Origin of the sequence: Planomonospora sp. ID67723 (assembly GCF_015711605.1) — a bacterium.
GTDB lineage: Bacteria > Actinomycetota > Actinomycetes > Streptosporangiales > Streptosporangiaceae > Planomonospora_A.
This window is the reverse complement of the sequence record NZ_JABTEZ010000001.1, coordinates 284,912-342,582: the sequence shown is the minus strand read 5'-3', so window position 1 is coordinate 342,582 and position 57,671 is coordinate 284,912. Positions and strand designations below refer to the sequence as shown.

46 protein-coding genes (2 of these 46 running past the window's edge) are annotated in these 57,671 nt (G+C 72.8%); 23 read left to right on the top strand and 23 right to left on the bottom strand.

Annotated features, from left to right (window positions below):
* The 3 genes from HS041_RS01520 to HS041_RS01510 form a co-directional block, all read left to right on the top strand.
* A protein-coding gene (locus tag HS041_RS01520) for an NCS2 family permease (protein WP_196438725.1) crosses the window boundary here: on the top strand, window positions 1-212 show its final stretch. The gene continues 1,270 nt to the left of window position 1, outside the view; only the last 212 of its 1,482 coding nucleotides appear in the window; its start codon lies beyond the left edge, outside the window; it ends in the stop codon at window positions 210-212.
* A gap of 323 nt (window positions 213-535) precedes the next feature.
* Complete coding sequence (locus HS041_RS01515) at window positions 536-2,551, top strand: hypothetical protein (RefSeq protein ID WP_196438724.1); 2,016 nt, start codon at window positions 536-538, stop codon at window positions 2,549-2,551.
* A gap of 103 nt (window positions 2,552-2,654) precedes the next feature.
* Window positions 2,655-3,029, top strand: coding sequence for a DUF4259 domain-containing protein (locus HS041_RS01510; protein WP_196438723.1), 375 nt, complete (start codon window positions 2,655-2,657; stop codon window positions 3,027-3,029).
* Between the two features lie 108 nt (window positions 3,030-3,137).
* On the opposite strand, the gene HS041_RS01505 is transcribed toward HS041_RS01510, so the two are convergent.
* Together HS041_RS01505 and HS041_RS01500 are read right to left on the bottom strand one after the other, a co-directional pair.
* A complete protein-coding gene (locus tag HS041_RS01505; RefSeq protein ID WP_196438722.1) occupies window positions 3,138-3,818 on the bottom strand; it encodes a hypothetical protein in 681 nt (226 codons plus the stop codon).
* Window positions 3,819-3,913: 95 nt separating this feature from the next.
* Window positions 3,914-4,591, bottom strand: coding sequence for a TetR/AcrR family transcriptional regulator (locus HS041_RS01500; RefSeq protein WP_196438721.1), 678 nt, complete (start codon window positions 4,589-4,591; stop codon window positions 3,914-3,916).
* A 72-nt stretch (window positions 4,592-4,663) separates the two neighbouring features.
* Here HS041_RS01500 and HS041_RS01495 point away from each other — a divergent pair, with 72 nt between their 5' ends.
* From HS041_RS01495 to thpR, 4 genes are all read left to right on the top strand, one after another.
* Window positions 4,664-6,220 carry a flavin monoamine oxidase family protein gene (locus HS041_RS01495; protein WP_196438720.1) on the top strand — a complete coding sequence of 519 codons (1,557 nt, stop codon included), beginning with the start codon at window positions 4,664-4,666 and terminating at the stop codon, window positions 6,218-6,220.
* Window positions 6,221-6,425: 205 nt separating this feature from the next.
* Complete coding sequence (locus HS041_RS01490; RefSeq protein ID WP_196438719.1) at window positions 6,426-6,884, top strand: MarR family winged helix-turn-helix transcriptional regulator; 459 nt, start codon at window positions 6,426-6,428, stop codon at window positions 6,882-6,884.
* A 155-nt stretch (window positions 6,885-7,039) separates the two neighbouring features.
* Window positions 7,040-8,329 (top strand): MFS transporter, encoded by a 1,290-nt coding sequence (locus tag HS041_RS01485; RefSeq protein WP_307845124.1) that lies wholly within the window; start codon window positions 7,040-7,042, stop codon window positions 8,327-8,329.
* On the top strand, window positions 8,283-8,894 hold the full coding sequence (thpR, locus tag HS041_RS01480; RefSeq protein WP_196438718.1) for an RNA 2',3'-cyclic phosphodiesterase: 612 nt from the start codon (window positions 8,283-8,285) through the stop codon (window positions 8,892-8,894). The genes HS041_RS01485 and thpR overlap by 47 nt, the downstream gene beginning before the upstream one ends.
* 101 nt (window positions 8,895-8,995) lie before the next feature.
* Here the strand turns inward: thpR and HS041_RS01475 are convergent, their stop codons facing one another.
* The 4 genes from HS041_RS01475 to HS041_RS01460 form a co-directional block, all read right to left on the bottom strand.
* The gene (locus HS041_RS01475) at window positions 8,996-9,964 is read right to left on the bottom strand and encodes an aldo/keto reductase (RefSeq protein ID WP_196438717.1); all 969 of its coding nucleotides are present in this window, start codon (window positions 9,962-9,964) and stop codon (window positions 8,996-8,998) included.
* 87 nt (window positions 9,965-10,051) lie between these two features.
* Window positions 10,052-11,218 (bottom strand): hypothetical protein, encoded by a 1,167-nt coding sequence (locus tag HS041_RS01470; RefSeq protein ID WP_196438716.1) that lies wholly within the window; start codon window positions 11,216-11,218, stop codon window positions 10,052-10,054.
* Entirely contained in the window at window positions 11,218-11,754 is a 537-nt protein-coding gene (locus HS041_RS01465) for an RNA polymerase sigma factor (protein ID WP_196438715.1), read from the bottom strand. The genes HS041_RS01470 and HS041_RS01465 overlap by 1 nt, the downstream gene beginning before the upstream one ends.
* Window positions 11,755-11,880: 126 nt before the next feature.
* Window positions 11,881-13,155: a serine hydrolase domain-containing protein gene (locus tag HS041_RS01460; protein WP_196438714.1), complete on the bottom strand. Its 1,275-nt coding sequence runs from the start codon at window positions 13,153-13,155 to the stop codon at window positions 11,881-11,883.
* A gap of 99 nt (window positions 13,156-13,254) precedes the next feature.
* Here HS041_RS01460 and HS041_RS01455 point away from each other — a divergent pair, with 99 nt between their 5' ends.
* The 11 genes from HS041_RS01455 to HS041_RS01405 all read left to right on the top strand — a co-directional run bounded on the left by HS041_RS01455 (window position 13,255) and on the right by HS041_RS01405 (window position 30,772).
* Window positions 13,255-13,791 carry a PadR family transcriptional regulator gene (locus HS041_RS01455; protein ID WP_196438713.1) on the top strand — a complete coding sequence of 179 codons (537 nt, stop codon included), beginning with the start codon at window positions 13,255-13,257 and terminating at the stop codon, window positions 13,789-13,791.
* The gene (locus tag HS041_RS01450) at window positions 13,792-14,892 is read left to right on the top strand and encodes a hypothetical protein (protein WP_196438712.1); all 1,101 of its coding nucleotides are present in this window, start codon (window positions 13,792-13,794) and stop codon (window positions 14,890-14,892) included.
* Between the two features lie 79 nt (window positions 14,893-14,971).
* A complete protein-coding gene (locus HS041_RS01445) occupies window positions 14,972-17,962 on the top strand; it encodes an SCO7613 C-terminal domain-containing membrane protein (RefSeq protein WP_196438711.1) in 2,991 nt (996 codons plus the stop codon).
* Between the two features lie 313 nt (window positions 17,963-18,275).
* On the top strand, window positions 18,276-19,301 hold the full coding sequence (locus HS041_RS01440) for an NAD-dependent epimerase/dehydratase family protein (protein ID WP_196438710.1): 1,026 nt from the start codon (window positions 18,276-18,278) through the stop codon (window positions 19,299-19,301).
* Between the two features lie 88 nt (window positions 19,302-19,389).
* Complete coding sequence (lhgD, locus tag HS041_RS01435; protein WP_196440718.1) at window positions 19,390-20,592, top strand: L-2-hydroxyglutarate dehydrogenase; 1,203 nt, start codon at window positions 19,390-19,392, stop codon at window positions 20,590-20,592.
* A 35-nt stretch (window positions 20,593-20,627) separates the two neighbouring features.
* Window positions 20,628-21,335 carry a response regulator transcription factor gene (locus tag HS041_RS01430; RefSeq protein WP_196438709.1) on the top strand — a complete coding sequence of 236 codons (708 nt, stop codon included), beginning with the start codon at window positions 20,628-20,630 and terminating at the stop codon, window positions 21,333-21,335.
* Window positions 21,335-22,726, top strand: coding sequence for a sensor histidine kinase (locus HS041_RS01425; RefSeq protein ID WP_196438708.1), 1,392 nt, complete (start codon window positions 21,335-21,337; stop codon window positions 22,724-22,726). The genes HS041_RS01430 and HS041_RS01425 overlap by 1 nt, the downstream gene beginning before the upstream one ends.
* Before the next feature lie 121 nt (window positions 22,727-22,847).
* A complete protein-coding gene (locus HS041_RS01420; RefSeq protein ID WP_196438707.1) occupies window positions 22,848-23,552 on the top strand; it encodes a response regulator transcription factor in 705 nt (234 codons plus the stop codon).
* Between the two features lie 280 nt (window positions 23,553-23,832).
* Complete coding sequence (locus HS041_RS01415) at window positions 23,833-25,647, top strand: GTPase family protein (RefSeq protein WP_196438706.1); 1,815 nt, start codon at window positions 23,833-23,835, stop codon at window positions 25,645-25,647.
* On the top strand, window positions 25,644-27,539 hold the full coding sequence (locus HS041_RS01410; RefSeq protein ID WP_196438705.1) for a GTPase: 1,896 nt from the start codon (window positions 25,644-25,646) through the stop codon (window positions 27,537-27,539). Before HS041_RS01415 ends, HS041_RS01410 begins: the two co-directional genes overlap by 4 nt.
* Before the next feature lie 119 nt (window positions 27,540-27,658).
* Window positions 27,659-30,772 carry an AfsR/SARP family transcriptional regulator gene (locus tag HS041_RS01405; protein WP_196438704.1) on the top strand — a complete coding sequence of 1,038 codons (3,114 nt, stop codon included), beginning with the start codon at window positions 27,659-27,661 and terminating at the stop codon, window positions 30,770-30,772.
* Between the two features lie 33 nt (window positions 30,773-30,805).
* Here HS041_RS01405 and HS041_RS01400 read toward each other — a convergent pair whose 3' ends face one another.
* The 5 genes from HS041_RS01400 to HS041_RS01380 form a co-directional block, all read right to left on the bottom strand.
* Window positions 30,806-31,666 carry an ABC transporter permease gene (locus tag HS041_RS01400; protein WP_196438703.1) on the bottom strand — a complete coding sequence of 287 codons (861 nt, stop codon included), beginning with the start codon at window positions 31,664-31,666 and terminating at the stop codon, window positions 30,806-30,808.
* Window positions 31,663-32,634, bottom strand: coding sequence for an ATP-binding cassette domain-containing protein (locus HS041_RS01395; protein WP_196438702.1), 972 nt, complete (start codon window positions 32,632-32,634; stop codon window positions 31,663-31,665). Before HS041_RS01395 ends, HS041_RS01400 begins: the two co-directional genes overlap by 4 nt.
* Window positions 32,635-32,886: 252 nt before the next feature.
* Complete coding sequence (locus tag HS041_RS01390; protein WP_196438701.1) at window positions 32,887-34,092, bottom strand: cytochrome P450; 1,206 nt, start codon at window positions 34,090-34,092, stop codon at window positions 32,887-32,889.
* A 191-nt stretch (window positions 34,093-34,283) separates the two neighbouring features.
* Window positions 34,284-35,255: a LysR family transcriptional regulator gene (locus HS041_RS01385; protein WP_196438700.1), complete on the bottom strand. Its 972-nt coding sequence runs from the start codon at window positions 35,253-35,255 to the stop codon at window positions 34,284-34,286.
* 106 nt (window positions 35,256-35,361) lie between these two features.
* Window positions 35,362-36,735 carry a serine hydrolase gene (locus HS041_RS01380; RefSeq protein WP_196438699.1) on the bottom strand — a complete coding sequence of 458 codons (1,374 nt, stop codon included), beginning with the start codon at window positions 36,733-36,735 and terminating at the stop codon, window positions 35,362-35,364.
* A 185-nt stretch (window positions 36,736-36,920) separates the two neighbouring features.
* On the opposite strand from HS041_RS01380, the gene HS041_RS39880 reads away from it, so the two are divergent.
* Window positions 36,921-38,687 (top strand): sensor histidine kinase, encoded by a 1,767-nt coding sequence (locus HS041_RS39880; RefSeq protein WP_196438698.1) that lies wholly within the window; start codon window positions 36,921-36,923, stop codon window positions 38,685-38,687.
* Window positions 38,680-39,378, top strand: a complete 699-nt coding sequence (locus tag HS041_RS01370) for a response regulator transcription factor (protein WP_230878382.1) — start codon at window positions 38,680-38,682, stop codon at window positions 39,376-39,378. The genes HS041_RS39880 and HS041_RS01370 overlap by 8 nt, the downstream gene beginning before the upstream one ends.
* Window position 39,379: 1 nt before the next feature.
* On the opposite strand, the gene HS041_RS01365 is transcribed toward HS041_RS01370, so the two are convergent.
* A complete protein-coding gene (locus HS041_RS01365) occupies window positions 39,380-40,024 on the bottom strand; it encodes a TetR/AcrR family transcriptional regulator (protein WP_196438697.1) in 645 nt (214 codons plus the stop codon).
* A gap of 99 nt (window positions 40,025-40,123) precedes the next feature.
* Here HS041_RS01365 and HS041_RS01360 point away from each other — a divergent pair, with 99 nt between their 5' ends.
* Complete coding sequence (locus tag HS041_RS01360; protein WP_196438696.1) at window positions 40,124-40,390, top strand: hypothetical protein; 267 nt, start codon at window positions 40,124-40,126, stop codon at window positions 40,388-40,390.
* Window positions 40,391-40,464: 74 nt separating this feature from the next.
* The gene (locus HS041_RS01355) at window positions 40,465-41,427 is read left to right on the top strand and encodes an RNA polymerase sigma factor (RefSeq protein WP_374058815.1); all 963 of its coding nucleotides are present in this window, start codon (window positions 40,465-40,467) and stop codon (window positions 41,425-41,427) included.
* A 69-nt stretch (window positions 41,428-41,496) separates the two neighbouring features.
* On the opposite strand, the gene HS041_RS01350 is transcribed toward HS041_RS01355, so the two are convergent.
* The 9 genes from HS041_RS01350 to HS041_RS01310 all read right to left on the bottom strand — a co-directional run bounded on the left by HS041_RS01350 (window position 41,497) and on the right by HS041_RS01310 (window position 52,101).
* The gene (locus HS041_RS01350) at window positions 41,497-42,678 is read right to left on the bottom strand and encodes a glycine C-acetyltransferase (protein ID WP_196440715.1); all 1,182 of its coding nucleotides are present in this window, start codon (window positions 42,676-42,678) and stop codon (window positions 41,497-41,499) included.
* Complete coding sequence (gene tdh / locus HS041_RS01345) at window positions 42,678-43,706, bottom strand: L-threonine 3-dehydrogenase (RefSeq protein ID WP_196438695.1); 1,029 nt, start codon at window positions 43,704-43,706, stop codon at window positions 42,678-42,680. The genes HS041_RS01350 and tdh overlap by 1 nt, the downstream gene beginning before the upstream one ends.
* 255 nt (window positions 43,707-43,961) lie before the next feature.
* Window positions 43,962-45,500, bottom strand: coding sequence for a cellulase family glycosylhydrolase (locus tag HS041_RS39700; protein WP_196438694.1), 1,539 nt, complete (start codon window positions 45,498-45,500; stop codon window positions 43,962-43,964).
* A 390-nt stretch (window positions 45,501-45,890) separates the two neighbouring features.
* Window positions 45,891-47,021, bottom strand: a complete 1,131-nt coding sequence (locus HS041_RS01335) for an SPFH domain-containing protein (RefSeq protein WP_196438693.1) — start codon at window positions 47,019-47,021, stop codon at window positions 45,891-45,893.
* Window positions 47,022-47,024: 3 nt separating this feature from the next.
* On the bottom strand, window positions 47,025-47,459 hold the full coding sequence (locus HS041_RS01330) for an NfeD family protein (protein WP_196438692.1): 435 nt from the start codon (window positions 47,457-47,459) through the stop codon (window positions 47,025-47,027).
* A gap of 235 nt (window positions 47,460-47,694) precedes the next feature.
* Entirely contained in the window at window positions 47,695-48,831 is a 1,137-nt protein-coding gene (locus HS041_RS01325) for a L,D-transpeptidase (RefSeq protein ID WP_230878381.1), read from the bottom strand.
* Window positions 48,832-48,977: 146 nt separating this feature from the next.
* A complete protein-coding gene (gene fahA / locus HS041_RS01320; protein WP_196438690.1) occupies window positions 48,978-50,126 on the bottom strand; it encodes a fumarylacetoacetase in 1,149 nt (382 codons plus the stop codon).
* Complete coding sequence (locus HS041_RS01315) at window positions 50,123-50,935, bottom strand: hypothetical protein (protein WP_196440714.1); 813 nt, start codon at window positions 50,933-50,935, stop codon at window positions 50,123-50,125. Before HS041_RS01315 ends, fahA begins: the two co-directional genes overlap by 4 nt.
* The gene (locus tag HS041_RS01310; protein WP_196438689.1) at window positions 50,932-52,101 is read right to left on the bottom strand and encodes a homogentisate 1,2-dioxygenase; all 1,170 of its coding nucleotides are present in this window, start codon (window positions 52,099-52,101) and stop codon (window positions 50,932-50,934) included. Before HS041_RS01310 ends, HS041_RS01315 begins: the two co-directional genes overlap by 4 nt.
* 267 nt (window positions 52,102-52,368) lie before the next feature.
* Here HS041_RS01310 and HS041_RS01305 point away from each other — a divergent pair, with 267 nt between their 5' ends.
* On the top strand, window positions 52,369-54,048 hold the full coding sequence (locus tag HS041_RS01305) for a histidine kinase N-terminal 7TM domain-containing diguanylate cyclase (RefSeq protein WP_196438688.1): 1,680 nt from the start codon (window positions 52,369-52,371) through the stop codon (window positions 54,046-54,048).
* 22 nt (window positions 54,049-54,070) lie between these two features.
* Here HS041_RS01305 and HS041_RS01300 read toward each other — a convergent pair whose 3' ends face one another.
* Together HS041_RS01300 and HS041_RS01295 are read right to left on the bottom strand one after the other, a co-directional pair.
* Entirely contained in the window at window positions 54,071-56,632 is a 2,562-nt protein-coding gene (locus HS041_RS01300) for an ATP-binding protein (RefSeq protein WP_196438687.1), read from the bottom strand.
* A gap of 188 nt (window positions 56,633-56,820) precedes the next feature.
* Window positions 56,821-57,671, bottom strand: partial view of an alpha/beta fold hydrolase gene (locus HS041_RS01295; protein ID WP_196438686.1) — the 3' portion only. 13 nt of this gene lie beyond the right edge of the window; the window shows 851 of its 864 coding nt (coding positions 14-864); the start codon falls outside the window, past its right edge; it ends in the stop codon at window positions 56,821-56,823.

Below are 57,671 nucleotides of genomic sequence, written 5' to 3'. Positions count from 1 at the left end.
AGATCGCCATCCCGGCCTTCCTCACGATCGTGCTGATGCCTTTCAGCTACTCGATCGCCAACGGAATCGGCGCGGGGTTCGTCACCTTCGTGCTGATCAAGCTGGTGAAGGGCAGGGCGCGTGAGGTGCACCCGCTGATGTGGGTGGTCGCGGCCCTGTTCGTCGTCTACTTCGCCCTCGGCCCCATCAAGGTCCTGCTCGGCCTCGCCTGAGCACCGTTCTGGAGGCCGTCGTGGTGACCGTTCGCGGTCGCCGCGACGGCCTTGTCCGTCTTGTGGCTCAGACGCCCGGCACTGGGGACGAGGGAGCGTCCCCGGCCCGGGAGAGCACGGAGCCGGTCGATGACACTGCTTCGCCCGCTGCGGGTCGTCCTGTTCCCCGGCTGACTGCTCCACAGGGCGACCGGCATGTCGAAGCCGGTGCTGTCAGCGGCCGCCGTACGACACCCCGACGCCGCCCCGCCGCCCGAGGAAGCCTGCGGGAAGCCGGCGGTGCCCCTATCACAGCCGGGCGCGGTGCGTCAGTATCAGTGGCCATGGGCCGAGATCGCCGCACACGTGCCAGGTACGGGCTCGTCAGCGCGGCGGCGCTCCTGACGGCGCTGGCCGCCGCCGCAGCGGGCGCCTGGCTGCTGCCGGAGGCCGAGGGAGTCGGAGACATCGATCCGCTCGGCGCGGTCATCGCCCTGCTGGCCCTCGGGGTGAGCCTGTGGACGCTGGGTCAGGCGCTGCGGCAGCCGCTCACCCCGGCCGATGCGCTCAAGGAACTGGCCATCGCCGTCGGGGAGGCCGAGCAGGAGGCCCGCTACCGGATGCTGGGCGACCACGTCGTACCGATCGACGTGACGTTCGCTCTGCTCCACGCCCCCGCCCACCGGGTGCTGGATTTCCCCCCTGGAGGCAGGCTCACGCAGATCGTCGACTACTACCGGCCGCCTCGGCCACGCCCTCCCCACCGGCTGGTGATCACCGGTGCGCCCGGCGCCGGCAAGACGGTCCTGGCCATCGAACTGATCCTGGGACTGCTCGCCGGACGCCGTACGGACGACCCGGTGCCGGTACGGATCTCGGCCGCCTCCTGGGACGTCCGCCGCAGCGTCGACGAACTCCTGCGAATCCACCTGGTGCGGGTGTTCCGCCTGCAGCCGGCCGTCGCCGAGCAGTTGGTGGCGGCCCGGCTGGTGCTGCCGGTCCTGGACGGCCTGGACGAGATGGACGCCGGCTCCGCCCCCGGCGGAGCCTCCCGCGCCGGCCAGGCCCTGGCTCAGGTGGATGCCTACCTGCATGGCAGCGACCGGGCCGATGTGGTGCTGACCTGCCGCACCGCCCAGTACCAGGCGCTGCGTGCCGCCCGCAGCGGCGGCGCCGACATCACCTGGGTGGAGATCCTCCCGGTCCTGTCCGTCACAGCCGCAGGGTTTCTGAGCCGCCGCACCCAGGGCTCGCCGCGATGGGAGGGGGTGCTGGAGACGCTGAGGACCGAACCGGTCGGACCGCTGGCCCGCGGCCTGGCCACCCCGTGGCGGCTCACCCTGGCTGTGACCGTCTATGAACGCCCCAGCCCCCACGGCCCCCGCACGAGCTCTCTACGCACTCCTGCCGAGCTGACCGCCCTGGACTCGGCCGAAGCCATCGGAGATCATCTCCTGGCACAACTGATCTCCACCGTCACTCCCGCCGACGCCCCCTACAGCCCGCGCCAGGTGTGGACGTGGCTGGCGGTGCTGGCCCGCTACCTGGACCGCAACGCCGCTGCCCCGCCCCCGGCGCTCGACGGACGACCCCTGCCGGGCACGGATCTGGTGCTGCACGAGCTGTGGCCGCTGGCCGGACCCCGCCTCCCGCGGATCGTGCACGTGCTGCCCGTCGTCATGCCGTGGTTGCTCGCCGGAGTGATGGGGATGCGAGCCTGGGGCTTCGACCTGACGACGGGCGTCGCGATCCTGGCGGGTCTCACCGTGGCGGCGAGGGCGTGGTCGGCGTGGCCGGAGCCGCGACGTCTGCGCGTACCCGTGCTGACCACGCGCGCCAGCCGGCGCCGTATCGCAGCCGGGACCGTCGTCGGTTTGGCGGCCGGGCTCGCCGGTAACCTCGCGGTCGGGCTGGCGGCCGGCCTGGTGATCGGCTTCATGGAGACATCCACCGGTTCCGGGACCGCGACAGCGCGGACTCCCCGCACCGTGGTGCTGTCCGATGCCGCCAGCGGGCTGGGAGTCGGAGTGGGGATCGGGCTCGCCGCCGGCCTGGGGATCACCCCTGCCGTCGGTCTCGCGTCCGGCCTCGTGGCCGGGGCGGCGGCCGGGCTGGCGTTCGGCCTCGCGTCCGGGACCGTGGCGCTGCGCTACGTCGCGTTCCTGGCGTGCACCCGGAGCTGGAGCCGCCAGGCGCTGCCGTGGCGGCTGGGCCGGTTCCTGCACTGGTGCACCGAGATCGGCCTCATCCGCGTCGCCGGCATCGCCTACCAGTTCCGCCACCGGGAACTCCAGGACTACCTGGCCCGCCACCCCGCTCCCGAATCCATCCGCAGGCGCGTCGACCCGGTCGATGCGTGAAGCGACCCGCGTGAACGGGGCTTCGTCCCCTGCGGGCGCTGGCTGTGACCCGCCGTCGATCCAGGCGGTAGCGTCACCGGGAACATCGCTTCAAGGAGATCGAATGGGTATCTGGGGCCCGGGAAACTTCGATGAGGACACGGCGGCCGATCACCTCTCGATCATCACCGATCGGCTGATCACCGAGGTCTCCGAGGCGATGGCGGGTGATCCGATCCACCTCGAGCCCGACGAGTACTGGGGTGTCGCGGTCCCGTGCAACCTCGAACTGCTGTACCTCATCGCCCAGCAGCACTACGTCGGCGCCGAGCTGCCTGGAGCGGACACGATCGGGGAGTGGAAGAAGACGTACATGGCCGTCTGGGACGGGGCGATAGACAACCTGAAGCCGCGTCCTGAATACCGGGCGCAGCGGCGCGCGGTGCTCATCCGGACGTTCGACCGGCTGGCCGAACTTGCCGCCCGGCGTGAGGCGTAGCGTTGCGGGGATCGGCCGGAGGCCCGCGCCACGGGGTGGTAAGAGCTCACCGCCGACTCGGAAAGGACGACGCGGACGTTCCCGTGTACTACCGGCGGCCGGCCGGGTTCATCGGGGACTCGACGGTGGAGCGAGGGCCACCCGGTCGCCGGCGCCGGCCGGGACCCCGTCGGAGCTCGCGACGTTGAGCAGCCCGATTCCCAGTCCCAGGCCCAGTACGGTGATCACGCCTTCGGGCCAGTAGATGTGGCTGCCCAGCCACATGACGGAGGCGGCGATCAGGATCGCGCCGCCGACCGCCACGCGCCGTCCGCCGTGACGTGCGGCCAGGGCCGCGGTCGTCGCGATCGAGGCCAGCAGGAAGCCCGCCGACCCGACCAGTCCGAGCGCTCCTCCGACCACGTCGATGGCCGTACCGGCACGGGTCAGGGCGGAGAGGTCGTCGGTGTTGGCCACCAAGGTCCCGTAGGCGACCCCGGCGATCGCGTCGAGGCTCGTGTAGAAGATCGCGTAGACGTAGGAGCCCACCCGCGCGGCCCTCACCCAGGGACCCTCCAGCCCGCGCAGGAGCAGCAGCAGGGAGCCCGCCAGCAGGGGAAACACCGGGAGGAGGAACAGGTGCAGGGCGACCCACCGTACGGCGGTGTCCTGCGTCAGGTGATGCGGGTGCAGCAGTCCGGCTGCGGCGAGCACGGCGGGGACGAGCGTCAGGAGGGCGGTGCGGAGAGCGACCTGACGGACGGGAGCAGGCTGCCCGCGGGTGGGGTCGGCGCGCGGGTGAGTGGTCACTGGTCACTCCTGGCGGGGACGGATGTCGGCACGTGCAGGATTCTCGCGGCGCCGGACCGCGAGCGCTTCGGCCGAACAGGCGACCGGCGGGGGGTTCACCCCGCGGCCGGCCGCCCGGTCAGGCCGTCGAGGATCACCTCGATCCCGGCCGCGAAACCCGCCTCCAGGTCGAGGCCGCGGATCTCGCCGGCCAGCCGGTGGGTGACGGGGAACTCGGCGGGGGGCAGCGCCGACAGCTGGCCGGACTCGGCCTCGTCCGGCGGGCCGATGGCGGCGTTGACCTCGGCGAGCGTGAAGCCGGTGGTGTAGGAGAAGAGCAGGGTGCTCGCGTGCACGATCCGCACGGGGGGCAGGCCGGCCTCCTCCAGCGCGCGGTACAGCTCCTCGTAGATCCGGTACTCCTGCATGGTGCTCTCCGGGTAGGAGGCCAGGTAGGGGAAGAGCCGGGGATGGGCGTGCGCGACCTGCCGCAGGGCGTGGCACAGCGCCCGGACCCGGTCCCGCCAGCCGCCGGTGCGGGCCCGCGTGAGGTCCATCTCCTCCAGGACGGTCTCCACGACGCCGCGCAGCACCGCGTTCCTGGTCGGCAGGTAGTAGTACAGCGCCGTCGGGAACACACCGAGGTCGGTGGCGAGGCGCCGGACGCTCAGCGCCTCCACCCCGGCCTCGTCGATCATCTCCAGGGCCCGCCGCAGGATCAGCTCCCGGGACAGGGGTTGCCGCTCCGGCTCGGCCGCCTCACGGGACCGGTCTCCGGTGATCTTCTTGACCATGTTGTCCACCGTACAATAGATTCGCTGTTGTTCACCGTACAACGCGGTTCACCAGGAGCGATGGGGAGCGGCATGCGCCTGACGAGAAAAGAGCTGCTGGCAGGGATGGCCGGGCTGTCGGTCACGGCCGCCGGAGCCGCCTTCGGCTACCGGGCCGGTGCGTCGTCGGTTCGGTGCCCAGCCGGGGGCAGGTGGGCGGTCGATCACGACGGCGCCGTGCAGGGCGGCGTCGTGGGCGACGTCACCCGCGTCATCGTGATCGGGGCCGGCCTCGCCGGTCTCGCCGCGGCCAACGCCCTGGCGTCGGCCGGGGTGGAGGTGCTGGTCCTGGAGGCGAGGGACCGACTGGGCGGCCGGATCCGCACGGTCGAGACCGGCGGAGCCGACGTCGACCTGGGCGCGGCGTGGATCCACAACCCCCAGGGGAACCCGCTGACGGAACTGTGCGACCGGGCGGGCATCCGGCGGCGGCCGTACGACCTCGACGGCCTCACCACCGGGGTCGCGCTGGTGGGAGAGGGAGGCGTGCGCGTGCGCGGGATCGGCCGCCTGCGCCTTCTCCGCAGCGCCGCCGGGTTCGAGGACGCCGCCGAAAGGCTCGCCGCCCGGTTCGAGCGCGCCGCCGAGGAGCTCGCCGCCCGGTTCGGGCCGTCCGGAGGCCCCGCCGGGCGGCCCGGAGAGCCCGGCGACGGAGGGCGGGAGACGACCCTCGCCGGTCTCATCGACGCCTACTGCGCCGAGGAGGCCGACGCCGACCGCCGCGAGTGGGTCCGGTTCATCCTCCGGACGGTCGTCGAGACGGAACTGGCCGCCCCGGCCGCCGACCTGTCCGCCGCGGTGCTGAAGGTCCCGGAACCCTACGGCGGGGGCGACGACGTCCCGGAGGGCGGATACCGCCGTCTGGTCGCGGCGCTCACCCCCGACGCGGCCGTTCGGACGGGCTCGGCCGTCCGCGTGGTCCGGGCCACCGGTGACGGCGTCACCGTGGAGACGGCCGACGGCCGCACCGAGCGCGGCTCGCACGTGCTGGTCACCGTTCCCCTCGGGGTGCTCAAATCGGGAGCGATCGCCTTCCTCCCGGCTCTGCCCGAGCCGAAGGCGCGGGCCGTCGCGGGGCTCGGCTTCGGCGACTTCGAGAAGGTGGTGCTGCGGTACGGCTCCCGCCACTGGGACGGCGACGCCACCGGCTTCCTCGTCCGGCACGGCGACACCCCGTTCCGCGCCTGGATCGACGCCACCGGCCCGGCCGGCGCGCCCACCCTGATCGCGCTGGCCGGCGGTCCCGCCGGGAGGGCCCTGGCCGCGCGGGCCGAGGACGAGGTGCTGGGGCGGGCCCAGGAGGCGCTCGCCTCCGTGCTCCGCGCGAAACTTCCGCCGCCGGTGGCCTCGGCCGTCACCCGCTGGCGGAACGACCCGTTCGCCCGCGGCGCCTACACCCACCTCACCCCCGGCGCCGGCGTCGCCGCGATCGAGGCCCTGGCCGCCCCGGTCGCCGGTCGCGTGCTGTTCGCGGGCGAGGCGACCTCCACGGTGCGTTTCGGTCACGCCGACGGCGCCTTCACCTCCGGCGTCCGCGAGGCCGGGCGTCTGCTGGGAGTCCCGTCGGTGGAGCTGAGACTGCAGACGTGATCTCCCGGGTGCCCGCGCCCCGGCCGGGGGACGCCGTGGTCTCCGCCGGGACCGGCGTTGAGATCGACCTCACTCGCGCAATCACCGCCCACCGGTTGGGGATCGGGGTCGCGTCTGGCACGCTGTACGGCTCGCGGAATAAAACCCGAGCCGGAGGGAATGAGATGCGATCCAGCTTCGTTAGCAAAGGTAATGACTTACGCTAATGAACACCCCACCCAGGAAGGACCCCGTCGCGAACCTGCGCAGCGACGCCGGTCTGGCGTCCGCGCTGCGCGTGTCACTGGCACGACTGACCAGGCGGCTGCGCAGGCAGGGGACGGGCCACTCGCTGACCCCCACCCAGGTCGCGACGCTCGTCGCCGTGGAACTGCATTCCGGGATAACCCCCGGCGAATTGGCCGAGCGCGAGAAGGTGCAGCCGCCCTCGATGACGCGCGTGATCGCCGCGCTGGAAGAGCGGGGGCTCCTCTCGCGTACACCGCACCCGACCGACCGGCGGCAGGTGACGGTGAGCGTGACCGCGGAGGGCTCGGCGTTGCTGAAAGAGGAACGGCGCCTCAGAGAGGCGTGGCTGACGCAGCGGTTGAAGGAGCTGACACCCGAGGAGAGGGCGGTGCTCCGGCAGGCGGCTCCGATTCTGGAGAAGCTCAGCCGGATCTAGCCGAGCCCGAGGAACCCGGCGCCTCGGCCGTCCCCGCAGGGGCCGAGGCGCCGGGTTCCGAGCCGCCCGCCGTACCCGGCAAGAAGCTGGGATGGCGGGCGCGGCTGCGCCGGCGGAGGATCGCGCGGGAGGCGTCCGCACGCGAGACCCAGGCCGTGGAGACCGCAACCGCCCAGGTGGTGCCGGAGGCGCGGGGCGGGATGTTCCGCTCGTTGCGCAACCACAACTACCGGCTCTTCGCGATCGGCGGCGTGGTCTCCAACGCCGGCGGATGGATGCAGCGCACCGCGCAGGACCTGCTCGTGCTGGGTCTGACGGGCGGCAGCGCCACCGCGCTGGGCGTGACCACCGCGCTGCAGTTCCTCCCGATGCTGCTGTTCGGCCTCTGGGGCGGCATGATCGCCGACCGCTATCCCAAGCGGCGGGTGCTGCTCGTCGCGCAGTCGCTCCTGGGCGTGCTCGCGCTGACCATGGGGGCGCTCGTCGTGACCGGCGCGGCACGGGAGTGGCACGTCTACGTGATGGCCTTCGTGCTCGGCCTCATCGCCTGCGTCGAGGTGCCGACGCGGCAGTCGTTCGTGGTCGAGATGGTCGGCCGCAAGGACCTGCCCAACGCCATCGCGCTGAACGCCTCCAGCTTCAACCTGGCCCGCGTCGTCGGCCCGGCGGTGGCGGGCGTGCTCATCCACGTGCTCGGCGGCACCGGACCGATCTTCCTGATCAACGCGGTCTCGTTCCTCGCCGTCCTCGGAGGCCTGGCGATGATGCGCACCTCGGAGCTGACCACTCCCGAACCGGTCTCCCGGGACAAGGGCCAGCTCCGCGAGGGCCTGCGCTACGTACTGGACCGGCAGGAGCTTCTCATGCCGATCCTGCTGGTCGCGTTCGTCTCGCTGTGCACGCAGTCGTTCTCGATGTCGATCGCGCTGATGTCCAGCGAGGTCTTCGGTTCGGGTGCGGCCTCCTTCGGGCTGGCCTCCAGCGTGTTCGCGGTCGGCGCGCTGGGCGGCGCGCTGATGGCGGCCCGGCGGGTACGGCCCAGCCGGCGGCTGCTGATCGGCGGCGCGGTCTCGTTCGGTCTCTTCCAGATCGCCACCGGCCTGGCGCCGTGGTACCCCCTCTACCTGCTCCTCCTCGTCCCCACCGGCATCGCGCTGATCTCGGTCAACACCTCCGCCAACTCCAGCGTCCAGCTCGCCGCCTCGCCGGAGATGCGGGGCCGGGTGATGGGCATCTACGTGCTGGTGTTCACCGGCGGCGCCCCCGTCGGCGCACCGCTGCTCGGCTGGATCGCCGACCTCGGCGGTCCGCGCGCGGGCGTCGTGGTCGGCGGGGCGCTCACCCTGCTCGGCGTCGGTGCGGCGATAATGCTGACGAAGGTGATCGGCAGGAGGTCGCATGCGACTGTTCGCGGGGTTGCTGCCGCCGCAGCCGGTGCGCGATGAGCTCGCCCGCGCGCTCGAACCCCATCACGCCGCCTGGCCGCACCTGCGCTGGATCGATCAGGAGAACTGGCATCTGACGCTGGCGTTCCTGGGCGAGGTGGCGGAGGAGGTCCTGCCCGAGCTGGAGATCCGGCTCGGGCGCGCGGCGTCGCGCCACGCGCCGATGACGCTGGCCTTCACCGGCGCGGGCGCGTTCCCCTCGGCCCGCCGGGCGCGCGTCCTCTGGGCCGGGCTGCGCGACTGCACGGAGTCACCCGGCGGGGCGGGTCCGGGGCGGGGACGCCCCAGGATCGTCCGGCTGGCCGAGTCCGTCATGGCGGGGGCCCGGCGGGCGGGAGCCGTTCAGGCGGACGAGGGCAAGCGGTTCCGGCCGCACCTCACCCTCGCCAGGCTGCGTGCCGACGCCGACGTGAGCCCTCTGGTCGAGGCCCTCGGGCCGTTCGCCGGAACCCCCTGGGAGGCGGGAGCCGTACACCTGGTGCGGAGCCACCTCGGGGCCAGGGTCCGCTACGAGACGGTTGCGGAATGGCCCCTGACGGCACGGGCACCCGGTGGGCGGGACTAGGCTCCAGGGCGTGGATCGTCCCCGTCGCTGGCTGCTGCCCACGGTGCTCGCACTGCTCGTGCTCCTCGTGGTGATCGGCTCCCTGATCTCCTGAGCGCCTCCTACCAGGCATACTCCTCGGGAGCCGTCTTGAAGCCGGGGAAGATCTCGTCGAGGCGGGCCAGGGCCTTCTCGTCGAGCTCGATCTCCAGGGTCTTGACGGTGCCGTCGAGCTGCTCCAGCGTGCGCGGACCGATGATCGGCGCGGTGACCGCCCGCTGGTGCAGCAGCCAGGCCAGGCCGACGTTGGCCGGGTCCTCGCCGAGCTCGTCGCAGAAGGCCTCGTACCGCTCGATCTTGTCGCGGTGCTTGCCCAGCTCCTTGACCATGGTCTCCGAGGCCGAGCGGCCCTTGTCGATCTTCCGCAGGATGCCGCCGAGCAGGCCGCCCGCGAGAGGGCTCCACGGGATCAGGCCGAGCCCGTAGTCCTCGCACGCCGGGATGACCTCAAGCTCGGCGGCACGGACGAGCAGGTTGTAGTGGGACTGCTCGGAGACCAGGCCGACGCTGTTGCGGCGGCGGGCGGTCTCCTGCGCCTTGGCGATGTGCCAGCCCGCGAAGTTGGACGAACCGACGTACAGGATCTTGCCCTGCTGCTTCAGGATGTCCATGGCCTCCCAGAACTCCTCGAACGGGGTGTTCCGGTCGACGTGGTGGGCCTGGTACAGATCGATGTAGTCGGTCTGCATGCGCTTGAGCGAGGCGTCGCAGGCCCGGCGGATGTTGAGCGCCGAGAGCCGGTCCTCGTTGGGCCAGTCGCCCATGCCGCCGTAGAGCTTGGTGGCGATGACCGTCTTCTCGCGGCGGCCGCCGCCCTGGGCGAACCATCGCCCGATGATGTTCTCGGTGATGCCCTCGCCCTTCTTCCAGCCGTAGACGTTGGCTGTGTCGAAGAAGTTGATCCCCAGGTCGTGGGCCCGGTCCATGATCGCGAAGGAGTCTTCCTCCGTGGTCTCGGGGCCGAAGTTCATGGTGCCCAGGCAGAGCCGGCTGACCTTCAGGCCGGTACGGCCAAGCTGCGTGTAATCCATGGATTCCACCCTAGGTACCTGGAGTGCACTCCAGGCGAGTCATGCTTCGGGGGGTCCGGGCGTGTGCCGCCTGCGGACCCCCATCCCTCAGCGAAGGCACTCCTTCTTCGCTCGCGGCGTACAGCCCTCGGGCAGGGCGGGGGCGTCGTCGGTCCAGCCGATCCGCCGCACCAGCCGGGAGAAGGCCACGCCTCCGGCCGGAAGGCCCTTCAGATCGGGCACGGGCGCGGTGAGCACCTCCTCCAGCGCCAGGGGGTCGCCCGTGGCGCGGTCGATCACGATCCGCTCCGCGTACGGCCCGCCGGTGTCGCGCGTGAGGGCCAGGCCCGCCCGCCCCCCGACGTCCCGGACGTCGTCGGCGACCCGCACGTCCGGCAGGGCGGACAGCATGCGCAGGGCGGCCGCCCGGACCGGAGGGGTGGCCGGGACCTCGGTGAGCAGGCGCGTGCCCACCCACCACACGATGTCACCGTCCGAGGGGACGTCCCCTCCGGCGGGGGCGTCGCTGTTCTCGATCCCCTTCAACGCCGCCGCCCAGCGCGACATGATCTCCGCCTTCAGCTCTGCCGGATCCTGCGGCAGCCTGCGGAGCTCCCGCGGGCTCAACCGGACGCTGGACAGTTGGTAGTCGCCCGAGGAGACCGGAATGTACCGGGTGCGGCCGTAGGGGATCTGGTCGTTCTCGCAGTTGCTGTCCGTCCCGCAGATCCGGGGCGAGCCCGCCTTCTCCCATGCCGCCCGGTCGGCGGCGGTGAGGGGCTCGGCCCCGATCGCGGAGGCCTCGGTGGCGATGGGGCCGTCCGGACCCGCCCAATGGACCTCCCTGCCCCGGTCCTCGACCAGGAACGCCCCCCCGTCGAACGACGACCGGGCGAACCGGTCCATCTCCACGCGCCAGTTCGCGCGCCCGCGCTCCTCCCGCCGGGCCAGCCGGTCCGCGACGGCGTCGAGCACTCCCCCGGCACTCACTCCCGCACTCGAACGGGCGCTCGGACCGGGGCCCGGATCGGTGGCCGCGACCGTCACACCGCCTCCCGTCCCGTTCCTCGCGCCGTCTCCCAGCCGGGGGACGGCGACGGCAGCGCCGATCACCGTGACGGTGGCCGCGGACGCGGCCACCGTCACGATCCCCGCCCACGCGGGGGAGCGGCGGCGACGGGGGCGGAACACGCGGGCCCTCGCCTCTGCGACCGTGCCGGCCGCCGGGAAGGGGACGTCGGGCATCACGTCGTCGATAATCTTGAAATCGTCCATCAGATCTCCACTCCCAGCCAGCCGCGCAGTTTGGTCCTGGCCCGGCTGAGCCGGGATGCCACGGTGCCGTAGGCCACCCCGAGGGCCTCAGCGATCTCCTCGTAGGTGAGCCCGCCGTAGGCGGAGAGCAGGATCGTGTCGCGTTCCCCGCGTGACAGCCGCGCCAGCGCCCCCGAGAGCCGGCCGACCGTCACCCCCGCCGTGACGCGGTCCGCCACCCGCTGGTCGTGGCCGTCGTCGTCCGGGTCCGGCCCGGCCTTGGCCAGGATCCGGTAGCGGCGCAGCTCTGCCCGGCGGTGCCGGCCGATCAGGTTGGTGGCGATGCCGTACAGCCAGGGCCGCACGGCGCCCCGCGCGGGATCGAACCGGTCGCGCCGGCGGAAGGCGATCAGGAAGGTATCGGCCGCGAGATCCTCGGCGATGTCGAGGTCGAGCCGCCGCCCGATGTAGCGGCGGATCTCCTCGTAGTGGGCGTCGAACACTGCGCCGAACCGCTCGGGGTCGGCGATCGACGCCTCGTCGGGAACTGTGATCATGCAAGGGTCTCCCCTGCCGGAGGAACAGGACACTCTTTCTTCTCCACAGCCCGCCACCCCTTCCCGGGTTTTCCGATCCGGAGCCGGGATCATCGGTGGGATCCTCGCTCAGGCCGCCTGCCGCGGTCAGGCGATGCGGTGGGCGGTGACCTCGTGGCCGCTCCAGAGCATCGCGATTTCCCGGGCCGGCTCGCCGACGAACGTCAGCTCGACCTCGCCCTTCATCCTGGCGAAGTAGTGCGTGCGCGACATCGGCCGCAGCTCGGTCTTCTTCAGGCCGTGGACCTCCACCATCAGACTCTCCCCCTCCGCCGTCACCTCGATCGTCGAGGTCCGCCCCATGAACGAGCACTCGTAGCGGCCCACGTAGGAATCGAACACCGCAGGGTCGGCCGGGACGAAGACCCGCTCGCCCGGCGGCTCGTACGGCTCGCCGCGGGCGATCGCGGCCAGCCCCGCCTCGATCTCGGCGTAGGCGGCGTTCTCGAAGTTCGACAACACGATCACGGTCAGGTCGTCGGCCGGGTAGTGCGCGGTGACGCTCACGTAGCCGATGGTCCCGCCGGAGCTCTCCACGCGGTCCCCGGAGGACGTGCAGCCGTAGGCGTAGCCGTCGACGTATGGGGTGACCAGCCGCTTGAGCGACGCTCGGCCGAGGACGGCGCCCGCCTTCAGGCCGCGGACCCAGGCGAGCATGTCCTCGGCGGTGGCGTGCAGGGCCCCGGCGGCGTACTGGTTGGAGTTGTCGAGGTACGGGGTGCGGCCGACCTGCCCGTCCTGGGACATGTAGCCTTCCGCGTGGCCGGGGAGCACGTCTCCGTGGCGGCCCAGCCCGCTGCGGTCCATGCCGAGGGGGGTGAGGATCTCCCGCTGGACGTAGCCGCCGTAGGACTGCCCGGTGAGGCGCTCGATCACGGCGCCGAGCAGCACCCAGCCGGAGTTGCTGTAGCTCATCCGCGCTCCGGGGGCGAAGAGCGCCGGGCGGTCGCGGAAGCTCGCGATCAGTTCCTCGGGCGTCCGGGGCAGGCCCATGATCCGGGTGAAGTCCTCGGTGGTGATGTAGTCGGGGATGCCCGAGGTGTTGGTCAGCAGGTGGTGGAGGGTGATCCGGTCCCCGCCGGGGTAACCGGGCAGTACCGCCTCCAGGGGAAGACCGACGTCGAGCATGCCGCGCTCCTGGAGCTGCAGAATCGCGATCGCGGTGAACGTCTTGGTCTGGGATCCGATGCGGAAGGCCGTCCGCGGAGTGTTGGGCAGGCCGTGCTCATGGCTGGCCAGGCCGTATCCCTTGGACAACAGCACCCGCTCGCCCCGGGCGGCCAGTACGGACCCGCTGAAGCGGCCGAGCCGCGCGTACGCCCTCACCAGGGCGTGCATCCGGGCTCCGATGCGCCAGTTCATCGCCTCTCCTTAGTCAAGAATGAATACTCAACGTTGAGTATTAGGGCATGCGGGCCCCGATATAGTCAAACTTGAATATCCACGGTTGAGGGAGTGCGGTTGTCCTCCAGCACGCGCATGCTCGTCCTCGGGCTGCTCCAGCAGCGGCCCATGCACGGCTACGAGATCACCCAGCTCATGGCCGAGGCCGAGCTGGACCGGTGGACTCCCGTGTTGCCGGGCTCGGTCTACTACGCGCTGAACAAGCTGGAGAAGGACGGCCTGGTACGGACCGAGGCCGAGGAGCGGACCGGCGACCGGCTCAGGAAGGTCTATGCGATCACCGAGGAGGGCCGGGCCGAGCTGAACCGCCTGCTGCTCGACGCCCTGGCCCGACCACCCCACGGGGTCCAGTCGGCCCTGGCCCTCGCCGCGACCTGGATCCACCTGCTCCCCCGGGAGGCGGCTCTCGCCCGGCTGGCGCGGGCGGAGGCCGAGCTGGCGGCGGCCCGGGAGCACACCGAACGGGGACGGGAGTTGAAAGCGGGCATCTCCCCGATGGCGGCGGCCCTGTTCGACAACGCCGCGGCGATCCTCGACGCGGACGAGCGCCTCCTGCGGCGCCTGCGCGAGCTGCTGTCGGGGCATGATGGCTGAATGCGGAGCAGTGCGGGGGATGCCCTGATTCGAGGGATCGTCGCGGCCGGGATGGTCGCGGCGATCGCGTTCGCCGGGGCCGGCGCGTGGGCGGAGACGGGGTCCGCGGCGCAGGCCGTACCGGTTGAGGGGGAGGGCGAGCGAGTCCTCTTCCGGTTCCGGGACGAGCGGATCACCGAGTCGAGCGGGCTGGCGGTCTCGCCGACGCACGAGGACGTCTACTACACCCACAACGACAGCCTGGCCGGGCCGGTCTTCTTCGCGGTCGGCGGCGACGGGCGGACCCGGGCGACGTTCACCCTGCAGGGTGCGGTCGCCCGTGACTGGGAGGGCATGGCGGCGTCCACGGACCCGGAGACCGGGCGGAGGGTGCTCTGGTTCGCCGACATCGGCGACAACTTCGACGGGGCCTGGCCCGACATCTCGGTCTACCGGGTGCACGAGCCCGCCTCGCTGCGGGACGCGACCCTCCCGGCCGTGCGCTACCGCTTCCGCTACGAGGACGGCGGGCACAACGCCGAGGGCGTCATGGTCCATCCCCGTACCGGGCGGCTCTACATCGTGAGCAAGGAGTTCTCCGGGTCGGTCTACGCGGCCCCGAAGCGCCTGCGCACCGGCAGGACCAACATCCTGCGCCGGGTCGGCTCCGCGCCGATCATGGCGACCGACGCCGCCTACGCCCCCGACGGGTCGAGTTTCGTGATCCGCACCTACTTCTCCGCCACGGTCTACAGCGCCCCCGGCGAGCAGCTCGCCAAGGTGACGATGCCGCAGCTGGAGCAGGCCGAGTCGATCGCGTACACAGCCGACGGCACGGCGCTGCTGACCGGTACCGAGGGGGCCGGCAGCCCGGTCTACCGGGTGCCGCTGCCCGAGGAGGCCCTCCGGGCGGCGGCACCCACGCCGACGCCCGCCCCGGAGCCGAGCACCGCTCCGGAAGCCGGTGGAGAGCCGGCGAGGGGCGGCGCGGAGGCGGCGGACGGCCAGGACGGCGGGCAGGAGGGTGACGCGGGGGTGCCGGCCGGGGCCGTGGCGCTCTGGCTGGCCGTGGCGGTCGGCGCCACCGGTGTCATCGCCTTCATCGCACGCCGGACCCGTTGAGGTCGGGGGCGGATACTCAGCGTGGATTGAGTAGTTCACCGCAGGTCGCCTGCAGGTGGCGGGGTACATCCTGTATGCCATGCACGCCGACCGACCGCACCCCGGCCCGCCCCTTCCCTCGGGAGAGGTGAGCTGCCCGGAGTGCGACCTGCGCATCACCGGGCCTCAAGACCGTTGCCCGCGCTGCGCGCTGCCCCTGCGGGGATCCGCCGCGGCCGAGCTGTGGCGGCTCGACCAGGCGCTGGCCGAGATCCGGGTGCGGGAGGCCGGACTGCTGGCCCGCCGGGGCGAGGTGCTCGGCGCGCTCCGGGCGGAGCGGGCCCGCAGGGAGGAGCCCCCGGGGGCCGTCCCGGGAGCGGGAGCGGACGCGGGAACGCGGTCCGGTTTCCCGGCCGCGGCTCCGGCGGCCGGGGCGGCTCCCGGACCGGGGAGACCGCGCGGGGACTTCTCGCCGAAGGCGGTGCAGAACCTGCTGCTCACTCTCGGCGGCCTGCTGCTGGCCGTCGCGGCGGTCGTGTTCACGGTCGTGAGCTGGGGCCATCTCGGCATCGGCGGGCGGGCCGCGGTCCTGGCCGGCTTCACCGCGGTGACCATGGCCGTGCCGGGAGTCCTGGTACGGCGCGGCCTGGCCGCCACCGCGGAGACCGTCGCGATGCTCGGCGTCGCCCTGCTCCTGCTGGACTGCTACGCGGCCCGGCAGGCCGGGCTGGCCGGGATCGACGACCTCTCGGGCGGCGGCTACGCCGCCGGGTCGTTCGCCCTGGTCGCGCTCGTCGCGGCGGGATACTCGCGGCTGCTCCCGCTGAGGCTGCCGATGCCGGTGGCGATCGTCCTGGCGCAGCTTCCGCTCCCGCTGCTGGCGGCGGACCGGACGGCGACCTGGGTCACCGCCGCGCTCGCGGCGACGGCCGCGGCCGACGCCGCCCTCCTGGTGCTCACCGCGGGGAAGGCCGGGTCCGTCCAGAAGGGGGAGGCGGCGACCGAGGAGGGCGCGGGTGCGCCGGAGGCCGGGGACGGGAAGGGGCATGCGGGTTCCGTGGCGGACCCCGGCGCGGGTGCCCGGCCGGTGGGGCGCCTGCCCGGAATCCGCGGAACGGCCGCGACGGCGTTCGGGATCGTGTGGATGTCCGGGCTCCTGTTCGGCCTCCTGGACTCCGGCCTGGTGCCGTACCTCTCTCCTGCCGAGTGGCCGGTCTCCCTGATCAGGGGCGCGTTGCTGGCCGTACTGGCGGTGACCGGGATCGTCGTGGCGCTGCGGTCCGCCGGGGGCCTGCGCGAGCTCCTGGCGGCGGCGTCGGCGGCCGTGCTGGCCGCCGGGGCCGCGACGCTCTTCCTCCCGCTCGTCCACCCGGCGTGGCAGGCGCTCGCGTACACCGTCGCGGGCCTGGCCGTCGCCGCCGCGGCGCTGTACCTGCCCGGCCCGGCCGGGCCCTCGATCCGTTCCACCGGCGCGTTCACCGGCGGTGCCGTGGCCGTCCTGACCCTGCTCCCGTTCTGGGAGGACGTCACCCTCACGCTGACCGGGCCGTTCGACCGGCTGGACGGGATCTGGGCGGGGGCGCACGCGTACGGCGAGGAGTGGTTCTCCGCGTCCCCCGCCCCGGTGGTCATCTTCTGGCTTCTGACGGCCGCCTCGGTGGCGATGGCCCTCCGGCAGGCCGCCGGCCCCGCGGGCGGGGAACCGGCGGGACCCGCGGAGCCCGTGGAAGGCGGCCAGGAGACGGCGGAGGCCGCGGAGGGCGGCCGCGAACCGGCGAGGAGCGGAAGGCGGCCGTTCGGCGCCGCCGCGCTGGCCTTCGGCACGCTCGGCTCGGCGCTCGCGCCGGCCGCCTTCGGCTGGGGCCACCCGGCCGGGCTCGCGGTCCTGCTCGCGCTGGCCGCGGCGTTGACGGCCGGAGCGGCACTGGCCGGACGACCGGGATCGGCGGGGGCCCCCGCCTCCGGCACGTCCACCTCCGGGACGCCCATCCCCCGCACGCCCATGGCCGGGACTCTCACGGCCTTCGCCGGGGCCGTCACCCTGCTGGCCGCCGCCGCGGCCCTGACCGAGCGGGCCACCACCCACGCCGGGCTCGTGATCCTCGCCCTCGCCTGGGCTGCGGCCGCCTACGGGGGCCGGACACAGGTCGTGCGCGCCACCGGGGCCGGGCTCGCCGCCCTGCTCCTGGGCGGAGAGGTCCTGGCGGTCGAGGCCGGGCTGGGCTGGCCTGCCCGGTACGCGGCGTTCGGCCTGCTCGCCGTCGCCTGCCTGGCGGCGGCGGTGGCGGGATGGGCACAAGGACGGGCGCAGCGGCCGTACACCCCGAAGCCGGGGCAGCCGGAGCGGCTCGAGCGGGCGGAGCGGGCAGGGGGACCGAGCACGGCCGAGGGGACCGGACGGCGGTACCGGGCGGCGGACGCCGCGATCGGGTTGGAGGCGGCGGGCTACCTCCTGGCGGCCTCCGGGCTGGTGCTGTCCGCCCAGGGCACCCTGGTCCTCGGCGTCCCGGACCTGCCGATGCTCAGCCTGGCCTGCGCCGTCGTCGGCGTGCTGCTGTCCGGCACCGCGCTGCGGCCCGACCGGCGGCCGGCGGTGTACGGAGGGACCGGGTTCCTGCTGGCCGCCACCTGGCTGCGGCTGCTCGCCTCCGACATCGATGTGGTCGAGGCGTACACGGTGCCGTTCGCGCTGGTCCTGCTGGCCTTCGGCTGGTGGAGGACACGCGGCGGGGAGGCCTCCTCCTGGGCCGCCTACGGCTCCGGGCTCGCCTCCGGCCTGCTGCCCAGCCTGGTCGCGCTGCCCGCCGGCGACGGCTGGGTCCGGCCGCTGCTGCTCGGCGTGGCCTCGCTCGCGGTGCTCCTGACCGGGACCCGCTTCCGGCTCCAGGCCCCGGCGGTGCTCGGCGGTCTGACCCTGGCCGCCGTCACCCTGCACGAGCTGGCGCCCTGGATCGCCCAGGCAGTCCTGGCGGTGCCGAGGTGGGTGCCCATGGCGCTGGGCGGGTTGCTCCTCGTGGTGGTCGGTGCGACCTACGAGGCCCGCCTGCGAGAGGTGCACCGCCTGCGGGCGGCCCTCATCCGAATGCGGTGACCGAAACCCGAATGCGGTGATCGAACCGGGCGGCGAAGTCATGGGGGCTGGATGTCCGGTCCCGGGGGTTGCGATGTCCGGCGCGGGGATTGCTGAGCGCAATACTTATCGCGCTCAGCAATCCCCGCGCGACGGATCCTTGTCCGTGGGCGCTGTCCACGGGCGCTGTCCCCGGGCTCTGTCCACGGGCTCTGTCCACGGGCGCTGTCCGTGGGCTCTGGCACGGCGCAGACCAGCCGATGGCCGAGTGCACGGGACGTTCCCGGACGGACTCCCTCTTCTCCTGGGAACGGCTTGCCGCTAGCTTTCGGAGATGCGCGTTCTGGTGACCGGAGCGTCCGGTTTCGTCGGCTCACACGCGGTGGCGGCGCTGCTCGCCGCCGGGCACGAGCCGCTCCTCCTGGTGCGCGATCCGGACAGGACGCGCCGGATCCTGGGCAGGGTCGGAGTCGTCGAGCCGGTCCCGCTGCACCGGGCCGACATCCGCGACGCGGCAGCCGTACGGGCCGGGCTCGAACGGTGTGAGGCGGTCGTCCACGCCGCCGCAGAGATCGGCGTCGTCGGCCGGGCGGACGATCTGGCCGGGACCAACGTGGCCGGGCTGAGGAACGTCCTCGGGCAGGCCGCCGAGCTCGGTCTCGACCCGATCGTGCACGTCTCCACCGTCGCGGTGTTCGTCCCGCCGGCCGGGCCGGTGATCACGGCGGGGAGCCCGCTCTCCTCGCCGCGCAGCGCCTACGGCAGGTCGAAGGTCTCCGGCGAGCTCTACGCGCGCGAGCTGGCCGGGCGCGGGGTCCCGGTCACGATCGTCTACCCGGGCGGGGTCGTCGGACCGCACCAGCCCTCGCTGGACGCGCTGATGGAGGGGCTGCGCGCCGGTCTCGACCAGGGCTGGCCGATCACCTCGGGCGGGGTCGGCGTGGTCGACGTCCGCGACCTGGCGACGGTGCTGGCCCGCGTCCTGGAACCGGGCCGGGGGGCGCGCCGGTTCATGCTGGGCGGGCACTTCCTGACCTGGGCGCAGCTCGCCGACGTCTGCGACGAGGTCACCGGGGGCCGGTGCCGCAGGTACGGCGTACCCGGCAGGCTGCTGCTGGGCGTGGCGGCGGTGCTGGATCTCCTCAAGCGGGTCAGGCCCTTCGGCTACCCGCTGACCAGGGACGCGGCGGAAATGATGACCACGATGGTGCCCGCCGACGACGAGCCCACCCTGGCCGAGCTGAAGGTGGACCTCCGGCCGGTGCGGGAGAGCGTCGCCGACGCGATCCGCTGGCTCGCCGAGGAGGGCCACCTCGCTCCGGCGAAGGCCGGCCGGCTCGCGGACGGGGCCGTGTCGTGAGCGGGCCGTGTCATGCCCGTGCCACGAATGCGGCGGGCCGCGTCACGAACGCGCCGGGCCGCGTCACGGATTTTCGAGAGGACACATGATGAAGGTCGGGATCGTGGGCGCGGGCATCGTCGGCCTGGCGGTGGCCAGGGAGCTCGCGCTGACCCGCGGCGCCGAGGTGACCGTCCTCGACAAGGAGGACCGCGTCGGCGCGCACCAGACCGGGCACAACAGCGGGGTCGTGCACGCGGGCATCTACTACCGGCCCGGCTCGCTCAAGGCGACGCTCTGCCGGGAGGGCGTGGCCCTGCTGCGTGAGTACTGCGCCGAGTACGCCATCCCCTACGACGAGGTCGGCAAGCTCGTCATCGCCTCCACTGCCGCCGAGCGGTCCGGCCTGCGGGCCATCGCCCGGCGCGCCCGGGAGAACGGCGTTCCCGGCATCGCCGAACTGGACGCGCTGGCCCTGCGCGAGATCGAGCCGCACGCCGTCGGAGTGGCCGCCGTGCACTCCCCGCACACCGCGATCGCCGACTTTCCCGCGGTCGCCCGCCGCCTGGCCCGCGACGTCGAGGAGAACGGCGGCTCGGTACGGCTCTCGCATCCGGTCCGCGCGCTCCGGCAGACCGCGGGCGGGGTCGAGGTGCTGGTGGACGGGGCGGCCGGGCGTCGCAGGATGGGCTTCGACCAACTGATCGTCTGCGCGGGACTCGGCACGGACGCCGTCGCCCGGATGGCCGGAGCCTCCGGAGAGGTGCGGATCATCCCCTTCCGGGGCGAGTACTACGCGCTGGCCGGCCGGGCGAAGGACCTGGTCCGCGGGCTGATCTACCCGGTGCCCGACCCCCGCTACCCGTTCCTCGGTGTCCACCTGACCCGCAGGATCGACGGCGAGGTGCTCGTCGGCCCCAACGCGGTGATGGCGCTCGCCCTGGAGGGCTACTCCTGGCGCGACGTCGACCTCGCCGACCTGTGCAGGATCGCGGCCTGGGCGGGCACCCGGCGGATGGCCGCCCGGCACTGGCGGACCGGGGTCAGGGAGGTGCTCGGCTCCCTGGCCAAGGGGGCGTTCCTGGGCGCGGCGCGCCGCTACGTCCCCGCCCTCACCGCGGACGACCTCGTCAGGACGGCCGGCGGCGTGCGGGCGCAGGCCGTGGCCCGCGACGGGAGCATGGCGGACGACTTCGTCGTCGACACCTACGGCCGGATTACTTTGGTGAGGAATGCCCCATCTCCTGCCGCTACGTCAAGTCTGGCCATAGCCAGACACTTGGTAGGGATAACCTCTGATCTGACTTCTTAACGGCTTTCTCCTGTGGGCGGGTGAAGATAATTCTCGTGAGCGAATCACCCGAGGCCCGCCTGCTGATCGTCGAGGACGAACCCAACATCCTCGAACTGCTGGCCGCGAGCCTGCGCTTCGCCGGATTCGGGGTGAACACCGCGGGCAACGGCACCGACGCGGTCGCCGCCGTCCAGCGTCACCGTCCCGACCTCATCGTGCTCGACGTGATGCTCCCCGACATGGACGGTTTCGACGTCGTACGGCGGCTGCGCGGCGGGGGCACCGACACGCCCGTGCTGTTCCTCACCGCCCGTGACGCCGTAGAGGACAAGATCCGCGGTCTCACGGTGGGCGGGGACGACTACGTGACCAAGCCGTTCAGCCTGGAAGAGGTGGTGGCCCGGATCCGGGCCGTGCTGCGCCGTACGGGCGGGGGAGAGCTGCACGCCCGGCCGCCCCGGCTCACCTTCGCCGACATCGAGCTCGACGAGGAGAGCCACGAGGTCTGGCGCAAGGGCAGGGCCGTGCCGCTCTCCCCGACCGAGTTCAAGCTGCTGCGCTACTTCATGGCGAACGCGGGGCGGGTGCTGTCCAAGGCGCAGATCCTCGACCACGTGTGGGACTACGACTTCCGCGGCGACGTCGGGATCGTGGAGTCCTACGTCTCCGTGCTCCGCCGGAAGATCGACAACACGGACCCCCGGATGATCCACACCCTGCGCGGAGTCGGGTACGTACTCCGCCTCCCGCCGGGTCCCTGATGTTCGACCGGACGCCTCTGCGGGTCAAGCTCATCCTGGTCGTCCTGGTGCTGCTGGCCATCGCGTTGACCCTGATCGGCGTCGGCAGCGTCTCGGTCATGCGGGGGTACCTGGTCGACCGGGTGGACACCCAGATCGACATCACCACCGGGAACCTGCTGCGCCGCCTCAACCGTCCCGCCCCCTTCGACCTGGCGAACAAGATCATGCCGCCTGACATGAGGGCGGAGCTCCGCGGCCCACGGGGCCGGGTGATCGTCCCGCTCAGCGGAGCGGACGTGGAGGGCAAGCCGGTGCCGCCGCTCCCCGCCGACCTGGGGACGGAGCCGCGCGAGATCGACGGATGGCGGATCCGGGTGACCCCGCTGGAGACCGGCGGCAGCCTCGTCGTGGCCGTCGACATGGCGGAGGCACGGCAGATCGTGGGGCAGCTCGCCCTGGTGGTGGTCCTCGGCGGCGGCGGGCTGATGCTGGCGCTCGCCGGGGTGGGCGTGGCGGTCATCCGGCGGAGTCTGCGCCCGCTGGAGGAGATCGAGCGCACCGCCGAGGCCATCGCCGCCGGCGACCTGAGCCGCCGCGTCCCCGACGCGGACCCGAACACCGAGGTCGGCCGTCTCGGCCGGTCGCTGAACGGCATGCTCGCCCAGATCGAGACGGCCTTCCAGGCCCGGTCGGAATCGGAGCGCGCGGCCCGCGGATCCGAGGAGCGGATGCGCAGGTTCGTCGCCGACGCCTCGCACGAGCTCCGTACGCCGCTGACGTCGATCCGCGGCTTCGCCGAGTTCTACCGCCAGGCACCCGACATCGACCCCGCGCCGCTGATGAGCCGGGTGGAGTCGGAGGCGGTCCGGATGGGCCTGCTCGTGGACGACCTGCTGATGCTCGCCCGGCTGGACCGGCAGCGGCCGATGGCCATGCGCCCGGTCGACCTGCTCGCCATCGCGGCCGACGCCGTGCACGACGCCCGGATCCTGGCGCCGGACCGGGAGGTCACGCTCTCGGTCGACGGTGCCGCGCTGATCGTCTCCGGTGACGAGGTACGGCTCCGCCAGGTCGTGGGCAACCTGATGACCAACGCGCTCACCCACACCCCGGAGGGCACGCCCGTGCGGATCACGCTCCGCGCGCAGGGCGGGACGGCCGTCGTCGAGGTGGCCGACGAGGGACCGGGCCTCACCGCCGAACAGCGCGAACGGGTCTTCGAGCGGTTCTACCGCGTGGACTCTGCCCGAGGTCGTCGCGACCCGTCCGGCGGGGGCAGCGGGACCGGGCTCGGCCTGTCGATCGTGGCTGCGATGGTCGAGGCGCACGGCGGGACGGTGGACGCCGACTCCGCCCCGGGCGCGGGCGCCGTCTTCCGCGTCCGCCTTCCCCTGGCCGCCGTCGGCTGAAGCGGCTCTGCCCGGCCGGCGTCCCGTCCCCCGTGGCGTGAGGGCCGCCCGTGGCCGGTGATTCCTCTCAGGAAACGTTCAGCCGCCGCTGAGCCGCTCCCCAGGGAGGTGAGCGAGCCTCATGGATGTGCTGGACAGAGTTGAGGCCCGCCTGCTGGTGGTGGACGACGAACCGAACATCCGGGAGCTGCTCTCCGCCAGTCTGCGCCTGTCGGGGTTCGAGGTCATGACCGCGGCGGACGGCAGGGAGGCCGTGCAGTTCGCCGAGAGGATCCGCCCCGACCTCGTGGTGCTCGACGTGATGCTGCCCGACATGGACGGGTTCGCGGTGGCGGGGAAGCTGCGGGAGATGGGCGGTCAGATGCCCGTGGTCTTCCTGACCGCGCGGGACGGCACCGACGACAAGGTGACCGGACTGAGGGTGGCCGACGACTACGTCACCAAGCCCTTCAGCCTGGAGGAGGTCCTGGCCAGGATCCGGGCCGTGCTGCGCCGTACGCGAGGCGACCTCGACCTGCCCGTCCGGCTGCGCGTCGGTGATCTGGAGCTGGACGAGGAGGCCCACCAGGTGTGGAGGGCCGGGGAGATGGTGCGGCTCTCGCCGACGGAGTTCAAGCTCCTGCACTACTTCATGATCAACGCTGGCAGGGTTCTGTCCAAGGCGCAGATCCTCGACCACGTGTGGAACTACGACTTCGGCGGCGACGCCGGGGTCGTCGAGTCCTACGTCTCCTATCTCAGGCGGAAGGTCGACACCTCCGAACCCCGGCTGATCCATACCCTGCGCGGGGTGGGATACGTTCTGCGGCCGCCGCAGAGTGATTGAACTTTCAGCGGATATTCAGGTTGGCCGGATCTGGCCCTGAGCTTGGTGCGGTCCAATGAGGGAAGCACGACCCCAGATCGCCCCGGAACAGGCGGAAGGTCCGGGGCCCCTCTCCAGCTGCGGGGGAGACGGGCCCGTTCACGGTCCTCCCGGCGAAGCCGGGGTACAGGCCCCATCGCTCTACCGAGTTCGCCCCCGTGACCCGGTCGAGCGGTGGGGCTTCATCATGTCCGGCGTCTTCTGATGTCTAGGGCCGGTTCTGTCGGGAATGACCGGTCCTGTGGATGGGAACGGCGGCCTGCTGGAGGCGTTGCGGAAGCTGCGGCGCCATCTCGACCGTGACCTGTTCCCGCTCGAGGTCGGAGACGCCGAGGCCGACCGCCGGGCGTCGCGGGAGCTGACCGGCCAGCTCGACGACTACCTGATCCCCCGTCTGAGCGCGATCGACGCCCCGCTCCTGGCCGTCGTCGGCGGCTCCACCGGGGCGGGGAAGTCGACGCTGGTGAACTCCCTGGTCGACGCCGACGTGACCGAGCCCGGCGTGCTGCGCCCCACCACCCTGGCCCCCACGCTGGTGACCAGCCCCGCCGACCTGGCCTGGTTCACCGGCCAGCACATCCTGCCCGGCCTGTCCCGGGTCACGGGAGGCCGCCCGCGCGGTCCGGACGGCTCCGCAGGCGCCGGTGAGCCGGGCACACTCCGGGTGGTCGTGGCCGAGACGCTCCCGCCCGGCCTGGCCCTGCTCGACGCGCCGGACATCGACTCGGTCGTCACGGCCAACCGCGAGCTGGCCTCCCAGCTCCTCGCCGCCGCCGACCTGTGGCTGTTCACCACCACCGCCTCCCGCTACGCCGACGAGGTGCCCTGGAGCTTCCTGCGTGCGGCCCGGGAGCGGAGTACGGCGCTGGCCGTGATCCTGTCCCGCGTCCCGCCGGAGGCCGTGGGCGTGGTCGCCGGGGATCTGACCCGGCTGCTGGAGGCCAACGGGCTGGGCGGGACGCGTCTGTTCGAGGTGGCCGAGCTGGTGCTGCCCGAGGAGAACGCCCGGCTGCCCCGCGCCGCCGTCCGGCCGGTCATCGACTGGCTGACCGGCATCGCGGCCGACGCCCAGTCCAGGGCCGACGTGGTCCGCCAGACGCTGTCGGGGGCGCTGGAGAGCCTCGCCACGCGGGTGCCCGCGCTCGCCGACGCGGTGGACCGCCAGCGCGCCGGGGCCGAGGAGCTCGGCTCGGCGGTCGGCGCCGCCTACGCCGCCGGGATGGCCTCCTTCGACGAGGGCATGCTGGACGGATCGCTGCTCCGCGGCGAGGTGCTGGCCCGCTGGCAGGACTTCATCGGCACCGGCGACCTGATGCGCTCCCTGGAGAGCCGGGTGGGGTGGCTGCGCGACCGGATCGTCTCGCTGTTCACCGGCCGGCCCGCGCCCGAGAGTGAGCTGCGGGTGGCGCTGGAGCACGGGGTGGAGGCACTGGTCAGGGCGTCGGCCGACGGCGCGGCCGAGCGCGCGCTGGAGTCGTGGTCGTCCCTGCCCGCCGGGCGGGCCCTGCTGGAGGAGGCCGGGGCCGTCGAGGCCGGACGCCTCGGCAGGGCCTCGCCGGGTCTGCGCCGGGCCGCCGAGGCGGCGGTCCGAAGCTGGCAGGGGTACGTGCTCGACCTGGTCAGCCAGGAGGGCGCGGAGAAGCGGACCACCGCCCGGGTCGCCTCGTTCGGCGTCAACGGCGCCGGGCTGCTCCTCATGATCGCGGTGTTCGCCTCCACCGGCGGTCTGACCGGGATCGAGGTCGGCATCGCCGGGGGCACCAGCGTGCTCAGCCAGAAGCTGCTGGAGGCCGTCTTCGGCGACCAGGCCGTCCGCACCCTGACCATCAAGGCCCGCGACGACCTGCGCACCCGGGTCGAGGGCATCATGAAGGAGGAGGCCGCCCGGTTCACCGCCCTCCTCGACGCCGTCCGGCCCCCGGCGGAGACCGCCCAGGCCCTGCGCGCCGCGGCGCAGGCCGTACGGGAGCACCGGGGCGAGCTTCCCGGGGAGCGCCGCGGACCGGCCGGTGATCCCGGTGGCGGGCTCTCTGCGGAGAGCGGGGACGGCCGGTGAAGCTGCTGCGCCGCAAGGGCGCGATCTCGCTGGACGACCGGCTGGCGGCGCTGGAGCTGGCCGCGGACCTGGCCGACGGGCGGCTGGACGCCGCCGCGGTCGCCGAGGCACGGGCCGTGGTCTCCAGGGCGGGGGTACGGCGGAGCCTCTCGGTGGACCACACGGTGGTCGCGCTGGCCGGAGCCACCGGGAGCGGCAAGTCGTCGCTGTTCAACCTGCTGTCCGGAACCTCGCTCGCCACGGTCGGCGTGACCCGGCCGACCACCTCCACCGCGCAGGCCGCCCTGTGGGAGGGGGCCGGGTCGGGGCCGCTGCTCGACTGGCTGGAGATCCCCAACCGCCACGAGGTGGACGGCGGAGGCCGCGGCCCGGGGGAGGCCGGGAGGGACGGCACGGCGGACGGCGGGGGAGGCGGCGCGGCGGGTCACGGGCCGGACGGGTCGGAGGGCATGGCCGGGCTGGTCCTGCTCGACCTGCCCGACCACGACTCGATCGAGCTGGCGCACCGGCTGGAGGTGGACCGTCTCGCCCGCCTGGCCGATCTGCTGGTGTGGGTCCTCGACCCGCAGAAGTACGCCGACGCGGCCGTCCACGACCGCTACCTCAAGCCTCTGGCCCGGCACCGCGACGTCACGGTGGTCGTCCTGAACCAGATCGACCGGCTCTCCCCGGCGGCCGCCGAGCGGTGCCTGGCGGACCTGCGCCGGCTGCTCGACGCCGACGGGCTGGCCGGGGTGCCGGCGCTCGGCGTCTCGGCCCGCACCGGAGCGGGCGTTCCCGAGCTGCGCGCCCTGCTGGAGTCCCGGGTCGCCGACCGGCGCTCCTGGGCCGACCGCCTGGCGGCCGATGCGGTCGCCGCCGCCGACCTCCTGGACCGCGCCTCGGCGGGAGGCGGCCGGACCGGGCCGGACGGCGATGCCGCCGGGGCCGGGCGAGGCGGGCGTCCGGGGACCGCGACGCCGGGGGCGGCCGAGCCCGCGAAGACCCAGCAGGTCTCCACGGACACCTTGGCCAGGCCGCTGACCTCGGCGCTCTCGCAGGCCGCCGGGGTCCCGCTCGTGGTCGCCGCCGTCGCGAAGGCGCACCGGCACCGCTCGGTCGCCGCCACCGGCTGGCCGGTCACCCGGTGGATCCGCCGGTTCCGGCCCGATCCGCTCCGCCGCCTCCGCCTGGGTACGGCTTCCGGCACCGACGGCCGCCGGGCCGGGCCGGACGCCGACCTGGCGGGAGACACGACGGGAAGCATCGAGGCGGGCGCAGCGAGGGGCGTCCGGGGAGGCGCACCCGAGGCGGCGGGGGCAGTGACGGGGGCAGTGGTGGGGCGGACCTCGATCCCGGCCGCCACCACGGTGCAGCGCTCCCAGATGGACATCGCGATCCGGGACGCGGCGGCGGCCGCCTCGGCGGGGCTTCCCGAACCGTGGGCGGCGGCCGTACGCCATGCGGCCCGATCGCGCGCGGGCGAACTGGAGGACGGGCTCGACCGGGCCGTGGCCGTCACCTCGCTCGGGGCCTCGCGCAGGCCCGCGTGGTGGCGGGTGGCCGGGGCGGCGCAGTGGCTGGCGCTCGCGGCGACGGTGGCGGGCGCCCTCTGGCTGCTGGGCCTGTTCGCCCTGGACTACCTCCGCCTGCCCGAGCCGCCGGTGCCGACCGCGGGTGAGGCGCCCTGGCCCACCCTGATGCTGCTCGGCGGCGCGCTGCTCGGCGTCGTGATCGCGCTGCTGTCGCGGGCCGTCGCCTGGCTCGGCGGCCGCCGCCGTGCCCGGAAGGCGGGCAGAGCGCTGCACGTGAGCGTGGAGCGGGTCGCCCGCGCGCTCGTGCTGGACCCGGTGGAGGAGGAGTTGTCCCGCCACCGCCGCTTCACCGAGGCGGTCGCGGCCGCCCGGCGCTGATCGGCGGTGTTCACGTCGGCCGTCTGGACGCCGGTGGGGGGCGACCACTCCGGATCATCAGATCCCTGCGGGTCAAGGCGAGAACGGGTGGGTTGTCCGGCCGAGCCTAGACTTGGGCCATGCCGATCGACCTGAGTCTGCTCCACGGTGTGCGGTGGCGGGGGCAGCCGGTGGTCGGCGAGAGGGCTCAGGCGCTGCTCGCCGCCCTCGCGCTCTCCTGCCGGACCGTGCACACGGACCGGCTCATCGCGGAGGTGTGGGGGGACGACGAGCCGGCCAACCCGGCGAAGGCGCTTCAGGTCCTGGTGTCCCGGACCAGGTCGGTCGTGGGGCCGGAGGCGCTGGTCACGGAAGGGGGCGGCTACCGGCTCGTGGGTCCGCCCGACCGGGTCGACGCCGGTCGGCTGCACGATCTGGCGTGCCGGGCGCGGACGTTGCTCCCCGAGCATCCGGCCGTGGCGGCGGAGGCGGCGGAAGAGGCGCTCGCGCTGGGCGCCGGAACGCTGCCCCCCGAGGGCGACGGGCCGCTGGCCGAGGTGCGCCGGCGCGCCGAACGCGACCTGGCGTCCGCGCGGGTCGTGCTCGCCCGGGCCCGGAGCCGGAGCGGCGACCACGGCCCCGCCCTGTCCGGGCTCGAGGAGGCTGTGCGCGTCCACCCCGAGGACGAGGGGCTGCTCGCCGACCTCCTGCGCAGCGAGGCGGCGGTGCGCGGGACGGGCGCCGCGCTGGACCGCTTCGAGCGCTACCGGTCGGATCTGCGTGACCGGATCGGTGCCGACGTCGGCCCGGGGCTGCGGCGGGTCCACCGCGAGCTGCTGGCGCTCGACAGCCCCGTGCGCGCCGGCGTGCGGTTCGACACGACCCCGCTGCTCGGCCGCGACGACGACCTCCGGCGGGTGCGGGCGCTGCTCGCCGCGTCCCGGGTGGTCTCGATCCTCGGTCCGGGCGGGCTCGGCAAGACCCGGCTCGCCCATGCCGTCGCCCGCGAGGCCCCGCAGCCGGCGGTGCACTTCGTCGAGCTGGCCGGCGTGACGGCCCCCGAGGATCTGGTCGGCGAGGTGGGGTCGGCGCTCGGCGTCCGCGACTCGGTGACCGGACGCCGGACGCTCACCCCGCAGCAGCGCGCCGACGTCCGCGCCCGGATCGCCCAGCGGCTCGACCCGGCCCCGACGCTGCTGGTGCTCGACAACTGCGAGCATCTGGTGGAGGCGGTCGCCGGCCTGGTCGCCTATCTGGCCGCGACCACGCGGGAGCTGCGCATCCTCACCACGACCCGCTCGCCGCTGGCGATCGCCGCCGAACGCGTCTATCCGCTGCCCCAACTGGGAACCGGTGACGCCGTCGAGTTGTTCCACGACCGCGCGACCGCGGCCCGGCCCGGTGTGCGCCTCGACGAGGACGACGTGCGCGCCGTCGTGGCCCGCCTGGACGGCCTGCCGCTCGCGATCGAACTGGCCGCCGCGAAGGTGCGGGTGATGTCACCGGCCGAGATCGCCCACCGGCTGGAGGACAGGTTCGCGCTGCTGCGCGGCGGCGACCGGAGCGCCCCCTCCCGGCACCAGACGCTGCTGGCGGTGATCGACTGGTCCTGGAACCTTCTCGGCGAGCGGGAGCGCCGGGCCCTGCGCCGCCTCTCGGCCTTTCCGGACGGCTTCGCCCTCGACGCCGCGGAGGAGGTGCTCGGCGGCGACGCCCTCGGCGACATCGCCGAGCTCGTGGAGCAGTCCCTGCTCGCCGTCGTGGAGACCGCCGACGGCGTCCGGTACCGCATGCTCGAGACGGTGCGCGAGTTCGGCCGGGTGCGGCTGGAGGAGGCCGGCGAGACCGCCGGGGCGCGGGCCGCCGTGCGCGCGTGGGCCGTCGGTCACGCCGACCGGCACGGCGTCCGGCTGTACTCGCCGGAGCAGGTCGACGCGGTGGACCGGCTGCGTCCGGAGGAGACGAACCTCGCCGACATCCTGCGCGAGGCCCTCGCCGACCCCGACCCCGATCCGGAGGCGGTGGTGGTGCTGTTCTCCGCGCTGGGCGGCTACTGGACGGTCCGCGGGGACCACCCGCGCAGCATCGTCCTCACCCCGGCCGTCGCCGCGGCCCTGACCGGCTGGACGCCCCCGCCCCGGCTCCTCGACCGGACCCGGGTGGCCCTGAGCATCGCGCTGCTCAACAGCGTCATCGTCTCCTCCGAAGATGCCGGGGCACTGGCGCGGATGCTGTCCGGGCTGGGCGCCGACTCGGCGAACCCGGTCGTCCGGGCGCTGGTGACCGTGCTGCTCACCATGCTGGAGGACCCCCATGACGGCCTCGACGATCTGGCCGCTGATCCCGACCCGCTGATCCGCCGGATCGCGCTGCACTTCCTGAGCCACGGCCGGGAGAACGCCGGTGACCCGGCCGGCGCGATCGAGGCGACCCTGGGCGCCCTCGAGCTCGCCGACGAGGGCGGCGGTCCATGGAACCGGGCGGCCCTGCACACCCAGCTGGCCGGCCTGTACGCGAACTCCGGCGACTTCGCCTCCGCCGCCGGGCACGCCGCCGAGGCGCTCCCGGTGCTCGAACGCCTCGGCGCGGTGGAGGACGCCGTCCAGATCCGCGCCGCCCTCGCCATGGCGGCGCTCGCCGAGGGTCTCCGTGACGAGGCCGCGTGGATGATCGACGACCTGGAGTCGCTCGCCTCCCGGAGCACCTACGGCGAGATCCTGTCGGTCGCCGTCGCCAGGGCCCAGCTGGCCCTCGTCGACGGCGACGTCACCGAGGGGCTGCGACGGCACCGTGAGGCCGCCGAGCTGCTCCGGGACCTGAGCGTCCCGCATGCGCCGGACGGTTCACCGTGGACCGTCGTGGGCGAGGCCTTCGCGCTCCCGGCGTTCGCGCAGTACGGCGAGGGCGACGACGGCGCGGACCTCTTCGAGTCGCTGCGGGCCAAGGTCCTGATCGTGCTCGGCCCGGACCACGAGTTCAGGGACTACCCGGTGGTGGGGATGGTGCTCGCCGGGCTGGGCGTCTGGGGCCTGCTGAAGGGAGCGATGCCCGCCGAGGACGGGGTACGGCTGCTCGTGCTCGCCGACCGGTTCGCCTACAACCGGTTCGCCCCGACGATGCAGTGGCCGGTGCTGTCCGCGCACGCCGAGCGTGTCGCTCCCGGCGTCATGTCCCGGATCGAGGCCGAGTACGGCGAGCGGCGCGGCCCCGACCTGCTGGCCGAGGCCCGCGCCGTCCTGGATCGGGTGGTCTGACGCGGTCCGGAGGACACCGCGCGAGGACGCCGCCTACATCTTGCGGGAGTACGAGCGGACCGCGAGCGGGGCGAAGACCGCGATGACGACCGCGCAGCCGATGACCGCCCAGCCGACCTCGGCCGTCACGGCCCCGTCGTTGAACAGGTCGCGCACCGCGGAGACGACGTGCGAGACCGGGTTGACCTTCACGAACGCCTCCAGCCAGCCGGGCAGCGTCTCGGCGGGGACGAAGGCGTTGGACAGGAAGGTGAGCGGGAACATGATCATCATTGAGATGCCCTGGACGCTCTGCGCCGAACGCGCCATCGTGCCCAGCCAGGTGAAGATCCACGCCAGTGACCAGCCCGCGAACACGGTGAGGGCGACGCCGCCGATGCAGCCGAGCACGCCGCCGCCGGGGCGATAGCCGATGGCCAGGCCGGTGACGAGCGTCAGCACCGACGCGATGCCGTACCGGACCAGGTCGGCGATCATCGGGCCGGCCAAGGGGGCGATCCTCGCGATCGGCAGGGACTTGAAGCGGTCGAAGACCCCCTTGTCCATGTCCTCGCGCAACTGCACGCCCGTCGCCATGCAGACGGTCAGGGCCGTCTGGGCGAGGATTCCGGGGATCAGCACCGGGAGGTACTCCGGGACGCTGCCGGAGATCGCGCCGCCGAAGATGAACGCGAACATCGCGGTGAACAGCAGGGGCTGGATGAGGACGTCGAAGAACTGCTCGGGCTTGCGGCGCATCTTCTTCAGGGCCCGCCACGCCATCGCCATGGTCTGGACCCAGGTTTCCTGGAACGAGTTGCGGGACGTGGTGCCGGCGACCACGGCGGACGGGTCGATGCGCCGAGGGGCGGGGGTCGTCGGGGTCGTCGGGGCCCCAGCGCTCGTGGTGGTCATCGGGCCGCCTCCATCTGGGATTCGTCGTCGGTGCCGTGGCCGGTCAGCGCCAGGAAGACCTCGTCCAGCGTCGGCTTGGCGACGCTCACCGAGGAGATGCCGAGGCCTGCTTCCCGCAGGCCGATGAGGACGTCCGCGGCTCGGTTCGGGTCGGGGAGGGGGACGTTCATGCGTCCTGATTCCGGGGTCAGGACCGGGTCCTCGCCCAGCAGCCGGCGGACGACGTCGGCGGCCAGGGCGGTGTCGGAGCCGGCTGCGAGGTTGAGCTGCAGGGTCGAGTCGCCGACCTGGGTCTTCAGGGCGTCGGGGGTGTCTTCGGCGACCTTCCGGCCCCGGTCGATCACGGCTACGCGGTCGGCCAGCTGGTCGGCTTCGTCCAGGTACTGGGTGGTGAGGAGGATCGTGGAGCCGTCGGTGACCAGCTCGCGGATGGTGTCCCACATCTGGCCCCGGGTTCTCGGGTCGAGGCCGGTCGTGGGCTCGTCCAGGAAGATCAGGGGAGGGCGGGTGATCAGGCTCGACGCGAGGTCCAGGCGGCGGCGCATGCCGCCGCTGAACTGGGCCAGGGGGCGGTCGGCCGCCTCCTGGAGCCCGAAGCGTTCGAGCAGGTCACCGGCGATGCTCTTGGCTCGGGTGCCGGTCAGGCCCTGGAGGCGGGCGAACAGCCAGAGGTTCTCCCGGGCGGTCAGGTCCTCGTCCACCGAGGCGTACTGGCCGGTGACGCCCACCAGTTGCCGGATGCGGTGGGGCTCCCGCCGGACGTCGACGCCGAAGATCTCCGCATGGCCGCCGCCGATGGGGAGCAGGGTGGCGAGCATCCGGAGCGTTGTGGTCTTTCCCGCTCCGTTGGGGCCCAGGACTCCGAAGATCTCGCCTTGCCGTACATGGAGGTCGATGCCGTCCACGGCCCGGAAGTCTCCGAAGTCCTTGACCAGACTGTCGGCCCGGACGGCACTGAGGTCCGCCATGACGCGTCTCCTCTCTCCGCCGGGTACCTCCCGGCGTCCGAGGAGAGCTTCCGCGCCATCGGCTTCGTCGCGGCTTCACGCCGGTTTCACCCCTGGCCCGCCGGTTTCGTCGGCTCCGGTTCTGCGGGTGGCGATGAAGGCGGTCCGCCGGCCGGGGACGAGGGGAGGACGTACGGCGTACGGGACTGATCGTCAGCGCAGAGGTGCGCGCCGTTTCGGCCTCGGGGGCGTGGACCTCTGCGCTGACGATCTTCAGAGGCGGAAGCGGACCGGCATGTGCTTGATGCCGTTGATGAAGTCCGAGCGCATGCGCCTGGGCGGAGCGGTGAGCTCGGCTTCGGGGAAGCGCCGCAGCAGCTCGCGGACCATCGCCGTGATCTGGGCGCGGGCCAGGCCCGCGCCCAGGCAGAAGTGGGGGCCGCCGCCGCCGAAGGTCAGATGCTCGTTGGGGGCGCGGCGGATGTCGAGGGTCAGCGGGTCGGCGAAGACCTTCTCGTCGTAGTTGGCCGAGGCGTAGAACGTGACCACCTTCTCACCTTCGGCGATCTTCTGGCCGTGCAGCTCGGTGTCCCGCACCGCCGTACGGCGGAAGTTGTGGATCGAGGATCCCCAGCGCAGGAACTCCTCGGTGGCCGAACGCCACAGGTCCTCGTCGTCGAGGTTCGCGGCCAGCTCCTGATAGACGTCCGGGCGCTCGATCAGCGCCAGTACGGCGTGCGCGATCAGGTTGCGGGTGGTCTCGTTCCCGGCCACGGTCAGCATGACGAAGAAGGCGTCGATCTCCTCACGGGTGAGCCGATCGCCGTCGACCTCGGCCTGGACCAGCACGGTGAGGATGTCGTCGCGGGGGTTCGCGCGCCGGTCCTCGACGAGCTTGTCGCAGTAGAGGAACATCTCCCCTCCGGCGATGTCGCTGTCATCGGAGGTGGTGTGGAAGTCGGGGTCCTGGAACCCGATCATCCGGTTGGACCAGTCGAAGATCATCTGCTGGTCCGACCGGGGAACGCCGACCATCTCGCAGATCGTCTGGAGGGGGAGGTGCTGGGCGACGTCGGTGACGAACTCGACCTCCCCGCCCTTCTCGGCCACGGAGTCGGCGATCCGCGCGGCACGCGCCCGGATGGCCTCCGTCAGCTTTCCGACCATGCGGGGTGTGAAACCGGCGCTGACCAGCCTGCGGTAGCGGGTCTGCTTGGGCGGGTCCATGTTGAGCAGCATCAGCCGCGCGACCGCCATCTCCTCCGGCGACGGCGTGCGGATGAAGGTGCTGCCCGCCTCGGTGGACCAGGTGTGGTGGTCACGGCTGATCGCCCTGATGTCGTGGTAGCGGGTGACGGCCCAGAACCCCGTGTCGTCCGGCACGTCGTGCCAGTGGATCGGCGCCTCGCGGCGCAGGTACGCGAACTGGTCGTGCGGGACTCCCCGCTCCCAGGTGTCCTCCAGCAGGTCGATCCGCATGCGGACGGCCCTCTCTTCCCGGCACCGAAGGATCGGTGCGCCCTCGACGGTCTCCGCAGGACGTCCCGGCGGGTTCGGCCCGCCGGGACGCCCCGTCTGCTCTCCGCTATCTCACGGCGCGCGCCGGACGGCAAGGGGTCTCGGTCCGTTTCCGCCTCCGGCCCGGTGACGGCGCCGCGCCCGGCGGACCGTCATGACGGAGGGGTGCGGCGCAGGGCCGTCGCGGCGTGGTGGAGGGCGTCCAGCAGGGGAACGAGCAGGGGGTGGCGCTCCGCTCCGCGCCGCACCGCGGCGAAGACCCGGCGTTGCGGGCCCGCGACCGGGCGGATCACCACGCCGGACAGGTCCGTCCCGCGCAGCGCCAGGCGCGGCACCATCGCCACGCCCGCCCCCGCCGCGGCCAGCGCGACCACCGCGCTGAAGTCGTCGGAGGAGTGCGCGAACTCCGGGGTGAACCCCGCGTGCTCGCAGGCCAGGGCGATCACGTCGTGGCAGGGGTTGCCCGGGTAGGGGCCGATCCACGTCTCACCCGCCAGGTCCGCGACCGTGACCGGTTCCTCCGGGAACGCCGCGTCCGCTGTGCTCGCCGTACCCGGGGGGCGCGGCGCGGAGGCGCCCGTGAGGCGGTGGCCGCGGGGAAGGACGACGTCGAACGGCTCGGCGTACAGCGGGATGCGGGAGAGACGGCGGTCGTCCTCGGCGGGGGCGCCGCGGTACTCCACGGCGACGGCCACGTCCACCACGCCGTCCAGCACCATGGTCAGGCTCTGGTCGCCCTCGGCGTCCAGCACCCGCACCTGGAGGCCGGGCTCCTTGTCCCGGAGCACGCCCATCGCCGGGGCCACCACCAGCCCGATCGCGGTGGCGAAGGAGGCGACCTTCACCTCGCCCGCCGTACCGGTCGTGTACGCGGCGATGTCGGCCCCGGCCCGTTCGAGCTGGGCGAGGACCTCGTTGGCGTGGTCGAGCAGGATGCGGCCGACGGCGGTGAGCCGCACCCCCCGGGCGTCGCGCTCCAGCAGCCGGTGGCCGACCTCGTGTTCGAGGGCGGCGAGCTGCTGGGAGACGGCGGAGGGGGTGAGGTGCAGCGCGGCGGCCGCGGCGGTGACCGTCCGGTGGTCGGCCACCGCGCGCAGGGTCCGCAGCCGCCGGGTGTCAATCACCCTCTCATTGTCGTCGAGTCCGCCGTCGTCCGGCTCACCGCCGTCCGGCGCCCGGAGTGCGCATGTCCGCGGCACCGGACGCCCGCCCGCCGGGAGGGCGGGCCGCTCAGCGGACCAGGCCGAACCCGCCCCTGCTGAGGGAGATCATCTCGGGGGCGGCGGCGCTCTCGTTGATGGGGGCGCGGCTGTCGCTCGCCAGCGTGGTGACGACGTACGTCCGCCCCTTCGCGGTGCGCCCGAGGAAGGCCATGGTGAGGACGCCGACCTCGGAGCCGCCCTTGTACCAGACGGTGGGCCAGGCGCCGGGGTCGAGACGGAGTCCGGCGTCGTTGGCCGACATCACGTCGTTCAACCGGTCGCTGTCCAGCTTGAGCAGTCCGGCGTAGGCGCGGCAGATGTCGCGGGGGGAGCCGAACCACTCGATGGAGTTGATCTTCCGGGGGCGCTGCCCCGCCCAGTAGCCGTCGGCCGCGACCGGGAGCCCGGCGACGACGTCCTTGAGGTAGGTGCGGCGGTCCGCGGTGTCGCGCGCCAGGTAGGCGCGGGCGTGCCGGGGGTAGTCGACGGACTTCAGCAGGAACCACTCGCGGACGGTGAGGAAGGGCATGTTCAGCTTGGCGTGGTCCGACCACTGGCGGACCTTCTTCTCCACGGCCTTGCGGCCGACCGTGTGGATGAGCAGGTCGGTGGCGGTGTTGTCGCTGATCGAGATCATCAGCTTGGCCGCCTCGTGGACCGTGACGGTGCTGTTGTCCGGCCGGGTGCCCAGGCCGTCCTCGGCGGGCAGCTTCACCTCGGGCGTGAGGGTGAGCTTGGTGTCCCAGCTCAGCTTGCCCGCGCGGATCTGCTCGGCCACCGCACCGAGCACGTAGAGCTTGAAGATCGAGCCCAGCGGCCGGGGGGTGTCCGCCTTGACCGCGTGGACGGTCTCGCAGCGGCCCGGCCCGTCGATCTCGGCGGCGAGGAAGCCGGTCGTGCGGGCGACCTTGCCGAGCCGGGCGTCGAGCTTGGACCAGCTGGTGGGCGCGGACGGGATCGACGGCGCCACCCCCACTCCGTCGATCTTCCCGTCCGCGTCCACGGCGAGCTGGAGGTCGAACTTCTGCCCGGCGAGGGTCGCCGTGCCGGCCAGGGAGGTGGGGGAGACCTCGGTCAGCGTGTCGAGCCGGAGACCGGCGGCCTGCTTGAGGAAGCCGTTGAAGCCGTCGACGGAGATGTGTTTGAGGAACTCGGCGCTCACGTGCTGCTCGATCTCGCTCGCGTCGAGCGGCGCGCGGCCCGTGGCGTCCAGGAACCAGCGGAGCTGCTTCCCGGCCGGGCTGTCGGGGATCTCCGGGGCGGCGGCTGCGCGCGTGGACTGCGTGAACGGTGCGGACTGCGCGGCTGCCGGGAGCGCGCCGCCCGCGCCCACCGCCAGGGGGGCGGTCACGGCGAGGGCGGCCAGCGCCAGGGCGCGTGTCATCCGGGGCCGAAGGTGCACGACAATCTCCTCCATGAGCTGCGGTCCACCGGCACCGTCACGGTGCCGGCCTTGATCTCCACGCTAGGGAGGGAGCCTGCGATGAGGTATGCGGCGGGCCGCCGACCTCCCGGGTGCGGCCGTCCTCCCCGGATGTGCGGACAACCTCATAGACGCCGGTTCACGGGAGGGACACACTGCCTTCCGTGATCCCCCCGACTCCGGCACGCCTTCTCGCCGCGTCCATGGCACTGGTGGCGGTCCTCGGGGCCGTCGCCGGGTCGGTGCTCGAGACCGGGCTCCCGATGCCGCCCACGCAGTGGGCGTTCGTCGCCCTGGTGCTGGTCCTGCCCGCGCTGGGCTGGCTCGTCGCCCACCGGCGGCCCGGCAACCTGTACGGCTGGCTGCTCCTGGCGACCGCGGACTGCCTGGGCCTGGGGGCCCTCGGGGTCGGCATCCTGGTCTCCGCGGAACCCGGGCAGTCCACGCCCCTGGCCGTCCTCGCCGCCCTGCTCGCCTCGCTGTTCGCCCCCTTCTACGGGTTGTCGTGGGTGTTCATCCCGCTGTTCTTCCCGGACGGGCGGCTCCCCTCGCCGCGCTGGCGTGTGGCGGCCTGGATCGCCGCGGTGGCGATCACCGCGCACTGGCTGGGAGTGCTGCTGCTCCCGGACCAGGTGTACGTCATCTCGCCGGTCGGCAACCCCCTCGGGATCACCGGGCCCGGTGAACTGGTCGTGGCAGGAATGGGCGGGCTGGGGCAGCTCACCACCTTCGTCGTGGCGCTGGTGGTGCTGGGCTCCCTCCTGGCGCGCCTGCGCCGCGGCTCCGGACCCGAGCGCCGCCGGCTCCGCTGGATGGCCGCCGGCCTCGCCGCCACCCTCGGCGGATTCCTGCTGACCTCGTTCTTCCTCGTCGCCGGTTCGAGGGCGCTCTGGCTCGGGCTGGTGAGCATGCTGGGCGCGCTGCCCGCCGCGATCGCGGTGGCCGTGTTCCGGCACAACCTGCTCGACATCCGGGTGGGCATCCGGGGATCGCGCTTCTTCCTCGTCTTCGACGTGCGGCCCACGGTGGACGAGCTGCTGTCGGAGATGGCGCCCGGCCTGGAGGAGGCGGAGCCGGGCGAGCAGCTCGGGCGGCTGGCGGGAGCCGTACGGACGGCGCTGGACGCACGGTGGGCGGCGGTCACGCTCGCGGACGGCACCCGGGTCGTGGCGGGTGCGGAGGAGGGCGAGCCGGGGCTGACCGTCCCCGCGGGGCAGGGGCACATCGCGTGCGGCCCCAGAGACGAGGGCCGCTTCACCGCTGACGACCGGCGGCTGCTGCGCGCGCTGGCCGTACCGGTCGGACTGGCGATCCAGAGCGCGGGGCTGGCCGCCCGGCTGGTCAACGCGCAGGAGGCCGAGCGGCGGCGGATCGAGCGCAACATCCATGACGGCGCGCAGCAGCAGATCGTCGCGCTCATCGCCGGTCTCGAGGTGGCCAGGGCCACCGGAGGAGGCCCCGAGATGCTGGCGCTCCTGCGGGACCAGGCCCGGCAGACCCTGGACGACCTGCGGGAGCTGGCGGCGGGCATCCATCCGTCGGTGCTCAGCCAGGGCGGGCTGGCGGAGGCGCTGGAGGAGCGCTGCTCGCGCCTTCCGGTGGCCTCGACGGTGAACGTCGATCCGGGACTGCGCGTGAGACGCTTTTCCGACGAGATCGAAGGGGCGGTGTACTTCACGGTGAGCGAGGCGATCGCCAACGCGCTCAAGCACGCCGGGGCCTCGGCCCTGGACGTACGGCTCACGCTCTCCGGCGGGCGGCTGCAGGTGACGGTCGCCGACGACGGCGCGGGGTTCGACCCGGGGACGGCCGTGCGGCGGGGGCTCGTCGCCCTCACCGACCGGCTGGCCGCGCTCGGCGGCGGGCTGGACGTGGCGAGCGCGGAGGGAGAGGGGACGACGGTGAGAGCCTGGGTGCCGGTCCATGACTGAGTCGCCGATGCCGCCGGTCACGCCGGAACCGCCGCGCGTCGTCGTCGCCGACGACCACTACCTGGTCCGCGAGGGCGTCCGGCGGTTGCTGGAGACGTCCGGGAAGGCCGTCGTCGCCGGAGCGGTGGGCAGCGCCGACGAGGTGCTGGACGCCGTGCGCAGGCTCCGGCCGGACGTGGTCATCACCGACATCCGGATGCCCGGCGGCTCCTTCCGGCCGGGCTTCGAAGGCATCGACGCAGCCCACCGGATCCGCGCCGAGCACCCGGCGGTCGGCGTCGTGGTGCTCTCCCAGTTCTCCGACGCGCTCTACGCCTTCGAGGTGTTCAAGCACGGCACCGAGGGGTTCGCCTACCTGCTGAAGGACCGCGTCGGTGACCTGGAGGAGCTGCTCGGCGCCGTGCGGGCGGTGGCCGGTGGCGGCTCGGTCATCGACCCCAAGGTCGTGGAGGGCCTGCTGGCCCGCCGTGCCGTACGGGGCGGCCGGGGAGAGGAACTGACCGGTCGCGAACGCGACGTGCTGCGCGAGATGGCCCACGGCAGGTCCAACGGCGGCATCGCCCGGGCGCTCCACCTGTCGGTCTCGGCCGTCGAGAAGAACGTCAACTCGATCTTCATGAAGCTGGAGCTGGAGAACAGCCCGGACACCCACCGGCGCGTGGCGGCGGTCCTGGCCTATCTCGGCACGTAGGTCATCCGGCCGGGCGGACGGCGTAGCCGCCGAGGGAGGGCTCCAGGGCGTCGAAGGCGGTGCCGATGTAGCCGGTGAGGACCGTCGCGATCTCCTCGCCGTCCTGTCCCCCGACGGTGCGGCGGAACGTCTCGTCGAACAGCAGCCGGTGGACGCCGCCGAGCTGGGCGGCGGCCACCCGGGGCAGGATGTCCCCGGGCCCGGCGCCGGTCTCCTCGGCGAGCGCGTCGGCCAGGGCCCTCTCGCGCTCGTCGTGGAACTCCCGCAGCCGGGCCGAGAGCGCGGGGCTGTCGCTGATCATCCGGGCGAACGCGGGGCCGGAGAAGCCGATGACCGGATCACGCTCGGCCGCCGCGGCCAGGTAGGCGCGGCGCAGCGCGGCCAGTGCGGACTCCCCGGGCTCCCTCTCGCGGACGGTCCGGGCCAGGGACTGCACGAACGCCTCGCTCAGGTCGAGGGCGAGGTCCTCCTTGCGCGGGAAGTAGTTGGTGACCGTCATCTTGGCCACCTGCGCGGCCTCCGCCACCTCGGCGATCGTCACCTTGTCGAAGCCGCGCTCCAGGAACAGCCGGGTGGCCTGGTGGGAGATGTTCTCCCTGGTCTGCTGCTTCTTCAGCTCTCTGAGGCTCGTCGTCTGCGTGCTCATGCGACCACCTTATCAGGACCGACCTAAATTTATTATTGACATATTTCTAGGTCGGACATAAGTTTAGGTCAGACAGCGCACAACGAGAGGACAGCCGGCATGGCCGACAGCACAACCCGCGTCGCCGAAGCGATCCAGGGGATCATCCAGCTCGGGCCGGACGCCGCCCGGCCCGGGATCCGGTCCGTGGCGCTGCCCGCGGACCTCCTGCCCACGCGGGTGCCGCCCGCCGCGCCGCAGGCCGGCGACCGTTTCGCCCGTACGGCGGGCGGACGTGGCCTCCGCGTCACGGAGGTGCGGCCGGGGAGGGAGCAGGGGCGCCGCATTCCGGCGCATCGCCCTCACCGCGTGCCCGGTCGCGGCTGACCGGTCCCGCACCGGGAATCGATCACGACCGCCCGGGCGTTCCTGCCAACCCAGACCCGGTGAAAGGACATTTCTTGAGCGCTACCGCCCTCGCCACCCGCCCTGCCCGTCACGTGAACGGAGCCGTCGATGCCGACCAGGTGAAGGACTATCTCCGGCAGATCGGGCGCACCCCGCTGCTGACCGCCGAGCAGGAAGTGGAGCTGGGGGAGCGCGTCGAGGCCGGGACGCTCGCGCAGGAGCGCCTCGACACCGGAGGCGACGCGCTCACCCCGGCCGAGCGGCGCGAGCTGGAGCGGCTGGCCGCCGACGGCCGCCGCGCCAGGGACCACATGGTCGAGGCCAACCTGCGACTGGTCGTCTCGATCGCCAGGCGCTACGCCGCCGGCGGCGGGATGCCGCTGCTGGACCTCGTCCAGGAGGGCACCATCGGCATGATGCGCGCGGTGGAGAAGTTCGACCACCGGCGCGGGCTGAAGTTCTCCACCTACGCCACCTGGTGGATCAAGCAGGCGGTCGGCCGCGCGCTGGCCGACCAGAGCCGGACGGTCCGCCTCCCCTCGCACGTCGTCGAGGTCCTCAACCGGGTGACCCGCGCTCAGCGCGCGATGCTGCAGAAGCTCGGCCGGGAGGCCACTCCGGAGGAGCTGGCGGCCGAGCTCGACCTGACCTCCGAGAAGGTCGAGCAGCTGCTGCGCCACGCCCGGGAGCCGATCTCGCTGCACGTCCGGATCGGGGACGACGGCGACGCCGAGCTGGGCGATCTCATCGAGGACGACGCGTCGGACCCGGCCGACACGGTCGCCTCGTCGCTGCTCCGCGGCCAGCTGGACGCCGTGCTGGAGACCCTGACCGAGCGGGAGGCGGGCGTGATCTCGCTCCGGTTCGGCCTGGACGACGGCGAGGCGAAGACCCTTGAGGAGGTCGGCAGGAGGTTCGGCGTGACACGTGAGCGCATCCGCCAGATCGAGGCCGGGGGGATGCGCAAGCTGCGCCACCCCTCCCGCACCCGGGCCCTGGCCGACCTGCTGTCCTGAGCGCCCGCGCCCTCGGCGGGATGCCGAGGGCGCGGAAGGGGATCACGCCCCCGATCCGTCGATCCGGGTTCAGCCCCGCGCGGTGACGAACGCCTCCACCGCGCGGTCGACGTCCTCGGCGGAGTGGGCCGCCGAGAGCTGGACCCGGATCCTGGCCTGGCCGTGCGGGACCACCGGGTAGGAGAAGCCGATCACGTAGATGCCCTGTTCGAGCAGGCGCTCGGCCATCGCGCCGGCCTCGGCCGCGTCGCCGATCATCACCGGCACGATGGGGTGGTCGCCGGGCAGGATGTCGAACCCCGCCTCGGTCATCCGGCTGCGGAAGCGCGCGGTGTTGGCGCGCAGCCGCTCGCGGGCCTCGCTGGAGCCGCTGATCAGGTCCAGGACGCGCAGGGAGGCGGCGGCGATCACCGGGGCGAGCGAGTTGGAGAACAGGTAGGGGCGCGAGCGCTGGCGGAGGAGCTCGCAGATCTCCTTGCGGGCCGCCACGTAGCCGCCGCTCGCCCCGCCGAGCGCCTTGCCGAGCGTGCCGGTGATGACGTCCACCCGGTCGCGCACGCCGTACAGCTCGGGGGTGCCCGCGCCGCCCCCGCCGACGAAGCCGACCGCGTGCGAGTCGTCGACCATGACCATGGCGCCGTAGCGCTCGGCCAGGTCGCAGATCTCGTCCAGCGGGGCGAGGTAGCCGTCCATGGAGAACACGCCGTCGGTGACGACCAGCTTGCGCCGGGCGTCGGAGGCCTCCTTGAGGCGGGCCTCCAGCTCGGCCATGTCGCGGTTGGCGTAGCGCAGGCGCCGGGCCTTGCACAGGCGGATGCCGTCGATGATGCTCGCGTGGTTGAGCGCGTCGGAGATCACCGCGTCACGGTCGTCGAGCAGCGTCTCGAACACCCCGCCGTTGGCGTCGAAGCACGAGCTGTACAGGACGGTGTCCTCCTGGCCGAGGAAGGCCGACAGTCGCGTCTCCAGCTCCTTGTGCACCTCCTGCGTGCCGCAGATGAACCGGACCGAGGCCATGCCGTAGCCCCAGCGGTCCAGCGCCTCCCGGGCCGCGGCCACCACCTCGGGGTGGTCGGCCAGGCCCAGGTAGTTGTTGGCGCAGAAGTTCAGCACCTCGCGGGGCCCGCCCGCGGCGGAGACGGCGATGCCGGCGCGCTGCGGGGTGGTGATGACCCGCTCGGGCTTGAGCAGGCCGGCCGAGGCGATCTCGTTGAGGGCGGCGCGAAGGTCGTCGCGGACGTTGTCGAACATCAGGCGGTCCAATCCATGATGATCTTGCCGGTCCTGCCGCTCGCCGCGGTGTCGAAGGCCGCGTCGAAGTCACGGTAGGAGAAGCGGTCGGTGATGACGGGGGAGAGGTCGAGGCCCTTCTCCAGGAGCACGGACATGGCGTACCACGTCTCGTACATCTCCCGCCCGTAGATGCCCTTAATGGTGATCATGGAGGTCACGATCGTCGCGAAGTCGACCGCGAACTCCTCCGCCGGCAGGCCCAGCATGGCGATCTTCCCGCCGTGCGTCATGTTCGCGATCATGTCGCGGAGCGCCTGGGGGTGCCCGGACATCTCCAGGCCCACGTCGAAGCCCTCACGCATGCCGAGCCGCGCCATGCCGTCGGCGATGGGGGTCTCGGCCACGTTCAGCGCCAGGCTGACCCCGATCTTGTCGGCGATGGCCAGGCGCTCGGCGCTGAGGTCGGTGATGACCACGTTGCGCGCGCCGACGTGGGTGGCGACGGCCGCGGCCATCAGCCCGATCGGCCCGGCACCGGTGATCAGGACGTCCTCGCCGACCATCGGGAACGACAGGGCGGTGTGCACGGCGTTGCCGAACGGATCGAAGATCGCCGCCACGTCCGGGTCCACCGGCGTCCGGTGCACCCAGACGTTGGAGGCGGGCAGCGTCACGTACTCGGCGAAGGCGCCGTCGCGGTTCACCCCGAGCCCGACCGTGTTGCGGCACAGGTGCCGGCGGCCGGCCATGCAGTTGCGGCACTTGCCGCAGACGATGTGCCCCTCGCCGCTGACCAGGTCGCCGACGGCGATGTCTTCGACTCCCGGCGCCACCTCGACCACCTCGCCGCAGAACTCGTGCCCCACGACGAGCGGGAGCCTCAGGGTCTGCCGCGCCCACGCGTCGAAACTCCGGATGTGCAGGTCGGTCCCGCAGATCCCGGTGCGCAGCACCCTGATCAGCACCTCTCCCGGCCCCACCTCGGGCTCGGGCACGTCCACCAACCACAAGCCCGGTTCGGCCCGCTCCTTGACCAGCGCTTTCATGTCAGGTCCCCCCTCATCTTCCGACTTTACGCACTGTGCCGGGCCGCCTCCGGCGGTGTCCATCGCGCTTTTCTTAACCCGGGGAACAGCGTGGCTTCACACCCCACGTCGGCCCGGCTGTGTGAGGGAGGTCCTGACGAGCCGGATCCGGCCGGGGGGGATCCGCCGCCGGAACGGGGAGGAGGCCCCTCCCATGCGGGAGGGGCCTCCTGGGCGACGCGATCCGACCGGTCGGACCGGCTGTGGGGAGGGAGATCAGCCGGTGGGGAAGTTGTCCGCGGTGCGGATGCGGTCGCGGATGTAGACGCCCGACTGGTTGAGCACCCCGGTGCCGGCGTAGGCGGTGCCCGAGCAGGTGCCCGCCTTGAAGGCGGCGCTGCTCTCACCGGCGTCGGAGTAGGTCCAGTTGGCGTAGCCGATCTTCAGCTGGTCCAGCATGTCGATCCAGGCGGCGGTGCTGGCGAGGTCGACCTCACCGTTCCCGCTGGCGGTCACCGTGCCGAACTCGGAGACGAACAGCGGCAGTTTCGCGGCTGCCCGGCTCACCGCGGCCCGGTAGTTGTCCTTGTGCGAGGCGGCGTAGAAGTGGAAGGCGTACATGATGTTCTCGGCGTCGACCGGATTGTTGACGATCTCGGTCTCGTTGGAGCCCTCCGAGACGCCCAGTGACGACCACGCCCGGGTGCCGACGATGATCACAGCGTCCGGGTCCGCCGCCCGGATCACCGGGATGACCTGCTCGGCGTAGCTCTTGATCGAGGCCCAGCTCACCCCGTTGGGCTCGTTGGCGATCTCGTAGATGACGTTGCTCCTACCGGCGTTGCGGGCGGCGACCGAGGCGAAGAACGTCTTCGCGCGGGCCAGGTTGTGGTTGGGGTCGCCCGGCGTCAGCGTGTGGAAGTCGATGATCGAGTACAGGCCGCGCGCGGTGGCCATGTCGACGTACCTGTTCACCTGCTCGGTGAAGGCGGTCGGGTTGGTCTCGTAGCCGCCCTCCTGCACGTACATCGCGACCCGCAGGAAGTCGGCCTTCCAGTCGTTCGCGAGCGCGTTCAGGGAGGCGTCGTTGTAGCACTTGGCGAACCACTGGAGGCCGTGGGTGCTCATGCCGCGCAGCTGGATCGGGCGGTTGTACTTGTTGCACAGGTGGACGCCGCAGACGTGCAGCTTGCCGTTGATCCCGACGGGGGTGCCGGTGGCGGGGGGCGCCGTGGAGGTGGGAGTGGGCGTGGCCGTACGGGTTGCCGTGGGAGTGGGCGTCGGCGTGGCCGTGCGGGTCGGTGTGGGAGTGGGCGTGGCCGTGCGGGTCGGTGTCGGTGTGGCCGTGGGGGTGGGAGTGGGGGTGGGCGGCGAGGGCGGCCTCGTGGCCGTGTCGTTGCAGGTGACCCCGTTGAGGGTGAAGGTCGTCGGGATCGGGTTGCCGCCGGTCGTGCTCCCGATGAACCCGATGTTCGCCGAGGCGCCGGTGGCCAGGGACTTGTTGTAGCCGACGCTGCCGGCGGTGACGGCGGTGCCGTCCTGGTCGTAGACCGCCGACCAGCCGTGCCCGACCTTCTGGCCGGAGCTCGGGAAGGAGAAGCCGAGTTTCCATCCGTCGATGGCGCCGCCGAGGTTCTTGACGGTGATGTTGGCGCTGAAACCGCCCGGCCAGCTGCTGGTGGTGTAGGTGACCGCGCAGCCGGCGGCGGTGGCCACGGCGTTACCGACCGGCATGGCCGCAAGCGAGCCCAGAGCGAGCGCGACGGTGGCGCCGATCCTCAGGAATCCGCGGCGCGGACGCGAGAGAGGTTTCACGACAGTGGCCTTTCATATTCTGGTCCGGCCCTGGCGAGGAGAGATCGCGCAATGGCGCTTCCCCGGCGCGACCACCCCTCGCGGACCGAATGAGGAGGGGCCGTCGAAGGCCCCGAGCGCTGCAGAGTTCGGAGGGGTTTCTACCAGTTCGATGGCCGCGAGCCACATTTGAAGTGATGTGGCCGGTTGTCGATTCGGCGCCGGAGATCCGCTGAATCCTCTCCAGCCCCTGCTCACGCACCCTCACCCGGTACGGCGGGCCGCCGCCGGTGCGGATGAAAGTTTCATCGCGGGCGTGGCGGACCTGGGCGCGCGGCGCCGAGGGAAGAACCGCCCCGCCGTACGGCGGGGCGGGCGGGCGCGGAGGGGCGGCGGGCGGTGCGGCGTGGGTCAGGAGGCGGGGTGCCGCCGCTCCTCCCGGAGGTGCCCGTCCTGGAGGTGGGCCAGGGCGTCGGGGGTGACCGGGCCGGGACCGAGCTGGCGGGGGCCGGCGTCCGGATCGGTCCCCGCAGTGGCCCCCGCAGTGGCTTCCGCGGTGGCCTCCGTGGCCTCCGCGACCGCCTCGGCGGCGGCCTGCTGAGCCTCGGCGGCCTCCTTCGCGGCGGAGACGTGCTCCTCCCGGGAGAGCTCGCGGGTCGCCGGGGAGGCCGGGAGGGACTCGGTGAACGCCCTGGAGACGCCCTGGAGGGCGGAGGTGACCTCGCTGGGGATCACCCAGAAGGTGTTGCCCTGCCCCTTGGCCAGCTCGGGAAGGACCTGGAGGTACTGGTAGGCCAGCAGTTTGGGGTCGGGGTCGTTGCGGTGCACGGCCTGGAAGACCTCGTCGATGGCCTGGGACTGGCCCTGTGCCTTGAGGATGGCGGCGCTCCGCTCGCCCTCGGCCCGCAGGATGGCGCTCTGCTTGTCGCCCTCGGCGGTGAGGATCTGGGACTGGCGCTGGCCCTCGGCGTTGAGGATCGAGGCACGCTTGTCCCGCTCGGCGCGCATCTGCTTCTCCATCGCGTCCTTGATGCTCTTCGGCGGGTCGATGGCCTTGATCTCGACCCGGTTGACCCTGATGCCCCACTTGCCGGTCGCCTCGTCGAGCACGCCCCGGAGCTGGCTGTTGATCGTGTCACGCGAGGTGAGCGTCATCTCCAGGTCCATGGAGCCGATGACGTTGCGCAGGGTGGTGACCGTCAGCTGCTCGATCGCCTGGATGTAGTTGGCGATCTCGTAGGCCGCCGCGCGCGGGTCGGTGACCTGGAAGTAGAGCACGGTGTCGATCTCCACGACGAGGTTGTCCTCGGTGATCACCGGCTGCGGGCGGAAGGAGACGACCTGCTCGCGCAGGTCGATCATCGGGTAGACCCGGTCGATGTAGGGGATCACGAAGTTGAGGCCGGGCTTGAGCGTGGTGTGGTACCGGCCGAGCCGTTCGACGTTCCTGGCCCGCGCCTGGGGCACGATCCGCACCGATTTCATGACCGTGAACACGGCGAACAGGACGACGAGCACCCCGACGATCAGCAGCGGATCCATGGCTCACTCCCTCGGATAGACGAGGGCGGTCGCGCCCTCGATCTCGATGACGTCGACGGCCGCCCCGGCCGGGATCACCAGCGTCTCGTCGTATGCTCTCGCCGACCACTCCTCGCCGCCGATCTTGATGCGGCCGTCTCGCCCGGTGACCTCGCTGGTCACGTAGGCGGTCTTCCCGACGAGGGCCTGGACGCCGAAGCGCCGGCCGGGCGGGGGCGGCCTGAGATGCCGCTTGGCGATGGGTCTGATCACGACGACTCCGGCGGCGAGCGAGCCGGCGAAGACGATGAGCTGGAGCGGGACGGGGAGGCCGATCAGGGCGGCGAGGGAGGCGAACAGCGCCGCGCCGCCGAGCAGGCCGAGGGCGGTGGTCAGGGTGAAGATCTCGGCGACGCCCAGCACCACGGCGAGAATCAGCCAGATGACCCAATCATCCATGCTCCGGCCCTCCTACCTGTGCAACGGGTCCGGTGTCCGCAGGGTTCCCGTCTCCACCGTATGTCGCCGCCGGCATGCCTGCCAGGAGCCGGACAGGGATGGTGGGACGCCTGTTCGAAGCCGAAGCCGAAGCCGAAGCCGAAGCCGAAGCCGAAGCCGAAGCCGAAGCCGAAGCCGAAGCCGAAGCCGAAGCCGGCATGCCGGCCGGGAGCCGGGCGCGGGTGCGGAGCGGCCGTCAGGAGTCGGAGGCGGGGCCGGAGTGCAGCGCGCTGCCCTTGAGCCAGTCGGACCAGGAGAGCTGCCAGTAGCCCCAGCCGTTGTCCCACTCCAGCTCGCGGTCGGTGCCGTTGATGATCACCGGGTCGCCGCGCAGTGAGTTCGTGTAGAACCAGGCGGCCTGGTCGGGTCGGGCGTTGACGCAGCCGTGGCTGACGTTGACCCGGCCCTGCGCCCAGACGTTGTCCTTGGCGTGGATGTACTCGCCGCTGTTGGAGATCCGCACGGCATGGTTGATCATCACGTCGTAGTAGCCGGGGTCGCCCTCGCGGCGGTTCGGGGAGATCATGCGGACCGGGTTGGTCTTGTCCATGGTGAGGTGGATGCCGCTGGTCGTCGTGTACTCCCTGGTGGTGGCCATGCCCGCGCTGATGGCCATGCGCTGGACGACCTCGCCGTCGCGGCGGACCGTCATCTGGTGGGTCCGGGTGTCGATGGTGCTGATCTGCTCGCGCCCGACGGTGAAGCGCACGGCGTGGTCGGCCGTGCCGTAGGTGTCCTTGGCGGCGCGGACGCCGGACAGGTACGCGGTGAAGCCGACCTTCTCCCCGGCCGGCCAGTAGCGGCGGGGGCGGTAGACGGCCCGGGTCTCTCCCGACCAGTGCCAGGCGCCCTCGACGGCACTCGGGCTGCTGACCTCCAGCGCCTTCTCGACGGCCGCCCTGTCGCGCACCGGGACGTCGAAGTCGACGATGATCGGCATGCCGACGCCCACGGTCTCACCGGGGCTCGGGGTGACGGACACGATCCGGAAGGTCCGTTCGGGAGTGAAGGTGCGGAACCGTCCGGTGGCGCTGCCCCGGACGCCGTTCGCGCCGGTGGCGGTGGCGCTCACGGAGTAGTCCTTGCCGGGGGCGAGGGGCCGGTTCGAGCGCCAGACGGTCCGGGTGGGGTCGAAGTAGCCCGGCACGGGGTCGTCGTCCGCGTAGGCGACGACCCCGACCAGCGTGCCGGCTCCGGCGCGCACGGTCAGCCCCCGGGTGGTCGGCGCCTGCTCCGACCCCGGCCGCGGGTCGATCTGGACCACGGGCGCGGCCGTTCCCGCTGCCCGGTCGTCACCTGTCGTGACCGAGGAGCAGCCCGCCAGGGCGAGCATGAGGAGAAGGGTCGTGAGAGGGCCTGCGGCGCGCCGCATCGATTCCTGCCTTTTGATCGTCCACAGCGTTCGCGGTGGTTACGAACAGCCGGCTGCCAAGATTAGCGCTCCGTAATCACGAAAGCACGTTGAGTCGCAACACGGGCTTATCGTGCCGGATGGACGGTTCCCGACACCTCCCCGAGGGCGATCGCGCTCCCGTCCGGGCCCGGCGCGGTCGCGGTGATCGTGACGGTGTCGCCGTCCTCCAGGAAGCCGCGCACCGATCCGTCGGAGAGCTTGATCGGCTCGGTTCCGTTCCAGGTCAGCTCCATGAAAGAGCCCCGCTGGTCCACCTCCGCGCCGGAGATCGTGCCGCTGGCGAACAGGTCGCCGACCCGCAGAGAGGCGCCGTTGACGGTCATGTGGGAGAGCATCTGGTCGGGCGTCCAGTACATCTCCCGGTACGGCGGGCGCGAGACGACCTCGCCGTTCAGCCTCACCTCCAGGGACACGTCGAGACCCCAGGGCTCGCTGCGCCGCAGGTATTCCAGGGGTTCGGGGTCCTGGGCCCGCCCCGGGACGCGGGCGGAGGCGAGCGCCTCCAGCGGGGTGACCCACGGAGAGATCGAGGTCGCGAATGATTTACCGAGAAAAGGTCCGAGCGGGACGTACTCCCACCCCTGGATGTCCCGCGCGCTCCAGTCGTTGACCAGCGTCACGCCGAACACGTGGTCGGCGAACCGGCCGGCGCGCCCGCCCAGCTCGGTCGGGGCGCCGACCACGAAGCCGAGCTCCGCCTCGATGTCCAGCTTGGCGGAGGGACCGAAGATCCCCGCGCCGCGCTGCCCGCACGGGCGGACGATCGGGGTCCCCGAGGCGACGACGGTCCCGGCCCTGCCGTGGTAGCCCACCGGCAGGTGCCGCCAGTTCGGCTTCAGCGGCTCGTCGTCGGGGCGGAGGATCCGGCCGAGGTTGGAGGCGTGCTCCAGCGAACAGTAGAAGTCGACGTAGTCGCCCACCTCGATCGGCAGGTGCATCCGCACCTGGTCGAGCGGGACCAGATGCGGTTCGACGGTGGCCAGGTCGGTGCGGAGCTTGTTCTGGATCACCGCCCGGGTGTCCCGCCACGCCGTCGCGCCCCTGGCCATGAAGCCGTTGAGCGAGCCGGTGGCGAACACCTCGTCGTGCAGCGCCCCGGCCAGGTCGAGCACGTGGTCGCCGTACCGGACGCCGACGCGCGGGGTTTCGCCGTCGGTCCGGGAGAAGACCCCGTAGGGAAGGTTCTCGATGCCCCAGGGGCTCGCAGTCGTCACACGTCCTCCTCTTCGATCGGTTCGGTCAGGCCGAGGGCGCGCAGGTCTTCCAGCGGAGCGCTCGTGCTGCACGAGCCGTAGGACACCAGCAGTTCCCTGGCCCGCCGCGCGGTCCCGTCCGGTACGGCCCGCGCCAGCCGTACCAGCTCGCCCACGTCGGTCAGTTTCAGCACCGGCACCGGGTCGTGCCCCTCGACGGCCTGGCAGACCGCGAGGACCAGGTTGAGGAAGCCGTGCCGGTCGGTGCCGAGCGCCGGGTCGAAGTGCCGGACCGCGTGGTGCAGCCCGGCGGTGGCCTTGAACGGGACGCCCTCGGCCGCGCAGTGCGCGATGAAGGCGCCCAGGTCGTGGGCGCCGGGGAAGGCGTCCGCGGTGAGGCCGCCGCACCTGATCTTCAGCCCGGTCCCCTCGGGCAGGTGGACGGGGAGCCGGGCCGCGGTGACCTCGACGAACCGGCGGGCCTTCAGGCCGGGCGGCGCGGCGGGCACCTCGATGCGCCCGGCCGGCGTCTCGAACCGGGCGCCCGGGATCTCGACCAGCTCGACTTCCAGGCCGTCGAGGTCCTCGGCGGGGGGCAGGTCCGGAGTGTCGACGATCAACCCGAGCCTGATCGGGAGGCCGGACCCCGCAGATTCGGCGCGCAGCGCGGGAAGCCGGCTTGCCGGGCAGAGGAACCGGTGGGTGAGGACCGGGTGGCCCTCGGCCAGGTCGCTCCGGTGCCGGGCCAGCGCCGCGGACATCGGCAGGGCGGTGGGCGGGAACAGCCCGGCGTCGTCGACGAGGCCGTGGAAGAGCGTCGCCGCGGTCATCGCGCCCACGTCCAGGCGTATCCGGGATCCTCCACCGACAGGGCGGCGGGGCCCAGGTCCAGCGGGCGGAAGGTGTCGACCATCACGGCCAGCTCGTTGGTGCGGGTGTGCCCCTGCCGTACCGCTTTGACGACCGCCTCGACGGCGCCGGGCTGCGGGCCGTGGGTGAACCCGGCCGGGTGCAGCGAGATCGAGCCGACGTCGATGCCGGAGCCCTTGCGCGCGGTGTAGTCGCCGCCCGCGTAGAACATCAGCTCGTCGGAGTCGACGTTGTGGTGGTTGTACGGGATCGGCACGGCGTCCGGGTGGAAGTCCAGCGGCCGGGGGCAGAAGGAGCAGATGACGAAGTTCGGGCCCTCGAAGGTCTGGTGGACCGGCGGCGGGGCGTGGATGCCCTTCACGATCGGCTCGAAGTCGTTGATGTTGAAGGCGTAGGGGTACAGGCAGCCGTCCCAGCCGACCACGTCGAAGGGGTGGTTGCGGTAGACCAGCCGGGTCAGCCCGCCGCGCGTGCGGACCAGCACCGGCACCTCCTCGCCCTCGACGACCAGCGTCTCCTGCGGGGCGCGCAGGTCGCGCTCGCAGTAGGGGGCGTGCTCCAGGAACTGGCCGTACTTGGACAGGTAGCGCTTGGGCGGGCGGATGTGCCCGGCGGCCTCGACGGTGAAGGCGCTCACCCGGCCCTGGGGCACCCAGCGGTGGATGGTCCCGGTCGGCACGACGACGTAGTCGCCCTCACCGGCCTCGATGACGCCGTAGGTGGACTCGAACCTGACCCGGCCGCTCGCGATGTAGACGCACTCGTCGCCCATGGAGTTGCGGTAGAGCTCGCTGGGGGTCTCGGTCGCGACGTACGACATGCGGACGTCGGCGTTGCCCGCGAGCAGTCCGCGCCCGGTGACCAGGTCGCCGCCGACCGGAAGGTCCTGGGTGCGGAAGTGGCGGGGGGAGAGCGGCAGGTTCGGGGTCAGGGCCGAGGCCGCGCCGGGCTCGACCGCCTCCGCCTTGATGATCGCCGTAGGGAGGTGGCGGTGGTAGAGGAGCGACGAGTCGCTGGAGAAGCCCTCCTCGCCCATCAGCTCCTCGGCGTACAGCCCGCCGTCGGGCCGCCGGAACTGAACATGTCGCTTGCGGGGTACGTCACCCACCATGCGGTAGTACGGCATATGCGCTTCTCCCACCTATGTCCGACTATCGGACACTAGCGTCCTCTATACGAACAACCATCTGTCACCGGGCGGGGGATGTCAAACACGAGCCGTGGCCCGCGCGGACGCGGGGACCCCGGAGGGAGGCCCCCGAGAGCTCCGGACGTGGCCGGGCGCCCACGGGCCTCCGTACGGCCGCCGCCCGGGTTGTGCTCAGCTCGGCGGCGTCCCCGCCGATGGGCGATCACGACACGTGTGAGTCCGGTCACGGAAGGAAGGGTGTCCATGGGGGTGTTCCTCGCCGTCGCGTTCGCGGTGTCGGCCGCCGTGGCGGGGGCGGTGGCGGTCGTCAGCCGGCTCCGGCGGGAGTCCCCTCTCTCAGGTGTGAACACCTTCATGGGGGCGGGGACCGCCGTGATGTCCGTGATGGGGATGGTGCAGGTCCTGGCGTCCGGCCCCACCGGCGCGTGGCTCGCCGCGACCGCCTCGACCGTCGCGTCGGCCGCCGTCGTGGCCGGCGTCCTCTGCCTGTCCAAGATCGTGGCGAACCGTGCCTGGCGGGTCTCCCGCCGGGCCGTCCTGCTGCTGGCGGCCGATCCCGCGGCGGCGGCGGGCCTGGCGCTGACGAACCCCTGGCACCACCTGCTCTTCGCCCGTGCCGAGCCCGCCGGCCCGGAGGGGATGCTCGTCTCCGCTCCCGGCCCGCTCTTCTGGCCGCACATGGCCTACGTCTACGTCCTGCTCTCGGTCAGCCTGGCGCTGGTGGTCCGCGCCCGGCGGCAGGCGCCCCCGGGCCGGCGGCAGGTGCACGCCTGGACGATCACCGCGTTCACCCCGCCCGTCGCGGCCAACATCGCGGGGATGTCGCTGCCCGTCCGCCTGCCGGACCTGACCGCGATCGGGCTCAGCGTCACGATGGTCATCGCCTACGGGGCGCTGGTCAGATCGCTTCCGCAGCGGCAGATCCAGGTGGCGCACGGGCAGGTGTTCGACACGATCAGCGACGCGGTCGGCGTGATCGACCGATCCGGCCGCGTCCTCAACGTCAACGCCTCCGCCCGGGAACTGCTGCGCAGGGCCGGGTTCCCGGACGAGGTCACCGGGAAGTCGCTCCACGAGATCCCGGGGTTCGGTTTCGCGCTGTCGGAGGACGGCAGCACCGACCAGACCGTGACGGACGTGCTGGGCCGGGGCGTCGACCTGCACGTGCGCACCAGCGTGGTGCGGGACCGCCGCGGCCAGTGCGTCGGCTGGGTGCTCGTCACCCGCGACGTCACCGAGCTCAACCGGCGGCGGCACGAGGCCGAGAAGGCCAACGTACGGCTGCGCGAGCAACTGGAGACGATCGAGGCGCTGCGCGCGGACCTGGCCGAGCAGGCGGTCCGGGATCCGCTGACCGGACTCCACAACCGCCGCCACCTTCTGGAGGCGCTGACCCGGGAGGTCGCCCGCGCCGCCGAGGAGGGGACGCCGCTCGGCCTGGCGCTCGTCGACGTCGACCACTTCAAGGGGATCAACGACGCCTACGGACACGGCGGCGGCGACGTCGTACTGGTGCACATCGCCAGGCTGCTCGCCGGCGAGGTCCGTCACGACGACGTGGTCGCCCGCTACGGAGGGGAGGAGTTCGTGCTCATGCTGCCCGGCGCCACGGCCGAGTCCGCCTGGGAACGGGTCGACGAGCTGCGCCGGCGGGTGGGCCGGGCCGCGATCGGAGTCGGGGGCGGTCCGCTCTCGGTCACCTTCAGCGGAGGCGTCGCCGCGCTCCTCCCTGGGCAGAGCCCGTCGGACCTGCTGCGGGCCGCCGACGAGGCGCTGTACGAGGCGAAGCGGCTCGGCCGGGACCGGGTCGAGCGAGCCGCACCCCGTTCACCGGGTGCCGGGGCCGCACCCCGTTCACCGGGTGCCGGGGCCGCACCGTGCTCCCCGGGCGCTGCGGACACCGGCGCAGGGGCGGCGGCCTGAGCCGATCACCCGGCGGGGGCGCTCACGTCTCGACCGAGGGGTCGACGGGCAGGCGCACGCTGAAGACCGTGCCGCCTCCGTCCCGGGGCGCGGCGCTGACCGTGCCACCGTGCGCCTCGACGATCGCGCGGGTGATGGCCAGTCCGAGTCCGGTGCCCTTGACACCCGACTCCAGGGCAGTGGAGGCGCGGAAGAACCTGTTGAACAACTGCGCATACTGCTCGGAGGGGACGCCGATGCCCGTGTCGGTGACGGCGATCACGGCGTTGTCGCCCTCGCGCCCGGCGGTGAGGGTGACGGTGCCGCCGGCCGGGGTGTACCTGATCGCGTTGGACAGCAGGTTGTCGAGCACCTGGCGCAGCCGTACGGGATCGGCGTGCACCGGCAACCGGCCGGTCAGGTCTGCGGTGAGGGTGAGCTGCTTGGCGTCGGCGGAGGGCCGGTGGTCGTCGACGGCCTGGCCCGCCAGCTGGGTCAGGGAGAGCGGCCGGGGGTCGAGGCCGATGTGCCCGGCGTCGAAACGCGCCAGGTCCAGCAGGTCGTCGACGAGGCGCTGCAGGTGCGCGCTCTTGCGGTCGATGACGTCGGCGAACATGCGGTGCTCGTCATCGAGGCCGGGACTGTCCGTGAGCATCTCGGCGTAGCCGCGGATGGCGCCGATGGGGGTGCGGAGCTCGTGGCTGACCACGGCGACGAGTTCGTCCTTCATCCGGTCGAGGTCGCGCAGCCGGCGCACCTGCTCCTGTTCCTGGGCGAGCAGACGCTCGCGCTCCTCGTCGAGATGGTGGCGTTCGGTGACGTCGGTGGTGATGCCGTCGATGAACAGGCGGCCGTCCTCGCGGCGGGGAATCGCCCGCGTCCAGAGCCAGCGCACGATCCCGTCGGCCCCGGTGGCGCGGTACTCGACCTCCGCGGGCTCCCCGGCTGCGAGCGCGGCCCGGTAGGAGTCGAAGGCCGGCACGTCGTCGGGATGGATGTGCCTCTTGATGAGCCGGAGTATGTCGGTGCCGGGAGGGATCGGCCCGCCGAACACTCCGGTGCTGTTCGGGCTGGTGTAGATCAGGGGGGCCCGGCGGTCGGGAGTGACCTCGACGGTCCACACGAAGTCGTTGAGCTGGGCGATGACCCGGTCGAGATGGCGCCGGCTGGCGTCCAGCGCCAGGGAGAGCTTCTCCGCGCGACGCCGTTCCTTGTAGCGGCCGAGATGGGCGCAGACCCCGTCGAGCATGGCGACGAGGTCGTCGTCGGGCTCTTCGATCGTCTCCGCGAAGAACGTCAGCACGCCGAACACCTGCCGGCCGCTGTGCACGGGCAGTCCGGCGGCGGTGTGCAGGCCGCACCGGCGCGCGGCCTCCTTCCGGACGAAGTCGTAAGGGTCGTTCGGCATGTCGCGGATCCAGGCGTCCTGCCGGGTGGCCCACACCAGCCCGGGCAGCCCCTGCCCCCGCTGGAGCGTGACCGGCCGTTCGTCGGTGAAGGCCGACAGGTCCAGGCCGGGCCTGCTCCAGGAGCAGATGCGCGTGATGCCGGTCTCGTCGGAGGCGACCCGCCAGTATTCGCCGCAGGCCCAGCCCAGCGCCTCGGTGACGGCGGTCACCGTGCCGACGGCGGCCTGCTCGGTGGAGTCGGCGTCGGCCAGCACCCGCGCCACGGCGTACTGGGCCTCGCGCAGCATCTCCGCCCGGTGCCGCGAGCTGATGTCGTGGACGAACGCGTGGAAGGCCGGCTCGGCGCCTTCCACGTCGACCTGCAGGGTCATCTCGACGGGGAACTCCCGGCCGTCCCGGGCTCTGGCGGTCAGCTCCATGCGCCGGCCCGTCTTGTCCGACCTGCCGGTCTCCCGCACCCGGCGCAGGCCCTGGTAGTGCGTCGCCCGGAACTGGTCGGGGATGACCAGATCGGCCACGTCCCGCCCCACGGCCTCCTCCGACGACCAGCCGAACAGCCGCTCGGCGGCGGCGTTCCACGCCGTCACCACCCCGTCGCCGTCGATCGAGACGAACGCGTCGGGGGTCCGGTCGAGGATCGTCTTCAGGCGCGTCGCCGAGAGGAGCGCCTCGCCGCGGGCCAGCCACAGCGCGATCTCCGACTCCGCCGTCGCGGCGAGGTCCGCGGCGGTCTCCAACTGCTCCGGACTCCACTGCCGCGGGCGCGTGTCGGTCAGCGAGAGCGAGCCGAGCGTGTCGCCGCCGGCCGTACGGAGCGGGAACCCCAGGTGGGCGGCCACGTCCAGCCCATGAGCGGTCCGGGCGTCGTCGCACCGCCCGTCGTCGCGGGTGTCGGCCAGCGCCAGCGGCGCGCCGGCGGCGGCGACGTCCTCGCAGAAGGGGCACGGCGGTTCGCTCTGTCCCGGCTCCGCCGTCCCCTGCGGATGCGCACCCGTCTTTCCCGCCGGTCCCGCGGCGCCGAGGACCGTCTGCCGCTCCCGGTCGACCAGGAGCACCGTCGCGGCGGCCGCGCCCAGCAACCGGACCGCCAGCCGGGCCAGCCGATCGAGCGAGGGCGTCTCAGGCGCGTCGAACAGGCCCATGGCGCGCAGCACCCGCAGCCGCTGCGAATCACGAGCAGGATCTACCGCCGTCACGGCCCCGTCTCCCCCCTGAGCTCGCCCTGACGAGTTCGGTCTGCCCACCAGCGGGACAAGCAATCCGGTTCCGGTCATCACGCTTGCAACGTGGATTTATCGCCCACCGATCGCATCGACCGGTCGAGGAACGGAGCGGATGCTGCGCGCCGTGCCGGCCGGCCGGGGCCGTACGGCGGGCGGGACCGTCAGCGGAGAGCGGCGAGGAAACCGGTCAGAGCGGCGGTCACCTCATGCGGGCGCTCCAGAGGCGGCAGGTGGCCGGTGGCCGGCAGGTCGATCCTGAGGGCCCCCTCGACGCCCTCGGCCAGCAGGTCCGACACCTCCTGGATGCCCGGCACGTCGGCCAGGCCGTTGATCACCAGGGTCGGCTGCCGCACCTCGCCCAGGCGGCTCTTGGCGGACGGGTCGAGCCGGCGTTCGACGGAGCGCGGGCCGCTCCAGAGCCGGGTGAAGACGCCCCGGCACATCTCCACCGCCGCCTCCCAGACCTCGGGCGTGAGGTCGTCCCGCCCGCGTTCGGGACCGGCGACCTGCCACAGCACCTGCGCCCTGGCCATCGCCTCCACGTCGGCGGGATCGACCGTGTCCGTCCTGTCGCGGTAGGCGCTCAGCCGGTCGGCCGGGACGGCGCTGTGCACGCGCTCGCGGGCCTGCGCCAGCATCTCCGGCGGCCAGTCGTGCCCGCCCAGCCCGGAGCAGATCGGCACCAGTCCGGCCACCCGGCCGGGGGCGGCGAGGGCGGCCTCCACGGCGTACGACCCGCCCATCGAGCAGCCGGCCAGCACGGCCCGCTCCACCTCCAGCGCGTCGAGCAGCGCCAGCAGGTCCTCGTGGTGGGCGACCTCCCCCTCGGCGTCGCCGGACTCGCCGTAGCCGCGCCAGTCGTAGCGGATCACCCGGTGGCTCTCGGACAGCGCCTGGAACTGGTGCTCCCACATCCTCCGGTCGGCGATCCCCGCGTGGACGAACACCACCGCGGGCCGGTCGGCGGACCCCCGCCCGGCCTCGTCGTACGCCAGCCTCGCCCCGTTGCAGT

Coding starts and splice junctions, on each gene's coding strand:
- HS041_RS01515 (WP_196438724.1), top strand. CDS start 536: ATGGGCCGAGATCGCCGCACACGTGCCAGGTACGGGCTCGTCAGCGCG.
- HS041_RS01510 (WP_196438723.1), top strand. CDS start 2,655: ATGGGTATCTGGGGCCCGGGAAACTTCGATGAGGACACGGCGGCCGAT.
- HS041_RS01500 (WP_196438721.1), bottom strand. CDS start 4,591: ATGGTCAAGAAGATCACCGGAGACCGGTCCCGTGAGGCGGCCGAGCCG.
- HS041_RS01495 (WP_196438720.1), top strand. CDS start 4,664: ATGCGCCTGACGAGAAAAGAGCTGCTGGCAGGGATGGCCGGGCTGTCG.
- HS041_RS01490 (WP_196438719.1), top strand. CDS start 6,426: ATGAACACCCCACCCAGGAAGGACCCCGTCGCGAACCTGCGCAGCGAC.
- thpR (WP_196438718.1), top strand. CDS start 8,283: ATGCGACTGTTCGCGGGGTTGCTGCCGCCGCAGCCGGTGCGCGATGAG.
- HS041_RS01475 (WP_196438717.1), bottom strand. CDS start 9,964: ATGGATTACACGCAGCTTGGCCGTACCGGCCTGAAGGTCAGCCGGCTC.
- HS041_RS01470 (WP_196438716.1), bottom strand. CDS start 11,218: ATGGACGATTTCAAGATTATCGACGACGTGATGCCCGACGTCCCCTTC.
- HS041_RS01465 (WP_196438715.1), bottom strand. CDS start 11,754: ATGATCACAGTTCCCGACGAGGCGTCGATCGCCGACCCCGAGCGGTTC.
- HS041_RS01460 (WP_196438714.1), bottom strand. CDS start 13,155: ATGAACTGGCGCATCGGAGCCCGGATGCACGCCCTGGTGAGGGCGTAC.
- HS041_RS01450 (WP_196438712.1), top strand. CDS start 13,792: ATGCGGAGCAGTGCGGGGGATGCCCTGATTCGAGGGATCGTCGCGGCC.
- HS041_RS01445 (WP_196438711.1), top strand. CDS start 14,972: ATGCACGCCGACCGACCGCACCCCGGCCCGCCCCTTCCCTCGGGAGAG.
- HS041_RS01440 (WP_196438710.1), top strand. CDS start 18,276: ATGCGCGTTCTGGTGACCGGAGCGTCCGGTTTCGTCGGCTCACACGCG.
- lhgD (WP_196440718.1), top strand. CDS start 19,390: ATGAAGGTCGGGATCGTGGGCGCGGGCATCGTCGGCCTGGCGGTGGCC.
- HS041_RS01425 (WP_196438708.1), top strand. CDS start 21,335: ATGTTCGACCGGACGCCTCTGCGGGTCAAGCTCATCCTGGTCGTCCTG.
- HS041_RS01420 (WP_196438707.1), top strand. CDS start 22,848: ATGGATGTGCTGGACAGAGTTGAGGCCCGCCTGCTGGTGGTGGACGAC.
- HS041_RS01405 (WP_196438704.1), top strand. CDS start 27,659: ATGCCGATCGACCTGAGTCTGCTCCACGGTGTGCGGTGGCGGGGGCAG.
- HS041_RS01400 (WP_196438703.1), bottom strand. CDS start 31,666: ATGACCACCACGAGCGCTGGGGCCCCGACGACCCCGACGACCCCCGCC.
- HS041_RS01395 (WP_196438702.1), bottom strand. CDS start 32,634: ATGGCGGACCTCAGTGCCGTCCGGGCCGACAGTCTGGTCAAGGACTTC.
- HS041_RS01390 (WP_196438701.1), bottom strand. CDS start 34,092: ATGCGGATCGACCTGCTGGAGGACACCTGGGAGCGGGGAGTCCCGCAC.
- HS041_RS01370 (WP_230878382.1), top strand. CDS start 38,680: ATGACTGAGTCGCCGATGCCGCCGGTCACGCCGGAACCGCCGCGCGTC.
- HS041_RS01365 (WP_196438697.1), bottom strand. CDS start 40,024: ATGAGCACGCAGACGACGAGCCTCAGAGAGCTGAAGAAGCAGCAGACC.
- HS041_RS01360 (WP_196438696.1), top strand. CDS start 40,124: ATGGCCGACAGCACAACCCGCGTCGCCGAAGCGATCCAGGGGATCATC.
- HS041_RS01350 (WP_196440715.1), bottom strand. CDS start 42,678: ATGTTCGACAACGTCCGCGACGACCTTCGCGCCGCCCTCAACGAGATC.
- tdh (WP_196438695.1), bottom strand. CDS start 43,706: ATGAAAGCGCTGGTCAAGGAGCGGGCCGAACCGGGCTTGTGGTTGGTG.
- HS041_RS01335 (WP_196438693.1), bottom strand. CDS start 47,021: ATGGATCCGCTGCTGATCGTCGGGGTGCTCGTCGTCCTGTTCGCCGTG.
- HS041_RS01330 (WP_196438692.1), bottom strand. CDS start 47,459: ATGGATGATTGGGTCATCTGGCTGATTCTCGCCGTGGTGCTGGGCGTC.
- HS041_RS01325 (WP_230878381.1), bottom strand. CDS start 48,831: ATGCTCGCCCTGGCGGGCTGCTCCTCGGTCACGACAGGTGACGACCGG.
- HS041_RS01315 (WP_196440714.1), bottom strand. CDS start 50,935: ATGACCGCGGCGACGCTCTTCCACGGCCTCGTCGACGACGCCGGGCTG.
- HS041_RS01310 (WP_196438689.1), bottom strand. CDS start 52,101: ATGCCGTACTACCGCATGGTGGGTGACGTACCCCGCAAGCGACATGTT.
- HS041_RS01305 (WP_196438688.1), top strand. CDS start 52,369: ATGGGGGTGTTCCTCGCCGTCGCGTTCGCGGTGTCGGCCGCCGTGGCG.